The 48,687-nt window shown below is 66.6% G+C and carries 45 protein-coding genes, 1 tRNA gene and 2 pseudogenes; 21 read left to right on the forward strand and 27 right to left on the reverse strand.

The features are described 5' to 3' along the window. Window positions 1-216 precede the first annotated feature (216 nt). Window positions 217-2,778, reverse strand: a complete 2,562-nt coding sequence (locus HNQ66_RS21730) for a GcvT family protein (RefSeq protein ID WP_184146707.1) — start codon at window positions 2,776-2,778, stop codon at window positions 217-219. A gap of 335 nt (window positions 2,779-3,113) precedes the next feature. Here HNQ66_RS21730 and HNQ66_RS21735 point away from each other — a divergent pair, with 335 nt between their 5' ends. Further along, window positions 3,114-3,260 (forward strand): DUF1127 domain-containing protein, encoded by a 147-nt coding sequence (locus tag HNQ66_RS21735; protein WP_184146709.1) that lies wholly within the window; start codon window positions 3,114-3,116, stop codon window positions 3,258-3,260. 490 nt (window positions 3,261-3,750) lie between these two features. Here HNQ66_RS21735 and HNQ66_RS21740 read toward each other — a convergent pair whose 3' ends face one another. The 11 genes and pseudogenes from HNQ66_RS21740 to HNQ66_RS21785 form a co-directional block, all read right to left on the reverse strand. Further along, complete coding sequence (locus HNQ66_RS21740; RefSeq protein WP_184146711.1) at window positions 3,751-4,461, reverse strand: ParA family protein; 711 nt, start codon at window positions 4,459-4,461, stop codon at window positions 3,751-3,753. A gap of 105 nt (window positions 4,462-4,566) precedes the next feature. Next, on the reverse strand, window positions 4,567-5,658 hold the full coding sequence (locus HNQ66_RS21745) for a protein-glutamate methylesterase/protein-glutamine glutaminase (RefSeq protein WP_184146713.1): 1,092 nt from the start codon (window positions 5,656-5,658) through the stop codon (window positions 4,567-4,569). Next, the gene (locus tag HNQ66_RS21750) at window positions 5,659-6,510 is read right to left on the reverse strand and encodes a CheR family methyltransferase (protein WP_184146715.1); all 852 of its coding nucleotides are present in this window, start codon (window positions 6,508-6,510) and stop codon (window positions 5,659-5,661) included. It abuts the gene before it with no gap. Between the two features lie 17 nt (window positions 6,511-6,527). Continuing rightward, window positions 6,528-7,022: a chemotaxis protein CheW gene (locus tag HNQ66_RS21755; RefSeq protein ID WP_184146717.1), complete on the reverse strand. Its 495-nt coding sequence runs from the start codon at window positions 7,020-7,022 to the stop codon at window positions 6,528-6,530. A gap of 2 nt (window positions 7,023-7,024) precedes the next feature. Further along, the gene (locus tag HNQ66_RS21760) at window positions 7,025-8,830 is read right to left on the reverse strand and encodes a methyl-accepting chemotaxis protein (RefSeq protein ID WP_184146719.1); all 1,806 of its coding nucleotides are present in this window, start codon (window positions 8,828-8,830) and stop codon (window positions 7,025-7,027) included. A 185-nt stretch (window positions 8,831-9,015) separates the two neighbouring features. After that, window positions 9,016-10,143: pseudogene (locus tag HNQ66_RS21765) on the reverse strand (methyl-accepting chemotaxis protein); the annotation flags it as partial. Between the two features lie 96 nt (window positions 10,144-10,239). Next, window positions 10,240-10,722: pseudogene (locus HNQ66_RS23830) on the reverse strand (MCP four helix bundle domain-containing protein); the annotation flags it as partial. 17 nt (window positions 10,723-10,739) lie between these two features. Next, on the reverse strand, window positions 10,740-11,258 hold the full coding sequence (locus HNQ66_RS21770) for a chemotaxis protein CheW (RefSeq protein ID WP_184146723.1): 519 nt from the start codon (window positions 11,256-11,258) through the stop codon (window positions 10,740-10,742). Next, entirely contained in the window at window positions 11,255-13,249 is a 1,995-nt protein-coding gene (locus HNQ66_RS21775; RefSeq protein ID WP_184146725.1) for a chemotaxis protein CheA, read from the reverse strand. Before HNQ66_RS21775 ends, HNQ66_RS21770 begins: the two co-directional genes overlap by 4 nt. After that, window positions 13,246-13,614 carry a response regulator gene (locus tag HNQ66_RS21780; RefSeq protein ID WP_184146727.1) on the reverse strand — a complete coding sequence of 123 codons (369 nt, stop codon included), beginning with the start codon at window positions 13,612-13,614 and terminating at the stop codon, window positions 13,246-13,248. Before HNQ66_RS21780 ends, HNQ66_RS21775 begins: the two co-directional genes overlap by 4 nt. Next, entirely contained in the window at window positions 13,614-13,940 is a 327-nt protein-coding gene (locus HNQ66_RS21785; protein WP_184146729.1) for an STAS domain-containing protein, read from the reverse strand. Before HNQ66_RS21785 ends, HNQ66_RS21780 begins: the two co-directional genes overlap by 1 nt. A 365-nt stretch (window positions 13,941-14,305) precedes the next feature. Here HNQ66_RS21785 and HNQ66_RS21790 point away from each other — a divergent pair, with 365 nt between their 5' ends. The 4 genes from HNQ66_RS21790 to modC all read left to right on the forward strand — a co-directional run bounded on the left by HNQ66_RS21790 (window position 14,306) and on the right by modC (window position 19,011). Further along, window positions 14,306-16,030, forward strand: coding sequence for a hypothetical protein (locus HNQ66_RS21790; protein WP_184146731.1), 1,725 nt, complete (start codon window positions 14,306-14,308; stop codon window positions 16,028-16,030). A 134-nt stretch (window positions 16,031-16,164) separates the two neighbouring features. Next, complete coding sequence (gene modA / locus HNQ66_RS21795) at window positions 16,165-16,938, forward strand: molybdate ABC transporter substrate-binding protein (protein WP_184146733.1); 774 nt, start codon at window positions 16,165-16,167, stop codon at window positions 16,936-16,938. A gap of 301 nt (window positions 16,939-17,239) precedes the next feature. Then, on the forward strand, window positions 17,240-17,941 hold the full coding sequence (gene modB, locus HNQ66_RS21800; RefSeq protein WP_184146735.1) for a molybdate ABC transporter permease subunit: 702 nt from the start codon (window positions 17,240-17,242) through the stop codon (window positions 17,939-17,941). Continuing rightward, window positions 17,938-19,011 carry a molybdenum ABC transporter ATP-binding protein gene (gene modC, locus HNQ66_RS21805; RefSeq protein ID WP_184146737.1) on the forward strand — a complete coding sequence of 358 codons (1,074 nt, stop codon included), beginning with the start codon at window positions 17,938-17,940 and terminating at the stop codon, window positions 19,009-19,011. Before modB ends, modC begins: the two co-directional genes overlap by 4 nt. A gap of 1 nt (window position 19,012) precedes the next feature. On the opposite strand, the gene HNQ66_RS21810 is transcribed toward modC, so the two are convergent. After that, window positions 19,013-19,372, reverse strand: coding sequence for a winged helix-turn-helix domain-containing protein (locus HNQ66_RS21810; protein ID WP_184146739.1), 360 nt, complete (start codon window positions 19,370-19,372; stop codon window positions 19,013-19,015). A 61-nt stretch (window positions 19,373-19,433) separates the two neighbouring features. Continuing rightward, window positions 19,434-20,771 carry an omega-aminotransferase AptA gene (gene aptA, locus HNQ66_RS21815; protein WP_184146741.1) on the reverse strand — a complete coding sequence of 446 codons (1,338 nt, stop codon included), beginning with the start codon at window positions 20,769-20,771 and terminating at the stop codon, window positions 19,434-19,436. A gap of 145 nt (window positions 20,772-20,916) precedes the next feature. Between aptA and HNQ66_RS21820 the strand changes: the two genes are divergently transcribed. Next, entirely contained in the window at window positions 20,917-21,465 is a 549-nt protein-coding gene (locus tag HNQ66_RS21820) for a cupin domain-containing protein (protein WP_184146743.1), read from the forward strand. Between the two features lie 44 nt (window positions 21,466-21,509). Here the strand turns inward: HNQ66_RS21820 and HNQ66_RS21825 are convergent, their stop codons facing one another. Both HNQ66_RS21825 and HNQ66_RS21830 read right to left on the reverse strand, forming a co-directional pair. Next, window positions 21,510-21,692, reverse strand: coding sequence for a YegP family protein (locus tag HNQ66_RS21825; protein ID WP_184146745.1), 183 nt, complete (start codon window positions 21,690-21,692; stop codon window positions 21,510-21,512). Between the two features lie 95 nt (window positions 21,693-21,787). Beyond that, window positions 21,788-22,075: a hypothetical protein gene (locus tag HNQ66_RS21830; protein ID WP_184146747.1), complete on the reverse strand. Its 288-nt coding sequence runs from the start codon at window positions 22,073-22,075 to the stop codon at window positions 21,788-21,790. Between the two features lie 191 nt (window positions 22,076-22,266). On the opposite strand from HNQ66_RS21830, the gene HNQ66_RS21835 reads away from it, so the two are divergent. After that, window positions 22,267-22,980, forward strand: coding sequence for a hypothetical protein (locus tag HNQ66_RS21835; protein ID WP_184146749.1), 714 nt, complete (start codon window positions 22,267-22,269; stop codon window positions 22,978-22,980). A gap of 149 nt (window positions 22,981-23,129) precedes the next feature. Here the strand turns inward: HNQ66_RS21835 and HNQ66_RS21840 are convergent. Then, window positions 23,130-23,203, reverse strand: a tRNA-Gln gene (locus HNQ66_RS21840). Between the two features lie 351 nt (window positions 23,204-23,554). Between HNQ66_RS21840 and HNQ66_RS21845 the strand changes: the two genes are divergently transcribed. Genes HNQ66_RS21845 through HNQ66_RS21855 form a run of 3 tightly spaced genes read left to right on the forward strand, consistent with a single transcriptional unit; the run spans window position 23,555 to window position 26,096 of the window. Beyond that, window positions 23,555-24,982 (forward strand): Ppx/GppA phosphatase family protein, encoded by a 1,428-nt coding sequence (locus tag HNQ66_RS21845; RefSeq protein WP_184146751.1) that lies wholly within the window; start codon window positions 23,555-23,557, stop codon window positions 24,980-24,982. Further along, a complete protein-coding gene (locus tag HNQ66_RS21850; RefSeq protein WP_184146753.1) occupies window positions 24,982-25,713 on the forward strand; it encodes an RlmE family RNA methyltransferase in 732 nt (243 codons plus the stop codon). Before HNQ66_RS21845 ends, HNQ66_RS21850 begins: the two co-directional genes overlap by 1 nt. Further along, complete coding sequence (locus tag HNQ66_RS21855) at window positions 25,713-26,096, forward strand: VOC family protein (RefSeq protein ID WP_184146755.1); 384 nt, start codon at window positions 25,713-25,715, stop codon at window positions 26,094-26,096. Before HNQ66_RS21850 ends, HNQ66_RS21855 begins: the two co-directional genes overlap by 1 nt. 23 nt (window positions 26,097-26,119) lie before the next feature. Here HNQ66_RS21855 and HNQ66_RS21860 read toward each other — a convergent pair whose 3' ends face one another. Beyond that, complete coding sequence (locus tag HNQ66_RS21860; RefSeq protein ID WP_184146757.1) at window positions 26,120-27,529, reverse strand: DHA2 family efflux MFS transporter permease subunit; 1,410 nt, start codon at window positions 27,527-27,529, stop codon at window positions 26,120-26,122. Window positions 27,530-27,721: 192 nt separating this feature from the next. Between HNQ66_RS21860 and HNQ66_RS21865 the strand changes: the two genes are divergently transcribed. The 6 genes from HNQ66_RS21865 (at window position 27,722) to HNQ66_RS21890 (ending at window position 33,026) form a co-directional block, all read left to right on the forward strand. Then, window positions 27,722-28,717, forward strand: a complete 996-nt coding sequence (locus HNQ66_RS21865; protein WP_184146759.1) for an MBL fold metallo-hydrolase — start codon at window positions 27,722-27,724, stop codon at window positions 28,715-28,717. A 319-nt stretch (window positions 28,718-29,036) separates the two neighbouring features. Further along, window positions 29,037-30,533: an IMP dehydrogenase gene (gene guaB / locus HNQ66_RS21870; protein WP_184146761.1), complete on the forward strand. Its 1,497-nt coding sequence runs from the start codon at window positions 29,037-29,039 to the stop codon at window positions 30,531-30,533. 146 nt (window positions 30,534-30,679) lie between these two features. Further along, window positions 30,680-31,039, forward strand: a complete 360-nt coding sequence (locus tag HNQ66_RS21875; protein ID WP_184146763.1) for a hypothetical protein — start codon at window positions 30,680-30,682, stop codon at window positions 31,037-31,039. A 93-nt stretch (window positions 31,040-31,132) separates the two neighbouring features. Further along, window positions 31,133-31,552 (forward strand): MAPEG family protein, encoded by a 420-nt coding sequence (locus HNQ66_RS21880; protein ID WP_184146765.1) that lies wholly within the window; start codon window positions 31,133-31,135, stop codon window positions 31,550-31,552. A gap of 81 nt (window positions 31,553-31,633) precedes the next feature. Then, complete coding sequence (locus HNQ66_RS21885) at window positions 31,634-32,509, forward strand: dienelactone hydrolase family protein (RefSeq protein WP_184146767.1); 876 nt, start codon at window positions 31,634-31,636, stop codon at window positions 32,507-32,509. A 160-nt stretch (window positions 32,510-32,669) separates the two neighbouring features. Further along, window positions 32,670-33,026 carry a hypothetical protein gene (locus tag HNQ66_RS21890; protein ID WP_184146769.1) on the forward strand — a complete coding sequence of 119 codons (357 nt, stop codon included), beginning with the start codon at window positions 32,670-32,672 and terminating at the stop codon, window positions 33,024-33,026. A gap of 238 nt (window positions 33,027-33,264) precedes the next feature. On the opposite strand, the gene HNQ66_RS21895 is transcribed toward HNQ66_RS21890, so the two are convergent. Further along, on the reverse strand, window positions 33,265-34,218 hold the full coding sequence (locus HNQ66_RS21895) for a LysR substrate-binding domain-containing protein (protein WP_184146771.1): 954 nt from the start codon (window positions 34,216-34,218) through the stop codon (window positions 33,265-33,267). A 276-nt stretch (window positions 34,219-34,494) separates the two neighbouring features. Between HNQ66_RS21895 and HNQ66_RS21900 the strand changes: the two genes are divergently transcribed. Beyond that, the gene (locus tag HNQ66_RS21900; RefSeq protein WP_184146773.1) at window positions 34,495-34,785 is read left to right on the forward strand and encodes a DUF1127 domain-containing protein; all 291 of its coding nucleotides are present in this window, start codon (window positions 34,495-34,497) and stop codon (window positions 34,783-34,785) included. 120 nt (window positions 34,786-34,905) lie between these two features. On the opposite strand, the gene HNQ66_RS21905 is transcribed toward HNQ66_RS21900, so the two are convergent. From HNQ66_RS21905 to HNQ66_RS21930, 6 genes are all read right to left on the reverse strand, one after another. Continuing rightward, complete coding sequence (locus HNQ66_RS21905; RefSeq protein ID WP_184146775.1) at window positions 34,906-35,730, reverse strand: DUF937 domain-containing protein; 825 nt, start codon at window positions 35,728-35,730, stop codon at window positions 34,906-34,908. Window positions 35,731-35,808: 78 nt separating this feature from the next. Further along, window positions 35,809-37,182, reverse strand: a complete 1,374-nt coding sequence (locus tag HNQ66_RS21910; protein WP_184146777.1) for a glutamate--cysteine ligase — start codon at window positions 37,180-37,182, stop codon at window positions 35,809-35,811. Window positions 37,183-37,319: 137 nt separating this feature from the next. Then, a complete protein-coding gene (locus HNQ66_RS21915; protein ID WP_184146779.1) occupies window positions 37,320-38,057 on the reverse strand; it encodes a 16S rRNA (uracil(1498)-N(3))-methyltransferase in 738 nt (245 codons plus the stop codon). A gap of 10 nt (window positions 38,058-38,067) precedes the next feature. Beyond that, window positions 38,068-39,561: an inorganic phosphate transporter gene (locus HNQ66_RS21920; protein WP_184146781.1), complete on the reverse strand. Its 1,494-nt coding sequence runs from the start codon at window positions 39,559-39,561 to the stop codon at window positions 38,068-38,070. 68 nt (window positions 39,562-39,629) lie between these two features. After that, complete coding sequence (locus HNQ66_RS21925; protein WP_184146783.1) at window positions 39,630-40,145, reverse strand: NUDIX hydrolase; 516 nt, start codon at window positions 40,143-40,145, stop codon at window positions 39,630-39,632. A 90-nt stretch (window positions 40,146-40,235) separates the two neighbouring features. Beyond that, window positions 40,236-41,030, reverse strand: coding sequence for an FCD domain-containing protein (locus tag HNQ66_RS21930; RefSeq protein WP_184146785.1), 795 nt, complete (start codon window positions 41,028-41,030; stop codon window positions 40,236-40,238). Window positions 41,031-41,197: 167 nt separating this feature from the next. Here HNQ66_RS21930 and HNQ66_RS21935 point away from each other — a divergent pair, with 167 nt between their 5' ends. Continuing rightward, window positions 41,198-42,475 carry a DUF3422 family protein gene (locus HNQ66_RS21935; RefSeq protein ID WP_184146787.1) on the forward strand — a complete coding sequence of 426 codons (1,278 nt, stop codon included), beginning with the start codon at window positions 41,198-41,200 and terminating at the stop codon, window positions 42,473-42,475. 9 nt (window positions 42,476-42,484) lie between these two features. On the opposite strand, the gene HNQ66_RS21940 is transcribed toward HNQ66_RS21935, so the two are convergent. Together HNQ66_RS21940 and aphA are read right to left on the reverse strand one after the other, a co-directional pair. Then, complete coding sequence (locus HNQ66_RS21940; RefSeq protein WP_184146789.1) at window positions 42,485-43,381, reverse strand: LysR substrate-binding domain-containing protein; 897 nt, start codon at window positions 43,379-43,381, stop codon at window positions 42,485-42,487. Window positions 43,382-43,404: 23 nt separating this feature from the next. Next, window positions 43,405-44,094 (reverse strand): acid phosphatase AphA, encoded by a 690-nt coding sequence (aphA, locus tag HNQ66_RS21945; protein WP_184146790.1) that lies wholly within the window; start codon window positions 44,092-44,094, stop codon window positions 43,405-43,407. A gap of 232 nt (window positions 44,095-44,326) precedes the next feature. Here aphA and HNQ66_RS21950 point away from each other — a divergent pair, with 232 nt between their 5' ends. The 3 genes from HNQ66_RS21950 to glcF all read left to right on the forward strand — a co-directional run bounded on the left by HNQ66_RS21950 (window position 44,327) and on the right by glcF (window position 48,454). Then, entirely contained in the window at window positions 44,327-45,763 is a 1,437-nt protein-coding gene (locus tag HNQ66_RS21950; protein ID WP_184146793.1) for an FAD-linked oxidase C-terminal domain-containing protein, read from the forward strand. Then, complete coding sequence (locus HNQ66_RS21955) at window positions 45,760-46,959, forward strand: FAD-binding protein (RefSeq protein WP_184146795.1); 1,200 nt, start codon at window positions 45,760-45,762, stop codon at window positions 46,957-46,959. Before HNQ66_RS21950 ends, HNQ66_RS21955 begins: the two co-directional genes overlap by 4 nt. A 187-nt stretch (window positions 46,960-47,146) precedes the next feature. After that, window positions 47,147-48,454 carry a glycolate oxidase subunit GlcF gene (gene glcF, locus HNQ66_RS21960; RefSeq protein ID WP_184146797.1) on the forward strand — a complete coding sequence of 436 codons (1,308 nt, stop codon included), beginning with the start codon at window positions 47,147-47,149 and terminating at the stop codon, window positions 48,452-48,454. The last annotated feature ends 233 nt before the right edge of the window (window positions 48,455-48,687 follow it).

The following is a 48,687-nucleotide window of genomic DNA, read 5'->3' on the forward strand; positions in this document are numbered from 1 at the left end:
GCTCGGACACGGTCTCTGGCGACCTGGGATGACGAGGTACGCTGCCGCAACGCGAACATACAATATTCTCGCGCGATACACAGATAAGGATGACGGAGGAGAGGTGAGAGAGAGAGGGAGAGAGTAGGGGAGTGGAACGACCCCATAGGCATTCCCCAAAATGAAAAAGGGCGTGCCCGCTTCCGCCGGCACGCCCTTTTTTGATGGCTTTGCCGCTTACGTTCGCGGCTTCAGGTTCTCCGGGTCGTAGAGCGGCTTGTAGCCGATGCCGACCACCTCGACCGGATAGGTCTCGTCGAAGTACGAGATGTTGAGCTTGCGGCCTTCCTGGCAATAGGCCCACGGCAGGTAGGCGAGCGCGATGTTCTTGCCGATGGTCGGGCCGAAGGCGATGGAGGTCGTGTAGGAGCGGCGGCCGAGTTCGTCGACCAGCACCTCGCCCGTCTCGGGATCCATGACCGGCAGGTTGCCGAGCGGGTAGCGCTTCACGCCGTTCCTGTCGGTGTTCTCCGTCATGACGAGCGTGCAGAGCATGGCGGGCTGGTGGTCGCGCGCCTTGTATTCGAGGTGCTTGGCCTTGCCGCGGAAATCGGCTTCCTTGACCTTCGGGCGGGCAAGGTCGGCCTCGATGAGGTTGTACTGGGTGAGAAGGTCGGCGTTCTGGAGGCGCAGGCTCTTTTCCATGCGGCGCGAGTTGGCATAGGTCTCGACGCCGAAGGCCATGACGCCGGTGGCGCGCAGCGCATCCCAGACGGCAAGGCCGTCCTCGTACTTCATGTGCAGCTCCCAGCCCTGCTCGCCGACATAGGAGATGCGGAAGGCGGTGACGGGCTTGCCGGCGATCTCGATCTGCTTGATCGCGGCGAAGGCGAAGTTCTCCTGGTCGAGTCCTGCCGGGTCCGCCACCACCTTCTTGAGCGTCTCGCGGGCGTTCGGGCCCCAGATGCCGATGGTGATGAACTTCTCCGAGACGTCGGTGATGGTGACGTCGAGGCCGCGGTCCTCGGCGACGCGCTTCATGTAGTGGAAGTCGCGCGGGCCGGCATCGGCGCCGTTGACGAGGCGGCAGCGGTCCGCCATGCGGAAGACGGTAAAGTCGGCGCGCACCATGCCCTCGTCGTCGAGGAAGTGGGTGTAGATGCCCTTGCCGACATTGCCGTCGCCGCCGATCTTCGCCGCGCAGAGCCATTCCAGAAGCTCGACGTGGTCGGGGCCTTCGATATCGACCATGTGGAAATGCGAGAGGTTGACGATGCCGCAATCCTCGCTCATCGCCAGATGCTCGGCATTGGAGACGCGCCAGAAGTGGCGGCTGTCCCATTCGTTCTCGCGCACCGGCACGCGGTCGCCGTATTTTTCCAGAAGATGCTCGTTGGCCTTGTAGCCGTGCGCGCGCTCCCAGCCGCCGAGCTCCATGAAGTAGCCGCCGAGTTCCACTTCGCGCTCGTAGAAGGGCGAGCGCTTGACGCCCCGGCCGCTGGCATAGGGCTCGCGCGTGTGGACGGCCGGGAAGTAGATCTTCTGCGCGGCCTCGAAGGTGCGGCCCTCGATGAACTTCTCTTCGAGCTGGTGCGGGTAGAAGCGTGCGTAGTCGATCGAGTTGTGGTCGATCTCCGTGCGGCCGTCCGTCATCCAGTCGGCGATGAGCTTGCCGTAGCCGGGGCCGTCCTTGACCCAGATGGCGACGCAGTACCAGAGCCCGCGCACCTTCTGGCTCTCGCCGCAGGAGGGCCCGCCGGCGGCGGAGACCTGCAGCAGGCCGTTGAAGGAATGGCCCTCGTTATAGCCGAGCTCGCCGAGGATCGGCGTCAGCTCCATCGCCTTTTCGAGCGGTTCGATGATCTGCTCCATGTCGAGGTCGCGCTGCGAGGGCGAAAGGCGCGCCTCGTGCTTCTCGAGAATGTCGCGCGGGTGGCAGAGACGCGGATTGGTGGTCTCGTAGTAGCCCCACTCGATCTGGCCGCCCTCGGTGGTCTTCGGATCGCCCGTATCGCGCATATAGGCCGAATTGCCCTGGTCGCGCAGCAGCGGGAAGCCGATTTCCTTGCCGGTGCCTTCGAATTCGTTGTACGGGCCGAAGAAGGTCAGCGGATGGTCGACCGGCATGACCGGCAGGTCCTCGCCGACCATTTCGGCGATGAGGCGGCCCCAGATGCCGGCGCAGACGATGACGTGGTCCGCCATGATCGTGCCGCGATGGGTGACGACGCCCTTGATATGGCCGTTCTCGACGAGGAGCGAGGTTGCGGGCGTGTTGCCGAAGACCTGCAGCTTGCCGGATTTCTCGGCGGCGTCGACCAGCTTGCCGGCGACGGTCTGCGAGCGGGGAATGACGAGGCCGGCGTCGGGGTCGAAGAGGCCGCCCTGCACCTGGTCTTCCTCGATCAGCGGGAACATGTCCTTGATCTCGGACGGCGAGACATAGCGCGCGCGCGTGCCAAAGGCCTTGGCGGAGGAGAGCTTGCGCTTGATCTCTTCCATCCATGTATCGTCGCCCGTGCGGGCGACTTCGAGGCCGCCGATGCGGGCGTAGTGGCCCATCTTCTCGTAGAAATCGATGGAATACTGGGTTGTCCAGACCGAAAGGTAGTCGTGGCTCGTCGTGTAGCAGAAGTCCGAGGCATGCGCCGTCGAACCGATGTCGGTCGGGATGCCCGACTTGTCGATGCCCACGATATCGTCCCATCCGCGCTCGATGAGATGATGGGCGATGGATGCGCCCACGATGCCGCCCAGACCGATGATGACGACCTTCGCCTTTTGCGGAAACTCTGCCATTCTTGAGACCCCAATGAGAATTTGCGGCCGATTTTAGGGCCTCGCCCGGCGCCTGTGCAGCCTGTCTGCGACTCGTCCGCGACCAGTTCCGACAGTCTCCCGAGCAAGTCCCGGACCGGCGGCACGACCCTAGCGGATCGCCGGGGCGGCGCAACGCTTTTCGACCGGATCTCGGCAGGCCGAAGGGGCGGGCCTTTTACCCATGCGTCAGCTGCATGGGTGGCGTGCCGACTTGGCGCTGTTTCGCATCGCAGCATCGACGTATAAAGCACCCATCGAAAGACGCGGCGCCACGGATCGGTGCCGAACAGAGAGCCTCAGGAAAGGGGATCATCATGAACATGGCACGTTCCTTCAGCAATTGGCGCAAGTACCGTCAGACCATCAACGAACTCGACCGCATGACCGCCCGCGAACTCAGCGATCTGGGCATCGAGCGCTCGCAGATCAAGGCTGTCGCCCGCGCTGCCGTCGGCTTCTGAGCCGATACGCCGCAAGCCGGCAATTCCTGCAACGCCCGCCCTCCGGCGGGCGTTTTTGCATGTGCGAAGAAGCGAAGGCCGGCTAGGCCGATTCGGCATGATTGAGGCATACGCCAAGCGCATAACGCATAGCTGCCTTGCAAAACGATGCCTATGAAATAATCAGGAATCGCGTATAGTCATACTTATCGAAACAACGTACCTCCTCCCACGAAGTTTCGATGTTGCAGAAGGTCTACTCCTCCTCCCAAGACCGACTGCGGGAATGGCGACACTCCTCCTCCCAGTCGCCATTCGGTTCTATCGGAAAGCCTGCCGCCTCCTCCTCCCGCGGCAGGCTTTTCCATTTCAGGACCCAATTTCCCCGATGAGAAGACAGAACGGCAGCGGACGGGCCCGGCCCGGTGGCCATGCCGCGTGTGCGCAGAACGACGAATGCCCGGGGCAGGCCCGGGCATGATGCGGTTCTTCGCGGAAGTTGTGATTCGCCTCAGGCGACGTTTCGCAGCGGCGCCTTTCCGGACTGGCGGACGGCGGCCGGGATCTGCCGCAGCACTTCCAGCGCCAGCGCGCGGGCGTTCTCCTGCGCCTTGTCGAGGTTGCTGATGCGTTTCGCATCCATCGAATAGAGCGTGCCGGCGCAGCCGAAGATGTCGCGGAAGGCGGCGCGCTCGATGATCGGCGTTTCGAGCAGGTGCACGCGGCGGGCGGCGAGCAGGTCCTTCACCGCCTGCATGGCGCGCGTCGTCACCATAGAGTTGACGCGGGTGAGCACGACGGAATGGCGGATGCGGATATCGGCCTTGTCTTCCAGGTATTGCAGCAGCTCGATGACGTTCGCCCCGCCCTGGGCGTCCATGGCCGAGCCCTGCACGGGAATCAGCACGTAGTCGGCATGGCCGACGGCCTTGGCGAGCAGCGAGCTGCGCGAGCCGGGCAGGTCGACGAGCACGAAATCGGCGCGCGCCTTCTCCTCGGCCACCTGCCGGTCGATGGTGCTCATCGTCACATAGGGTACGACGGAAAGGCGGCCGCCGACGAGGCTGCCGGAATTCTCGTGCCAGCGGGTGATCCAGTGTTGGGGGTCGGCGTCGAGCACCGAGACGCGGAAGCCGAGGCGGGCAAGCTCGGTGGCGAGCAGCAGCACGGCGGTGGTCTTGCCGGCGCCGCCCTTGGTGTTGGCGAAGGTGATGACGGGCATGAGGCTCCCCGGAGGGTTGGCGAGCCGGTCATCGCTCGGAAGGAAGCACCCTGCATGGTGCGCCTCCATCCTCGCCAATCATGGTTAACAGCCGGTGAAAAACGCCTATCGGCGCCGGTCGGCGGCGAGGATTTCCCGGGCGATCTGGTCGAGCGGCAGGATCTTGTCGACCCCGCCATGGGCGATCGCCTCCTTGGGCATGCCGAAGACGACGGAGGAGGCCTCGTCCTGCGCCACGGTATAGGCGCCGGCCTGGTGCATCTCGGCCATGCCGCGCGCGCCGTCGTCGCCCATGCCGGTCATGATGACCCCCATGGCGTTGCCGCCGGCCGCGCGCGCGGCGGAGCGGAAGAGCACGTCGACGGAGGGCCGGTGGCGCGAGACAAGGGGGCCTTCGCGCACCGCGACATGGTAGCGCGCGCCCTGCCGCTCCAGCATCATGTGGCGGTCGCCGGGGGCGATCAGCACATGCCCGCGCAGGACGGGATCGCCATGCACGGCTTCCTTGACCTCCATCTCGCACAGGCTGTTCAGCCGCTTTGCGAAGGCGGCGGTGAACTTTTCCGGCATGTGCTGGACGATGACGATGCCGGGGGAGTTGGCCGGCAACTGCTCCAGCAGCACGCGCAGCGCCTCCGTGCCGCCCGTCGAGGCGCCGATGCAGGCGACCATCTCGGTCGTCTTGGCCATGGCGCGCCCGCTCGGCGGCGGCAGCACGGCATCGGCGGTGAGCTTCGCGCTCGGCCCGCTCGGGGCGGCGGCGGCGCGCCGGTTCGTGCCGAGCCGGGCGACGGCCGCGCCTTTCACCGCCTCGCGGATGCGCGTGCCCGATTCGGCAAGATGGTCCGCCGCGCCGATCCGCGGCTTGAGGATGATGTCGACGGCGCCGGCCTCCAGCGCCTGCATCAGCGTCTCGGAGCCCTCCTCGGTCAGCGAGGAGCACATGACGACGGGGATTGGCCGCTGCGACATGATCTTGCGCAGGAAGGTGATGCCGTCCATGCGCGGCATTTCCACGTCGAGCGTGATGACGTCGGGAATTTCCTCCTGGATCTTCCGCGCCGCCATGAAGGGGTCGGAGGCCGCGCCCATCACCTCGATTTCCGGATCCTCCTCCAGAACGCGGGTCAGCGCCTGGCGCACGCTCGCCGAGTCGTCGATGATGAGGACGCGGATCTTTTTTCCGGGCAGGGGCATTCAGATCTTCTTGAAAACCGTGTTGGCGACCTGGCGCACCGGCAGGCTGATGCCGGTGACCGTTTCGGAGTGGCCCACATAGAGGAAGCCGCCGGGGGCGAGGCAGTCGCACAGCCGCGACAGCACCCTGGCCTGCGTCGGCTTGTCGAAATAGATGAGCACGTTGCGGCAGAAGATCATGTGCATGGGGTCGCCCACCCTGTAGGCGTTGTCCATGAGGTTCATGCGCGCAAAGCCGATGGCCGAGCGCAGGCGCGGATGAATGCGCACCTCGCCCCGCCCGGCATCGCGCGAGACCATCACGTAGCGCCGCTGCATCTCCGCCGGCACCGGCTGGATCATGTCGCGCGGATAGACGCCGCGGCGGGCCGCGCCAAGTACGTCCGTCGAAAGGTCCGTGGCGAGGATGCGGTAGTCGATGCCCGACCGGCTCTCGACGAAATCCTGCATTACCATCGCCATCGTATAGGGCTCGGCGCCGATGGAGCAGGCCGCGCTCCACAGGCGCAGCCGCCGGTGGCCGGCCGCCGCAAGCTCCGGCAGGCCGACCTGCTCCATGAACTCGAAATGCTTGGGCTCGCGGAAGAAGTCCGTCTTGTTCGTCGTCACGGCGTCGATGAGGAAGATCGCCTCCTTCTCGATGCCGCCGTGCTTGAAGAGATAGTCGCAATAGGCGTTGAAGCTGGGAATGCCGGTCGCCCGGAGGCGCCGCCGCAGGCGGCCCTCCAGCATCGTCAGCTTGGTGATCGGCATCTTGATGCCGCTGTAATCGTAGATATAGCGCGACAGGGCCTCGAAATTCCGGCTGCTCAGGCCGTCTTCGCTCACCTGCGCCCGCAATGCTGCTCCCACACCCGTTCTCCCGGTTCTTATGCGGTGGCGGCGAGGCGGCCCGCCGAGCCCATCATCGCCACTTCCGCGCCGGAGAAGAGCCGCGCAAGATCGACGATGACGACGAAGCCGCCGTTGCGGCGCACCACGCCTGCAATGTAGTCGGAGGGCCAGCGCACGCCGATGTCCGGCGCGCCCTCGATCTCCTCGTCCCGGAAGGGAACGACCTCGTAGACCCGGTCGGCGACGAGGCCGAGGGTGAGGATTTTCTCACCGATCGGCACGTCGAGCACGAGCGCCCGCGTGTGCGGGGTCTTCTCGGTCTTCGACATGCCGAGGCGAAGGCGCAGGTCGATCACCGGCACGCCCTGGCCGCGCACGTCCCGAAGCCCCAGCAGGTAATCCGGCCCGTGCGGGATCTTGAAGGCGTCCTCGTGGTCGAGGATTTCGCGCACGACCGAGACGGGCACCGCGAAGACCTCGTTGTCGAGCGAGAAGGTGACGTACTGAGATTCGGAGGACGTGCCGGCCATGATCAAGCGCTTTCCCTGAAGTCTGCGTCGTCTGCATCCGGGCCGCCCATCGACATGTCGAGGGCAAAGCCGCGGGCGCGGGCCTGCTGGGCGTTGACGCTGTTGTCGGACTTGCGAACGGCCGCCGCGGCAGGCTTTGCGGCCGGGCGCGCGGCGTGGGATGCCGGGCGATGCTGGGCCGCGGCCGGGACGCCGGAGGCGCGGTCGACGCGGAAGAAGGCGATGGAGGTCTGGAGTTCCTCGGCCTGGGCGGCGAGTTCCTCCGATGTGCCGGACATCTCTTCCGAGGCGCCGGCGTTCTGCTGGGTCACCTTGTCGAGCTGCTGGATCGCCTCGTTGATCTGCGAGGCGCCGATGTCCTGCTCGCGGCAGGCGGCGGAAATCTCGGAAACCAGTTCGGCGGTCTTGCGGATGTCCGGCACCAGCCGGTTCAGCATCTCGCCCGCTTCCGTCGCGACGGAGACCGTCTGGCCGGAGAGCGTGCTGATCTCGGCGGCGGCCGCCTGGCTGCGCTCGGCGAGCTTGCGCACTTCCGACGCGACGACGGCAAAGCCCTTGCCGTGCTCGCCGGCGCGGGCGGCCTCGACGGCCGCGTTGAGGGCGAGAAGGTCGGTCTGGCGGGCGATCTCCTGCACGATGGAGATCTTCTCGGCAATGGTGCGCATGGCGCCGACAGCGCGGCCGACCGCCTCGCCGGAGGCCTCGGCATCCTTGGCGGACTGGCGGGCGATCTTCTCGGTCTGGGCGGCGTTGTCGGCGTTCTGCTTGATGTTCGCGGCCATCTCCTCCATCGAGGCGGAAGCCTCTTCGGCGGAGGAGGCCTGTTCCGTCGCACCCTGCGAAAGCTGCTCGGAGCTTGCCGAGAGTTCCTGGCTGCCGGAGGAGACATTGTTGGCGGCCGAGAGCGCATCTGCAACGACGCCGCGCAGGCGTTCCACCATGCTTTCGAGCGAAAGGCCGAGCGTGTCCTTGCCGGAAAGCGGCTTCGGCGTGACGGTAAGGTCGCCGTTGGCGATCTGGTCGGCGATGGTTGCCGTGTTGCGCAGGTTGCCGGTCATCACGTTGATCGTGTCGACGAGGTCCTTGATCTCGTCGTTCGTCTTGACCTCGACGCTCTTGTCGAGATCGCCGACGGCGACGGCCTCGGCGACGTCGCGGATCTTGCGCAGGCCGCCATTGATGCCGAGCGCGATCCAGACGGCGGCGCCGGTGGAAAGGATAAAGGCGGCAAGCGCGAGCGTGATGAGCGTGTAGAACGCCGTGTCGTAGCTGGCGTCGGCCACGCTGTCGGAATTCGTGATGGCCGCTTCGGTCAGGGCGGAAAGGCCCTTGGTCATCTCGTCGAGCTTGTCGGCGGCGACGGAGCCTTCGGTCTGGTTGACCTCCAGCGCCAGCTCGCGCTGGCCGGACGCCATGAGCGCGATGATCCTGTCGTTGATGGCGACGTAGTCGTCCCAGAAATCGCGGATGTCCTGCCACTTGGCCTTGAATTCGCCGGTCGCGTCGTTCTCGCCCTCGTTGAGGGCCTTCTCGAAGGCTTCGCGTTCGGCGGCAATGGTCGCCTTCGCCTTGTTGGTGCGCTCGAGCGAGTTGGCCATCAGCAGGTCGCCCTCGGCAAGGCCGAGGCCGTCGAAGGCGGCCGCAAGGTCGTTGGCGTAGTCGTCCTGTTCGATCGGGCCTTCGATGAGGTCGTTGCGCAGCGTGTTCATCGCGTCGAGCTCGCGGATGCCGATGCCGGCCGAAAGGCAAAGAAGGGCAATCAGGAAGCCGAAGGCAAGGCCCAGCTTCAGTTTGATGGTGAGGCGCATCCCGGAATCTCCTTGTCGCAGATGCCTGTTAAGGGCGGAGCGGCCGCGACCGCGGCGCTCCCATGCGTGAAGACCGATACACTCACCCTTCCGCGGGCTGCCATGCAGCCCTTGCGCCGGCGCCTACATGCGCCGGGTTGACTGGCGCGGCGCGTCCGTTGCCGGACGCGCCGCCATGACGATGATCAGGCGCTTTCGCGGAAGTCCGCGTCGTCGGCGTCCGGGCCGCCCATCGACATGTCAAGGGCAAAGCCGTTGGTGCGCGTTGCCTTGGCCGTTACCGGCGCCGGGCGCTGGGCCGGTGCTGCGGCGGGGCGCTTGACGGGGGCGGAGGTCGCCATCTTCGCGGCGGTGGCGCGCAGCTTGTCGGCGTGGCTCGGTTCCTTGCGGCCGACGGCGGCGCTGTCGACGCGGAAGAAGGCGATGGAGGCCTGAAGCTCCTCGGCCTGGGCGGCAAGCTCTTCCGAGGTCGCCGACATTTCTTCCGAGGCGCCGGCATTCTGCTGGGTCACCTTGTCGAGCTGCTGGATCGCCTCGTTGATCTGCGAGGCGCCGATGTCCTGCTCGCGGCAGGCGGCGGAAATCTCGGAAACCAGTTCGGCGGTCTTGCGGATGTCCGGCACCAGCCGGTTCAGCATCTCGCCGGCTTCCGTGGCGACGGAAACCGTCTCGCCGGAAAGGGCGCTGATCTCGGCGGCGGCCGCCTGGCTGCGCTCGGCGAGCTTGCGCACTTCCGAGGCGACGACGGCAAAGCCCTTGCCGTGCTCGCCGGCACGGGCCGCCTCGACGGCCGCGTTGAGGGCGAGAAGGTCCGTCTGGCGGGCGATCTCCTGCACGATGGAGATCTTTTCCGCGATCGTGCGCATCGCCGTGACGGCGCGCCCGACGGCAAGGCCCGAGGCTTCCGCGTCCTTGGAGGACTGGCGGGCGATCTTCTCGGTCTGGGCGGCGTTGTCGGCGTTCTGCTTGATGTTGGAGGCCATTTCTTCCATCGAGGCGGAGGCCTCTTCGGCGGAGGACGCCTGTTCCGTCGCGCCCTGCGAGAGCTGCTCGGAGCTTGCCGAGAGTTCCTGGCTGCCGGAGGAGACGTTGTCGGAGGCCGAGAGCGCATCGGCGACGACGCCGCGCAGGCGCTCGATCATCGTGTTGACGTGGCCGAGCAGGTCGCCGATCTCGTCGCGGGTGGTGATGTCGGCAAAGCGCGAGAGGTCGCCGTCCGCCACGTTCTGCACGGCGCCGACGGCACGGCCGAGGCCGCGGTTGATCGACAGCACGATCCAGAAGGCGGCGACGCCGGCGATCACGAAGGCGATGGACGCGACGGCGATCATGATCGTGCGGGTGCTCGCATACTGTGCCTCGGCCTGGTCGTCGGCCTCCTGAAGGCGGGATTGCTCGAGGTCGACCACTTCGGCGAGCAGGGCGTCGATATCGGTTGCGACGGTGCGCGCTTCCGACGACGAAACGCGAAGGGCGCCCGCGGCATCGCCCGCCAGCATCATGCTGCGGATGCGGTCGTCCTGCTGGCGGAACCGTGCGGTGAGCGCGTCGAGCTTGGTCCAGAAGGCCTTGCCCTGCTCGGTCGCCTTCGCCGTCACGTCCTGGAAGGCCGTGTCGAAGTCGGCGCGGGCCTTGTCGCTGACCGCGATATACTTGTTCGTCTCGGCGGTGCTGGCGGAAGACAGCATGTTCTTCTGCTGGCGGATCTGCTGGAGCTGCAGGATGTTGAGTTCCTGCGCGAGGCTGAGGCGCGCGGCCGGGCCCGTGATGACGTGGCCGAGCGTATCGTTGAGGGCGCCGAGGTTCACGATGCCGTAGCCGGCGGTGCCCGCCAGGATGGCCATGATGAAGCCGAAGGCCAGGAACAGTTTGAGTTTGATGGTGAAGCGCATGGGTCTCTCCTCGGGGCCTAGTTCGGCGCTTGGGTCGTGCCGGCGCGGTCTTTCCTTGAGGAGAAGATCGCATGCAGGTTCGGGACGATGATGAATTCGCCGCCGCGCTTGACGAGGCAGCTTATGTAGTCGGCGCGCCAGCGCATGCCCACGCTCGGCGGCGCTTCGCTGGCAAGGCGCGGAAGCATGGTGACTTCGTTGACCTTGTCGGTGCGGATGCCGATCAGCGTCGGTTCGTCGTCGAGGTCGAGTTCGATGACGATGATGCGGCTGTCGATGGTGGTGTCCGTGGCGTCCATGCCGAAGGCGAGGCGGATGTCGGCGAGCGGGATCACCTTGCCGCGGAAGTTGATGACGCTGGAAACGAAGGGCTTGCTGCCGGGAACATGGGTTTCCGGCAGGAGATCGAGGATTTCCTGCACCACGATCGCCTCGATGGCGAAGGTCTCGCCGTTGAGGTTGAAGGTGAGGACGGACAGGTCCTCCTCCTCGCCCCAGATCGCGTCGTAGTCGATTTTCCGTGCTGCTTCGCTCATCCTGCCGCGCGCAATTGCGCCTCCTGGTGCTGGCCGGCTGCGACCAGATGTGTGACGTCGAGGATCAGCGCGACGCTACCGTCCCCGAGGATGGTCGCGCCCGAGAAGGTGGCGACGTCATGGTGCAGCTTGGACATGGATTTGATGACCGTCTGGTGGTCGCCGATGATCTGGTCGACGACGAGGCCCACCCGCTCGGCGCCCGTCGAGATGACGACCACCTTCTGGTGCGGATCGGGCTCGGTGCCGGTGCGGAAGAGCTCGCGCAATCTCAGGAACGGCACGAGGCTGTCGCGCAGCGAGATGAAGGAGCGCCCGCGCGAGCGCAGGTCGTCTTCGAGCGAGAGTTCGAGGCATTCCTCGACCGCCGAGAGCGGGATGACGTAGCACCCCTGCCCGACGCGCACGAGCAGGCCGTCGATGATGGCGAGCGTCAGGGGAATGCGCAGCGACACTTCCGAGCCGTCGCCCGGCTTGCTGGTGATGTCGATCGCCCCGCGCAGCGCCTCCACCGTCTTCTTCACCACGTCCATGCCGACGCCGCGGCCGGAAAGGTTGGTGACGGTCTGGGCGGTGGAAAAGCCGGGCTGGAAGATGAGCTGCAGCAGCTCCTGGTCCATCAGCATCGCGCCCGGCTGGATGAGGCCGGAGGCCTCCGCCTTGGCGCGCACGCGCTCGCGGTTGATGCCGCGCCCGTCGTCCTTGATGGTGATGATGACCTCGCCGCCCGTCTGGTGCGCCGAAAGGATGACCTTGCCCTTCGGCTCCTTGCCGGCGGCGATGCGCTCCTCGGGTTTTTCCAGGCCGTGGTCGATGGAGTTGCGCACGAGGTGGACGAGCGGATCGGCGAGCCGGTCGATGACCGTCTTGTCGACCTCCGTGCTCTCGCCCTCGGTGACAAGCTCGATTTCCTTGCCGGTCTCGCGCGAAAGATCGTGCACGAGGCGGCGGAAGCGGCTGAAGAGGCTGGCGACGGGCATCATGCGCAGCACCATCATCGTGTCGCGCAATTCGCCGGAAAGCCGCTCGATCTCTTCCGAGACGGAGCGAAGGCCGAGGTCCGCCGCCGTGCCGGCAAGCTGGGTGAGGCGCGACTGGGCGATGACGAGCTCGCCGACGCGGTCCATCATCTCGTCGAGCCGTTCGGCCGGAACGCGCACGTTCTCCGCCGACTTCGCCTGCTTGGAATCGCTCACGGCCTGCGCGGCCGGCGCCTCGCGCTCGGCGGGCTTTGCCGCGGGCGCTTCCACGGGGGCGGGAGCCGGCTGTTCGACGGCGATCTCGGTGATCTCCAGCTCCATATCGTCCATGACGAAGATGAAGACGTCCTCGATGTCGCTGCGCGGCTTTTCGCTCCTGAGCGTCACGTCCCAGGCAAGATGGATGTCGCGCGGGTCGAGCGCGGCAAGCACCGGCACCTTTGCGGCGTCCGCGACGATGCGGCATTCGCCGAGGTCGCGCATCTCGTCGAGAAGGCCGAGCGGGTTGGTGCCGTTCGCCATGGCATTGGCCGGCAGGCTGAAGCGGATGCGCCATTCGCGCATGCCGCCGGCGGCTTGTGCGGCGGGCGCGGAAACCGCAGCGGCGGCCGCGACGGCCGGGGCAGGAGCGCCCGCGCCGCCGTTGACGGCCCGGTGCAGGTTGTCGAGCAGGGTCGCGCTCATCGCGTCGTGGTCGCCGTTCGGCGTTTCCAGGAGCGCGCGCATGTGGTCCTGCGCGGAAAGGACCGCGGAGACCAGTTCGTGCGTCGCGGGCACGTCGCCCTTGCGCACCCGGTCGAAGGCGGTCTCGCAATGGTGGGTGAAGGCGGCCAGCGCGTCGAAGCCGAACATCGCGCCGGAGCCCTTGAGCGTGTGCAGCCCGCGGAACACGGCGTCGATCCGGTCTCGGTCGTCGAGGCTGCGCGTCAGGTCAAGAAGGCCGGACTCGATCTGTTCCAGCAGTTCGGCCGCTTCTGTCCGGAAGACGGAGATCGGGTCCGGGTTGCTCATTTTCCGAGGACCTTCCTGGCGATCTTGACGAGGCTTTCCGGATCGAACGGCTTGGTGAGCCAGCCCGTGGCGCCGGCGGCCTTCGCCTGCGCCTTCAGCTCGCCGTCGGATTCGGTGGTGAGGAAGATGACCGGCACGCCCGTATGCGCGGGCAGCTTGCGCAGCTCGCGGATCATGGTGAGGCCGTCCATGTTCGGCATGTTGAGGTCGGTGACGACGAGGTCGTATTCGCCGGCCTTCAGCTTGTTGAGGCCGTCGAGGCCGTCGACCGCCTCTTCCACCGTGTAGCCGGCATTGCCGAGCGTCACCCGCGTCGTCAGGCGGATGCTGGCGGAATCGTCGACGGTCAGGATTTTTGCGGTCATCAATTCTTCTCCTGATGCAACCAGAAATGTGCGGCCTCGGGCGTCATCGCGTCGAGGAAGCCGCCACGCTTCAGCACGTCGTAAAGGTCGCCCGCGGCCGGGCGGGCAAGTAGAAGGCGGCCTTCGCCGGCTTCCGCCTGCTTGCGGGCGGACACGACGAGCTGCACGAAGCTGAGATCGACCTGTGCCTCTTCGTCGATATCAAGTACCGCGGTCGAATTATTGTTCATGAAGTCCAGAATCATCTCCCGGACAGCCGATATATTCTTGATCGTGAGCGACGCCGGTAAGGTTAACGGCGCGTCACCGGGCAGGGTGATGGACATGGCGGCCCCGGTAGTCCTTCTGACACAGAGTATTTCCCGCGTCAGAATCGCCGATCAGGTTTAATGAACGGTAAATCCCGGTTGAGTCTTTCAGCCCATGGTAGTCGGCGGGCAAGCGATGCAACACCTGACGTTACGGAAGGGAAATATGATAAACTATTATTTTTAAATAGTAATCCGAAAAGTTAGATATAAGTGATATCATTTATAAATCCCTAATTCTGAGGGTGTCTGCATCCCGCGGTAGAAGGGCCCGAACCGGGCTTGACGGGCCTCGTTTTACTTTATGAGAAATCGCGAATTTACTGGCCGTTACCTTGTTGCCCATAGGCTTCGGGCAGGATTTCTTGCGGATGGGGTATGGCGTGTCAGGAGCAGCAAGCGTAGCGCGGGTGGAGCGGCAGACGGCGGAGACGGATCTCGTCTCGCGCCTCGAAGGCGCCCGGTCCCGCATCGAGCAGCGTTTCCTCGATGGTGGCGTCGTGCTCCTGTCCGTTCTGGACGTACTGAACCGGCTGGTTGCATCGCTGGAGAACCTTTCCGGCTCGCTCGACGAGGAGACCGCCGCGGCGACCACCGGCCGGCTGACGGCCACCGTCGAGCGGCTCACCGCCCTGCCGGGCATCGAGGAGACGCGCCAGCAGCGCCTTGCCGCCGTCGCCGTCACGGAAAAGTCGCTCGGCGGCTACATCGCGACCATGCAGGAGACGCTGCGCTACCTGCGCACCTTCGCCACCACCGCCAAGATCACCGGCGCGGCCATCCCCGATTTCGCCGGTTTCGCCGAGGAGATCCTTGAGCGCATCCAGTTCGGCACGCGCGAGGTCAACGCGCTCGGCGCGAAGATTTCCACGCTCGCCGGCGTGATCGGCGCGGCCTCGGCCGGCGGCGGGGAGGCGCTGGAGCGCTTCCGCCGCAGCGTGCCCGATATCGCCGGCAACCTCTCGCGCAATGCCGCCGACCTCACCGGCCAGCGCCGCCATCTCTCGCAGCTTGCCGCCCGCGTCGGCACCTCCGCGCGCCAGGTACAGGGCAAGGTCGCCACCACGCTTTCCTCCATGCAGATCGGCGACATCACGCGCCAGCGCATCGAGCATTGCCAGTCCGCCTTCGCCTTCCTCGACGAGTATCTTTCGGCCGGCACGCTGGACGGCGAGAGCGGCGAACGCCTCACGGCGCTCGTGCGCTGCCTCGTGCACGACCAGCTCGTGGAGATCGCCCGCGATTTCGAGCGCGAATGCAGGACGGTCGTCGGCACGATCCGCAGCTTCGGCGGGGATATCGATGCGCTGATGGCGCTGCACGGCGGCATGGATTCGGCCGACGGCCGCTCGGCGGACCGCGCCATGCGCACGCTGGAGGCCGATATCGCGGCCGCCCGCGCCGTGGTGCAGGAGATCGAGCTTGCCGCCGGCAAGGCCAACGCGCTCGGCTCCGGCACCGTCGAGACGGTGCAGGAACTCCTGAAGGGCGTGAAGACCATCCAGCTCGTGCGCACCGACATCCACTACATGGCGCTCAACACGAACCTGCGCTGCAGCAAGCTCGGCGAAGAGGGCAGGGCGATCAACGTGGTCACCGCGGAGCTGCGCACCTTCTCCGCCCAGCTCGATGAGACCGCCGAACACATCCTCGCCGCCCTCAAGTCGCTGGAGCTCGATGCCGGCAAGCTCGGCGAGGCGGGCGCGGCCGCCGGCGGCTCGCTCGACGCGCATCTCGAGGACGTGCTCGACCATATCCGCCGGGCGGGCGACCGCATGGAAGAGGACATGGCGGCGCTGCGCGCCTGCGGCGCGGACGTCTCGGCAAAGGCCGGCAAGACGATCGCCGACCTCGATTTCAATGCCGAACTCGGCGACGTGCTGGCCGACTGCGCGGCGCGTGCCGGCGAGCTGACCGGCCCCGGCCTTCCCGAGACCGCCGGCCTCGAAGAGGCGATGGCCGAGCTCGGCGGGCGCATCGCGCGCACCTACACCATGGTCTCCGAGCGCGAGGTCCATGCCCGCCTCTTCGGCACACCCGTGGATGCCCCGGCCGCCCCCGTCGCGCCCCAGAGCGACGACGAGCTTTTCGACGACGCCCTGTTCTGATCCGGCACCTTCCCTCCGGTTTGCCTGAGGCATTTTCCCTATATTTTTGAAAATATAGCGCTGGCAAAGCCGCGAGCGTCGATATATTCAATGCAATATTACGCTGCCGGAAGGCAGGAAAAGGGAGAACAGGAATGAACCGTCGTCTGCTTTTGAAACTGGTCGTCGCCGCCTTTGCCGCGCTGCCGCTCGCCCTGCCGGCCGCCGCCGCCGACAAGGTCACCGTCTTTGCCGCCGCGAGCATGAAGAACGCGCTCGATGCCGCCAATGCCGAATGGCAGAAGGAAACCGGCAACGAGACGACCGTCTCCTATGCCGCAAGCTCGGCGCTCGCCAAGCAGATCGAGGCGGCGGCCCCCGCCGATCTCTTCATCTCGGCAGACCTTGCCTGGATGGATTATGTCGCGGAAAAGAAGCTGATCAGGGAAGATACCCGCTCCAACCTCCTCGGCAACCGCATCGTGCTGATCGCGCCGAAGGACAAGGCCGACAAGGTCGAGATCAAGGAAGGCTTCGACCTTGCCGGCCTTATCGGCGACGGCAAGCTCGCCATGGGCGCGGTCGATAGCGTGCCGGCCGGCAAGTACGGCAAGGCGGCGCTCGAAAAGCTCGGCATCTGGTCCTCGGTCGAGGGCAAGGTGGCCGGCGCCGAGAGCGTGCGCGCCGCGCTCGCCCTCGTCTCGCGCGGCGAGGCGCCCTACGGCATCGTCTACCAGACGGACGCCGCGGCCGATCCGGGCGTCGCCATCGTCGGCGCCTTCCCGGAAGACAGCCACCCGCCGATCATCTACCCGGTCGCCATCCTCGCCGATTCCAAGAGCCCGGCGGCGAGCGCCTATCTCGACTTCCTGAAGTCCGACAAGGCCGCGCCGTTCTTCACCGAGCAGGGATTTACCGTCCTGAAATAGGGCAGATTCGCGAAAGCCCCGGATACTAGCCTGATGGGGCTGTGGGTATTCGGGGCGCTATGGGGCCTGGGGCACTGAGGGCATTGGGGCACCGAGACCGCACCTCCTCTCCAACGTCATCCTCGGGCTTGACCCGAGGATCCACCGCCTCACCCGCGGCATGGATCCTCGGGTCAAGCCCGAGGATGACGGAGGCGAGAGGGAGGAGGGAAGCAGAAACGGGAAGTAGGGAAGGGGGGCGCTTTACTCTTCCACCCGGCTCCAGATACCAGGGGCCATTCGCATTTCGAAGGAAGACGCATTGGACTGGCTGGCCTTGAGCGCGGAGGAATGGACGGCGATCCGGTTGAGCCTTCGGGTCTCGGCGGTGGCCGTGGTCGTCAGCCTGCCGCTCGGCATCCTCGTCGCGCTGGCGCTCGCGCGCGGGCGCTTCTGGGGCAAGTCGCTTCTGAACGGCATCGTCCACCTGCCGCTCATCCTGCCGCCGGTCGTCACCGGCTTCATCCTGCTCGTCCTGTTCGGCCGGCGCGGGCCCGTCGGTTCCGTGCTCGACGAGTGGTTCGGCATCGTGCTGTCCTTCCGCTGGACCGGTGCGGCGCTCGCCTGCGGCGTCATGGGCTTTCCGCTGATGGTGCGCTCCATACGCCTGTCCATCGAGGCGGTTGACCGCAAGCTGGAGGAAGCGGCCGGAACGCTCGGCGCAAGCCCGCTCTGGATCTTCCTCACCATCACCCTGCCGCTCATCCTGCCCGGCGTCATCGCCGGCATGATCCTTTCCTTCGCCAAGGCCATGGGCGAGTTCGGCGCCACCATCACCTTCGTTTCCAACATTCCCGGCGAGACGCAGACCCTGTCGGCCGCCATCTACACCTTCACGCAGGTGCCGGGGGGCGACGCGGGGGCGCTGCGCCTCACCGTCGTCGCCATCGCCATTTCCATGGTCGCGCTGCTCGCCTCGGAAATCGTCGCCCAGCGCCTCGGCCGCAAGGTGCATCTCGAATGAGCCTCGTCGTCGACATCCGCCACAAGCTCGGCACCTTCACGCTGGACGCCGCCTTCACCTCCGAGGGGGGCGTGACGGCCCTCTTCGGCCGCTCCGGCTCGGGCAAGACCTCGCTCGTGCGCATCATCGCCGGCCTTGCGCGCCCGGTCGAGGGCCGCGTGGTGCTCGACGGCGACGTGCTGGTCGATACCGCCCGCGGCCGCTTCGTGCCGCCGCACCGCCGCCGCTTCGGCTATGTCTTCCAGGAGGCGCGGCTCTTTCCGCATCTCACCGTGCGGCAGAACCTCCATTACGGCCGCTGGTTCTTGCCGAAGGGCGCGCGCACGGAAAACGCCGACCGCGTCATCGACCTCCTCGGCATCGCGGACCTTCTCGACCGCCAGCCGGCCAACCTTTCCGGCGGCGAGAAGCAGCGCGTCGCCATCGGCCGGGCGCTGCTCTCCTCGCCGCGCCTCCTCCTGATGGACGAGCCGCTCGCCGCGCTCGACGAGGAGCGCAAGGGCGAGATCCTGCCCTATCTCCAGCGCCTGCGCGACGAAGCGGGCGTGCCCATCGTCTATGTCAGCCATTCGGTGGCGGAAGTGGCGCGCCTCGCCGACCGCGTCGTGCTGATGGCGGACGGGCGCGTCGAGGCCGTCGGCCCGGCCTCCGATGTGCTCGGCGGCCCGCGCCTTGCCTCCGCCGCCGACCGCCGCGAGGCCGGCAGCGTGCTTGCCGGCCATGTCGAGGCGCGCGATGCCGAACACGGCCTTGCCGCGATCCGCCTTGCCGGCGGCGCGGCGATCCTCGTGCCGGGCGCTGCCGTCTCGCCCGGCGAGGCGGTGCGCCTTCGCATTCCCGCCCGCGACGTCATGGTGGCGACGGTGCGCCCGGAAGGCCTCAGCGCCCTCAACATCCTCGATGGGGTCATCGACGCCATCGAACCGGACGGGGAGGGCATGGCGAGCCTTTCCATTGCCTGCGGCGGCGATCACGTCCGCGCCCGCATCACGGCGCTCTCGGTCGAACGCCTCGGCCTTGTCACCGGCAAGCCGGTGCACGCCGTCATCAAGACGGTGGCGCTGGAATAGATCAGTCCGAAAGGTTGGCGACGATCCAGCCGATGTCGTCCGCAAGCGCCGCCTGCGCCTTTTCTTCCATGGCGTGATAGTGGGCGATCAGCGCCTCGCCGAAGGGCGTCAGCAGCGCGCCGCCGCCCTGCTTGCCGCCGCGCTGGGATTCCACCACCGGCTGGCGGAACATCCGGTTCATCTCGTCGACGAGCAGCCAGGCCCGGCGATAGGACATGTCCATGGCCCGCCCGCCGGCGGAGATCGAGCCGGTCTCCTTGATATGCGAAAGCAGCTCTATCTTGCCGCGCCCGATTCGCCCCTCCGGCTCGAACTGGAGCCGGAAGATGAGTTTCGGTTCGATTTTGGCGGCTGCTGGCATGAAACTGGGCCCGTCATGGATGAGGGGCCCAGATATAACAGCGTTTTCAAGCGAGGAAAGGTCAGGCGGCGCGCTTCAATGCATCGCCGAGGATCGAGACGATATCCTCGAAGTGCTTCTTCTCGGCGATCAGCGGCGGCGAGAAGGCGATGATGTCGCCGGTGACGCGGATGAGCAGGCCCTTCTCGAAGCAATCGACGAAGACGTCGTAGGCGCGCGCGCCCGGCTTGCCTTCGCGCGGGGCAAGCTCGATGCCGGCGATGAGGCCGATCGTGCGGATGTCGATGATGTGCGGCAGGCCCTTCAGCGAGTGCATCGCCTCATGCCAGTCGTCCTGCAGGTCGGCAGCCCGGGTGAACAGGCCCTCGTCGCGGTAGATGTCGAGCGTGGCGAGACCCGCCGCGCAGGCTGCCGGATGGCCCGAATAGGTGTAGCCGTGGAAGAGTTCGATGGCGTTTTCCGGGCCCTGCATCAGCGCGTCGTGCACCTTGCGGCTGGAGAAGACCGCGCCCATCGGGATCGCGCCGTTGGTCAGCCCCTTGGCGGTGGTCACGATATCCGGCGTCACGCCGAAATAATCGGTGGCGAAGGCGGCACCGAGGCGGCCGAAGCCGGTGATGACCTCGTCGAAGATGAGAAGGATGCCGTGCCTGTCGCAGATCGCGCGCAGCTTTTCGAGATAGCCCTTCGGCGGGATCAGCACGCCCGTTGAGCCGGCGACGGGCTCCACGATGCAGGCCGCGATGGTTTCCGCGCCATGCAGGCCGACGAGCCGTTCCAGATCGTCCGCAAGGTCCGCGCCATGCTCGGGCTGGCCCTTCACATAGGCGTTCTTCGAAAGGTCGTGCGTGTGGCGCAGGTGGTCGGAGCCGGGAAGCTGCGGGAAGACGCGGCGGTTGGAGACGATGCCGCCGACCGAGATGCCGCCGAAGCCGACGCCGTGATAGCCGCGCTCGCGGCCGATGAGGCGCGTGCGCGTGCCCTGGCCGATGGCGCGCTGGTAGGCGATGGCGATCTTCAGCGCGGTGTCGACCGATTCGGAGCCGGAACCCGTGTAGAACACGCGGTCGAGCTTGGCGCCTTCCGGGCCGGGCGCGATCTCGGCGAGGCGCTCGGCAAAGTCGAAGGCGATGGGATGGCCCATCTGGAAGGAGGGCGCGAAATCCATCTGCGTCAACTGCCGCTCGACGGCGGAGGCGATCTGCCGGCGCCCGTGCCCGGCATTGACGCACCAAAGGCCCGCCGTGCCGTCGAGCACCTGCCGGCCGTCGGCGCTGGTGTAATACATGCCTTCGGCGGCGGCCAGCAGGCGCGGCGCGGCCTTGAACTGGCGGTTGGCGGTAAAGGGCATCCAGTAGCTGTCGAGCACCGGTGCGTTGGGCTTGTTGTGAACGTTCATGGCAGAACTCCTCTCGTTAAAATGATTGACGCCATGATTTGTCAAAGCGAACAAGTCCTTTTCTTGTTGACGCCAAACGTTTGAAAAGAAAGGATATGGGAGAGGCGATTTTCGCTATTTCGAACATCTGGAACACGAGGATGTCATGTCCGTCGATATCGGGGGCAGGCTGCGCCACCTGCGCATGGCCCACAATCTCTCCCAGCGCGAGCTCGCCAAACGCGCGGGCGTTACCAATTCGACGATCTCGCTGATCGAATCGAACGCCTCCAATCCCTCGGTCGGGGCCTTGAAGCGCATCCTCGACGGCATCCCCATCGGGCTTGCCGAATTCTTCGCCTTCGAGCCCGACCGCCCGAAGAAGGCCTTCTACCGGGTGGACGAGCTGACGGAGATCGGCAAGGGCGGCATTTCCTACCGCCAGGTGGGCGACAACCTCTTCGGCCGCAGCCTGCAGATCCTGAAAGAATGCTACCAGCCGGGCGCCGACACCGGAAAGGTGCCGCTGGTCCACGACGGCGAGGAGGGCGGCATCGTGCTCTCCGGCCGGCTCGAGGTGACGGTGGACGACGAGCGCCGCATCCTCGGCCCGGGCGATGCCTATTATTTCGAGAGCCGCCGGCCGCACCGTTTCCGCTGCGTCGGGCCGGTGCCCTGCGAGGTCATCAGCGCCTGCACGCCGCCGACCTTCTGAAAGAGAAAAGCCCGCCGGTGGGCGGGCTTTCGGGGCGGGGCCGGTCAGGCCTGCGAATTGTCTTCCACCGGCGCGCCGGGGCCGTTCTTCTTGATCGAATCGATGGCGTTCTGCGCGCTGGCCTTGCTCGCATAGCCCTCGGTCGAGAACATCACTTCGCTGTTATACTTGAAGCGAACCCGGTATTCGCCAGCCTTGTCCTTGTAGATCTCGAACTTGTGGGCCATGGGCTTCTCCCTCCGGCAAGTGTGAATCGTGCGGTTGCACCGTGCCAGCAGAGCAAATCGCTGGCAAGTCTCCGGCCGCAGGATTTATACCTTCCTCAGGCCGCTTTCCTTTTCCGAAGGCCGATGAAGGTGACGGCGCCGGCGGCAAGGCCGTAAAGCACCCACATGAACGGCAGGAGATCGGCCGTCTCGCTGCGGATCGGCAGCACGGCCACGGTGCCGGGAGACGATTCGTAACCGGCCTTTCCTTGCGTCTTCGCATCGGCGATCTGCCGGGGAGAAACCTCCCATTCCGCGCCGCGCCAGGTGTCGAAGGCCATCTTGCCGCCGCCGACGGCGAGGGCGACGAGGGCGGAGAGGAGAAGGTTTCGGGTCATCGACATCGTTGTTTTTCCTTCTGATTTTCGCGGAAGGACATAGGCGGCGGGCGAAGCGAAGGCAAGCGGCAGGCCCACACGCCTGGCGTGCGAAAGAGGGTTTCATTAACCATGTTCTGCCAAAAGAAGGGGATGGCGGCTCCTGGAGGTGGCGATGTTCTGCCAAAAGAAGGGGATGGCGGCTCCTGGAGGTGGCGATGGCGTCGAGACCCTGGATTGCGGCAACGGTCGTTGCCGCCTTCATCCCCGCACCGGCCCTTGCCGACGATACGGGTTTTTTCGCCGGCCTCGACCTTTCCGGCGGCGCGGCCTTCGGCTCGTCCGGCACGACGGACGGCGGCGCGCCCTGGGCGGGCGGCGGCGTGGTCGGCAACGTCAAGTTCCATGGCGCCGTCGGGATCGGCGGCGAGATCGGCTACAGGTTCGATCCTGCCCTGTCCGCATTCGTCAGCTACCGGCACAGCCAGGGAGGCGTGAACTGGGACGTGGACTTCCCCGCCTTCGGCATCGTTTCCGGCTTCGAGGGCACCGCCGTCAGCGACGCCGTCATGGCGAACCTCAGCTACGATTTCGCGCTTTCCGGCGACACGACCCTCAGGGCTTCGGCCGGGGTGGGGCTCTCGTTCAACACCCTTTCCGACGTGGTGGAGAAGGACGGGGCATCGGGCCTGTTCCTGGCCGATATCGCCGGGCACACCCATGTCAGCCCCGCGGCCCAGCTCGGCGCCGGGATCCGGCACAGGCTGACACGAAACGCAATCCTCGGCCTCGACGCCGCGCTCAGCTACAACGGCGGCTTTGCGACGGGCACCACGAGAAGTGGCAACCTCGGCGTCACGCCGATCAATCCCTACGGGATCGACGACGTCTGGCGCGCAAACATCGGCGCATCGCTGCGCTTCGAATTCTAAACCCCCGCCTCATCGCCGAACACGGCCTGCCGCGCCGGTTGCCGATGGCTCGCGTTGTGGGGCGCGGCCACGAGAATCCGTAGGGTGTGCAAGCGTATTTTGTCGCCGGAAGCGGCTGATATTCCTGCTGATTCTTATGAAGGGAGAATTGGCTGGGGAACCTGGATTCGAACCAAGATTAACGGAGTCAGAGTCCGTCGTTCTACCGTTGAACTATTCCCCAGCATGGCTGGTTCCGGCTGGGCCGGTGCCTGTGAGGCGGGCTTATAAACAAAAGGCGGCGAGATGCAAATGGTTTTTTCGGGAAAAATTGCATCGGCCGTTTCGCAGGGTTGGGCGTCGCCGGTCGGCCGCAAAAAGAATTTGGCGAAAGGGCCGGGCGCTGGTAATGTCGGGACAACGAAGATCGAGAGAGCGCCTGCTTGCAGCAATTTGAGCTTTGCGCGGCGCCATAGGCAGTAACGTGAACGACCCCGACAGCGGCGAAAAGCCGTCCGTTTCCGGGGCGCAAGATGCGGGCAATGCGGGGCGGCCGAAGCGGTCGCGCCGCCGCAAGGGAAAGCAGAAGGGCGCCATGAGTCCCTCTGCCGCCCAGCCGTCCGCAGGCCAGGCAGCCGGTTCGTCCGGCCTTGCCGAGCGCCCCCAGGCCGTCCCCGGCGGCACTACCGCGCGCCGCAACAAGCGCCGCAAGCACGGCAGGAGTGCCGGCGGCGAGAACGTGCGCCCGCTCGCGCCCGTCGGCCAGCGCGAGACGCTTCAGCAGGACCAGCACCACGGCGAAGGCCACAAGGCGCGCCGCAAGCACCGCGGCCGCAAGGCCGCCGCACGCGCCGCTTCGCCCGCCGCCGAGACCGGCATCGCGGTCGCCGCGCCCGTCGCCCCGCCACGGCCCGCCCACCAGCCCGAACAGCCCCGGCGCGATTTCGCCTCGCCGCCGCGCAGCGGCGAACGGGACGGCTACGACGCGCCGCTCTATGCCGCGCTCGACCTCGGCACCAACAATTGCCGCCTGCTGGTCGCCCAGCCGACGCGGCCGGGCCAGTTCCGCGTCGTCGACGCCTTCTCGCGCATCGTGCGGCTCGGCGAGGGCCTTGCGGCGAGCGGCCGGCTTTCCGACGAGGCGATGGACCGCTCCGTCGAGGCCCTGCGCATCTGCGCGGCCAAGCTGAAGAACCGCAACATCCGCCGTGCCCGCCTCATCGCCACCGAGGCCTGCCGCGCGGCGGAGAACGGCGAGACCTTCCTCCAGCGCGTGAAGGAAGAGACGGGACTGGATCTCGAGATCATCAACCGCGAGACCGAGGCGCGGCTTGCCGTTTCCGGCTGCTCCTCGCTGGTCGGGCGCGAGGCGAAATCCGTCGTGCTCTTCGATATCGGCGGCGGCTCGTCGGAGATCGCGGTCATCCGCATCGGCGAGAACCGCTCCAGCCGCCTTGCCAACCACATCACCCACTGGACCTCGCTTCCGGTCGGCGTCGTCACGCTCTCCGAGCGCCATGGCGGGCGCGACGTGACGCCGGAGAGCTTTGCGGGCATGGTCTCGGAAGTCGAAGGCATGCTGGCGAATTTCGATTGCCCCGGCGATGTCGTCCATGCGCCGGAGGACTTCCACCTCATCGGCACCTCCGGCACCGTGACGACGCTTGCGGGCGTCCACCTCGACCTGCCGCGCTACGACCGCCGCCGGGTCGACGGCGTGTGGCTCTCCGATGACGAAGTGACGGCCATGCAGGCGCGCCTGCTCTCCTGGGATTTTTCGGCCCGCGCGGCCAATCCCTGCATCGGGCCGGACAGGGCGGACCTCGTGCTTGCCGGCTGCGCCATCCTGGAGGCGATCCGCAAGCGCTGGCCCTCGCGCCGCATGCGCGTCGCCGACCGCGGCTTGCGGGAAGGCCTGCTCACGGACATGATGGCCGATGACGGCGTCTGGCGCCGCGGCCGCCATCGCCGCAACCATCGCGGCGGCCACCGCAACCCGGCAAAGCCCGAAGGACAGGCGTGATGACCAAGCCCCCCATCGGCGGTAACCGCACCGGCCGCAAGCTCGGCCAGAAGGTCAAGAAGACGAAGCTCAAGGCCTCCTCCCGCCGCTGGCTGGAGCGCCACATCAACGATCCCTACGTGCAGCGCGCGAGGCTCGAGGGCTATCGCGCCCGCGCGGCCTTCAAGCTCTTGGAGATCGACGAGAAGCACAATATCCTTTCCGGCGCGCGGCGCATCATCGACCTTGGCGCGGCGCCGGGAAGCTGGTCGCAGATCGCCGCCAAGGTGACCGATTCGACGGATGCCGACCCGCGCGTCGCCGCCATCGACTTCCTGGAGATGGACCCGCTGCCGGGCGTCACCATCCTCCAGATGGACTTCCTCGATCCCGAGGCTCCGGAAAAGCTGATCGAGGCGGTCGGCGGCACGCCCAACCTCGTCATCTCCGACATGGCCGCGCCCACCACCGGCCACCGCCAGACGGACCATCTGCGCACCATGCATCTGTGCGAGGTCGCCGCGCATTTCGCCATCGAGGTGCTGGCCGAGGGCGGGCATTTTCTCGCGAAGACCTTCCAGGGCGGCACGGAACGCGACCTCCTCAACCTGCTCAAGCAGAATTTCCGGCAGGTCATCCATGTGAAGCCCGGCGCCTCGCGCGCCGAATCGGTGGAGATGTTCCTGCTCGCCAAGGGCTTCAAGGGCCGCAAGGCCCGGGAAGAGGCAGAGCCGGCGGACGAGGAAGCCTGATGCTGCTCTACACGACCGTCGGCACCAACGATCTCGAACGCGCCGGCCGCTTCTACGATGCCGTGCTGCCGCTCATCGGCTATCGCCGGCAGAAGCAGGCGCCGGGCGAGATCGGCTATGCGGCGGACGAGGACGTGCGCTGCCGCTTCTGGGTGGTGGAACCCTTCAACCGGGAGCTGGCGACCTTCGGCAACGGCGTCACCATCGCCTTCGACGCGCCGACGCGCGCTTCCGTCGACGCCTTCCATGCCGCCGCCCTTGCCGCGGGCGGAACGGACGAAGGCGCGCCGGGCCTGCGCCCCTTCCATGCCAGCTTCTACGCCGCCTTCATCCGCGACCACGACGGCAACAAGCTCGTCGCCGTGTGCGAGAGGGCGGAATAGCCCGCGCTCCCCCTTCAACCTGTCTACTTCACCGCTGCCGTTTCCTCCCGCTGCATCGCCATGCGATGGCCGGAGACGGAGGCGCCGGCGTTCTTTGCCATGGCGAGGAAGGGAAGGATGGCGGTGAGCGTCAGGGCCGAGATCACCATGAAGGCGATCTGGAAATCCTTCAGTTCCAGCCCGGTGCCGGTCAGCGCGTTCTCGATCTCCAGGATGGAGCCGGCGACCGCCACGCCGAGCGCCAGGCTGATCTGCTGGAGCACCGCGCTCATCGAGGTCGCCTTGCTGGCGTCGGCATCGGGGATGTCGGCGAAGGAGAGCGCGTTGACGCTGGTGAAGAAGAAGGAGCGGGCAAAGCCGGCGACGAGCAGCACGCCCGCCATGAACCAGAAGGGCGTTGACGGCGTGAAGAGGCCGTTGACGAAGGTCAGCGCCGCTCCGCAGACGCTGGCGACGAGCAGCGTCGTGCGGAAGCCGGCGAAGACCAGCACGCGCTTTGCGATGACCTTGGTGGTGATCGCGCCGATCGCGCCGGTGAAGGTGACGAGGCCGGACTGGAAGGGCGAGAGGCCGAAGCCGACCTGCAGCATCAGCGGCATCAGGAACGGCACGGCGCCGACCGAGATGCGGAACAGCGTGCCGCCGATGGCCGCGGCGCGGAAGGCGCTGTCGCGGAAGAGCTTCAGGTCGAGCAGCGGCGTCGGATGGCGCCGGGCATGGCGGACATAGAGCACGCCGCAGAGGAGCCCGACGGCCGTGGCGACGACGCCGATGATCGGCGGCAGCGCCGGGAGGCTGACGACGGAAAGGCCGAACATGGTGCCGGAGGCGGCGATCGCGCTCAGGAAGAAGCCGAGCCAGTCGAGCGGCGGCGGCGCGGCGGCGCGGATTTCCGGTAGGTAGATGCCCGACAGGATATAGCCGACGATGCCGACCGGCACGTTGACGAGGAAGATCCAGTGCCAGGAGAAATAGGTGGTGATGAAGCCGCCGAGCGGCGGGCCGGCAAGCGGGCCGACGAGGGCGGGAATGGTCAGGAGCGCCATGGCCGAGACGAGCTCGGAGCGCGAGGTGCTGCGCACCAGAACAAGGCGCGCCACGGGCGTCATCATCGCCCCGCCCATGCCCTGCAGGAAGCGCGAGACGACGAAGGCGACGAGGCTGTTGGCCACCGCGCAGAGGATGGAGCCCGCGATGAAGACGAGGATGGCGAGGCGGAAGATGCGCTTTGCCCCGAACCTGTCCGCCATCCAGCCGGAGAGCGGAATGAAGGTGGCGAGCGAGACCATGTAGGCCGTCAGCGCCAGCTTCAGCGTGATCGGCCCCACGCCGAGGTCGGCGGCGATCGCCGGCAGCGAGGTGGAGATCACCGTGGAATCCATCTGCTCCATGAAGAGCGCGACGGCCAGGATGAGGGGTACGAGACGGTTCATCGGCAAATCGGGTCCGCGGCCCCGTGCGGGCCGGCCCGTCTTCTGCGCCCCTTGCCGCGATCTGTCAAACCGCGAGGATTTGCCGCCGCCATCACAAGCCCGTGATGCGGGCGTGCCCGCGCCGCACGCGTGCCCTAGATGGAACCGTGGCATCGCGCCGCCGACGGCGCCGTCACGAAAGAGGAAAGAGCCATGGACGACCCTTCCACGATCTCGCGCCGGTCCTTGTTTCTGGCCGCCGGTGCCGGCACATTGGCCGCCCCGCTGGTGTTCTCCCGCACGCCGGCCCTTGCCCGATCCGCCGAGGACACCACGGACATGCGCATGAGCCCCATCGAGATCCGCAGCTTCAAGCTCGGCAGCTTCCGAATCCTCGCGGTGCGCGACGGCATGCGCGCCTCCGGCAATCCGGGCGAGACCTACGGCATCGGCCAGCCCGCCGAGGCGGTGGGCAGGCTGCTTGAGGACAATTTCCTGCCCGCGGGCAGCTTCGTCAACAGCTTCACCCCGGCGCTGGTCGATACCGGCGCGGAGGTCGTGCTGTTCGACACGGGCATGGGCGAGGGCGGGCGGCAGGCCGGCATGGGCCGGCTTCGCGAGGGCCTGAAATATGCGGGCTATACGCCCGACCAGATCTCCGTCGTCGTCCTCACCCACATGCACGGCGACCATATCGGCGGGCTGATGGAAGGCGGCAAGCCGGCCTTCCCGAATGCGCGCTACGTCGCCGGCCGCACGGAATACGATTTCTGGGTCAATCCGGAGCGCATGGGCACGCCCGCCGAGCAGGGTCACCAGGGCGTGCTCGCCAAGGTGCAGCCGCTTGCCGAGCGGCTCAGCTTCATCGAGGACGAGGGCGCGGTCGTGCCCGGCATCACCGGGCACGATGCCTTCGGCCACACGCCCGGCCACATGATCTTCCGCGTCGAATCGGAGGGCAGGGCGCTGATGCTGACGGCCGACACCGCAAACCACTACGTGCTCTCGCTGCAGCGGCCGGCCTGGGAAGTGCGCTTCAACATGGACAAGGCCGCCGCGGCAGCGACGCGCAAGCGCGTCTTCGACATGATCGCCGCCGACCGCCTCGCCTTCCTCGGCTACCACATGCCCTTCCCGGCCATCGGCTTTGCGGAAAAGGCGGGCGAGGGGTTTCGCTTCGTGCCGGTGAGTTATCAGTTCGATATGTGAACGGCGCGGTCCTGCGATTGCCCGTCATCCGCCTGCCGGCACCTTCTCCCCGCAGGCGGGGAGAAGGGGACTTGGGGCAACGCGGTGCTACACCGCCCTTCGCCCCGCTTGCGGGGAGAAGGTCGCGGCAGCGGGATGAGGGGCAATCGCCGTGGGCCCTTATGGGCAAGCCACTTCTACCCATTTTCCTATTCCCAATCCGTCATGAACGTGTTACCAGCCCTCGCCAACTTCCAAGAATTTCTTGCAAGCGACCGAGGTGGACAGCTCCCAAAGTTCCCCTTGGTGCGTAAGCTTTACCCTCAAAGGAACTTGGCCCATGGCGCGCATCATCGAAACGGCAACCGGACTCGAAGCCCTGACCTTCGACGACGTCCTCCTGCAACCCGGCCACTCCGAGGTCATGCCGGGCCAGACGAACATCGCGACCCGCATCGCCCACGATTTCGAATTGAACCTGCCGATCCTCTCCTCCGCCATGGACACGGTGACGGAAAGCCGTCTTGCCATCGCCATGGCCCAGGCCGGCGGCCTCGGCGTCATCCACCGCAACCTGACGCCGGCCGAGCAGGCCGAGGAAGTGCGTCAGGTCAAGAAGTTCGAAAGCGGCATGGTCGTCAATCCGGTGACGATCGGCCCGGATGCCACGCTCGCCGATGCGCTGTCGCTGATGAAGGCGCACGGCATTTCCGGCATCCCGGTCGTGGAGAACGGCGGCGCGGGCAAGGCCGGCCGCCTCGTCGGCATCCTGACGAACCGCGACGTGCGCTTCGCCTCCGACCCGTCGCAGAAGATCTACGAGCTGATGACCCGTGAGAACCTCATCACGGTGAAGGAGACGGTCGACCAGCAGGAAGCCAAGCGGCTCCTCCACCGCCACCGCATCGAGAAGCTGCTGGTGGTCGACGGCGACGGCCGCTGCGTCGGCCTCATCACGGTCAAGGACATCGAGAAGTCGCAGCTCAACCCCAACGCCTCGAAGGACGCGCAGGGCCGCCTTCGCGCCGCCGCCGCCATCTCGGTCGGCGACGACGGCTTCGAGCGCGCCGAGCGCCTCATCGACGCCGGCGTCGACCTCATCGTTGTCGATACCGCGCACGGCCATTCCCAGCGCGTGCTGGATGCCGTCGCTCGCGTGAAGAAACTGTCGAACTCGGTGCGCATCATGGCCGGCAACGTCGCCACGGCCGACGGCACCAAGGCGCTGATCGATGCCGGCGCGGACGCCGTCAAGGTCGGCATCGGCCCGGGCTCGATCTGCACGACCCGCATCGTCGCCGGCGTCGGCGTGCCGCAGCTTGCCGCCATCATGGGCTCGGTCGAGGCGGCGCAGGCCTCCGACATCCCGGTCATCGCCGACGGCGGCATCAAGTTCTCCGGCGACCTTGCCAAGGCGATCGCCGCCGGCGCCTCGGCCGTCATGGTCGGCTCGCTGCTCGCCGGCACGGACGAGAGCCCGGGCGAGGTCTTCCTCTACCAGGGCCGCTCCTTCAAGGCCTATCGCGGCATGGGCTCGGTCGGCGCGATGGCGCGCGGCTCGGCCGACCGCTACTTCCAGGCCGAAGTGCGCGACACGCTGAAGCTGGTGCCGGAAGGCATCGAGGGCCAGGTGCCCTACAAGGGCCCCGTCTCGGGCGTGCTGCACCAGCTCGCCGGCGGCCTCAAGGCCTCCATGGGCTATGTCGGCGGCAAGGACCTCAAGGACTACCAGGAGAAGGCGACCTTCGTGCGCATCTCCGGCGCGGGCCTTCGCGAAAGCCACGCCCACGACGTCACGATCACCCGCGAGAGCCCGAATTATCCGGGCGCCGTCTGAGGTCGCCAAAGACTTCGCCACCCTCTGGAATGCCCGGCTTTGCCGGGCATTTTCGCTTTCGAGCGGCCTCTGATTCCCGTTCCGTTTTTTCGTCTTCGCGCATAAGATGAAATGCCGGCAATCTCGCCGGCCAACTGGGGGACATCATGAGGAAGATACTGGCTGGCGCCCTGCTGGGCCTGGGGCTGATCGCGCCTGCGCAGGCGCAGACGGTCAATGCCGGCACCTACGACGTGGAGGGCACGAATCTCGACGGTTCGGCCTATGGCGGCACGGCGACGATCACGCTGACGAGCGAGACGACCTGCGCGATCGAATGGCAGACCGGCTCGACCACGTCCAACGGCATCTGCATGCTTTACGACAACGCCTTCGCCGCCGCCTATGTGCTGGGCGATGCCGTCGGCCTCGTCGTCTACGAGGTGAACGACGACGGGTCGCTGCACGGCGCCTGGACGATCAGCGGCAAGGACGGCTCGGGCACGGAAGTCCTGACGCCGCAATAGGACGGACCGCCTTCGGCTTGTCGCCGGTACGGTATCCACTTTTCCCCGAAATGCTTTATGCATGCGGTCGAAACGACAAGCCGAAGGATTGCCATGTCTCCCACTGAAGCCACCATCTGGCCGATGATCGCGCATGTCGCGCTGGTCGTCGTCCTTTATCTTCTCCTGTCCGCGCGCCGGATGCGGGCGGTGCGGGAAGGGCGGGCGCGGCCCGAGCAGTTCCGCGAAAACCGCGAGGAGCCGGCCGATAGCCTCCTGGTGCGCAATTCCATCGCCAACCAGTTCGAATTGCCGATGCTCTTCTATGCGGTGAGCATCCTTCTCTATCTCGTCGATGCGGACAATCCCGTGACGGTGGCGGGCGGCTGGCTCTTCGTGGCGCTGCGCTATGCTCATGCCTATGTGCATGTCACCAGCAACCGCCTTCGCTACCGGCGCCCGCTCTTCATTGCGGGAATGCTGGTCCTCGTCCTCCTGTGGGTCTGGCTTGCCGTGTGGCTGGCGCTCACCTGACCGGCGGTAACGCAGAAGTGTTGGGCGCCCCTCCGCGGCCGGCCTATCTTATCCTCCGGCCAGGCAACCGGAGGAACCGCCATGGACAAGTCGCAGATCACGCAGGCGATGATCGATGCCTATGACGAATACACCCACCTGACGCTCGACCGCCGACGCTTCATGGAGCGCCTGACGGCGCTGGCCGGATCGGGCGCGGCCGCCGCGGCCATCGCGCCCCTGCTGGCCGCCAGTTCCGCAAGCGCCGAGATGATCGCTGCGGACGACGCGCGCCTCAACGCCCGCGATGTCGTCTATGGCGGCAGTTCCGGCGAGATGAAGGGCTACCTCGTCCGCCCGAAGGACGAGACGGGGCCGCTCGGCAGCGTTGTCGTCATCCACGAGAACCGCGGCCTCAACCCGCATATCCGCGATGTCGCCCGCCGCATGGCGCTCGAAGGCTTCATCGCGCTCGCGCCCGATTTCCTCTCGCCCTCCGGCGGTACGCCGGACGACGAGGACAAGGCCCGCGACATGATCGGCAAGCTCGACCCGGCGGTGACGGTCGCCGACGCCGAGGCCAGCCTGCAGTTCCTTGCGGGGCTCGACGGGGCGAACGGCAAGGTGGGCGCGATCGGCTTCTGCTGGGGCGGCGGCCTCGTCAACCGCCTCGCCACGAAGTCGCCGGATCTCAAGGCGGCCGTCGCCTATTACGGCGCGCAGCCGCCCGCAAAGGACGTGCCGGCCATCAAGGCGGCGCTGCTCTTGCACTATGCCGGCCTCGACGAGCGCATCAATGCGGGGATCGACGCCTATCGCAAGGCATTGGAGGAAAACGGCAAGACCTTCGAGATTCACGTCTACGACGGCGTCAACCACGCCTTCAACAACGACACCTCCGCCGCCCGCTACGACAAGGCCGCCGCCGACCTCGCCTGGCAGCGCACGGTGGCGTTTCTGAAGAAGAATATCGGGTGATCGGTAGGAGAGGGCGTCTCCAACCTCGCAGCAACGGATCGCCTCATGCGGGCGGCGGGAGAAAAGTTCATCGGGGGAAACTATTTAATATGAGATCACATGATACGGGTGGCGTCCTTTGCGGTGGACGTCTCCCCGACAGCCGGGCGCTTGAAAGTAAATGAGAAAAGCCGTCATTTTTGCCTCGCTACCGATCCTGATTTTATTTTCTTCATATGCCGGCGTTGGGAAGCGTAAATACGACTACCGTTCAGCTCAGATGGATGCGAGTTCCGCTTTTGCAAGAACCGTCGCTGATTTATGCGATATCGAGCCGAAGAAGATCGAGATAAGATCGGTAATGCTTACTATCAACGAGGATGGCGCGGGCTATTATTATTCGGCAAAGGCAGACGTTTTCGCTGATGGCGGAAGTGGGAAGATTTACGGGGAAGTCTATAATACATTGAGCATATTCGGATATAAACTGAACGGGACGGATGTTACCGGGATAGATTTCCACTGTCACAAAATTTAGCAACGGATGGAAAGGCACGGGCGGCTGATCCTCCTCCCGCGCCCCTCATCCGCCTGCCGGCACCTTCTCCCCGCAAGCGGGGCGAAGGGGGTATGCCGCGCCCCTTTCCCCAGGCAAAATCCGTTCATAGGGCACGTCCCCTCTCCCCGCTTGCGGGGAGAGGGTTAGGGTGAGGGGCAATCCTCAATAGCGGGAGCGGGTAGGGGAATGGCCAAGGCGCTTTCCCGTCGGGTCCCTCTCACCACCCCGGCAGGATCTGGTTGGGCCGCAGGCGCGGGATGCGGGGGAAGACCTTCACTTCCGCCTCGGGCAGGTCGTCGGCGGCGGTCAGCGGCGTGATGTTGTCGAGGCACGCGCTGATATGGCTGGTGATGGCGTTGGAGAGCGAAGGCGAGAGGCCCGGCCGCCGCATGATGCCGATCTGCACCGGGGCGAGCGGCGGAAAGCCGTCGGCCTGCGTCAGCACCTTCATGCCGGGCCGGAGCGCCGATTCCGGCAGCACCGAGACCGCCATGCCGGCCATCACCGCCGCCGCGACGACGGTGGACGACCAGCTCGTGAACAGCACCTGGTAGTCGCGCCCGACCGAATCGAGCGCCGCGCAGGCGATCTGCCGCCACTGGCAGTCGCGCCGGCCGACGGCGAGCGGCACCGGGGCGTTTTCCGGCAGGGGATGGTTCGCCGACATCACCCAGCACAGCGGCTCCGTGCGCACCACGTCGGATTGGCGCTGGCGCGGATTGTGGGTGACGAGCGCGATGTCGAGCTCGCCCTTGGCCATCTTCTCGGCAAGGTCCACCGAGGGCTCGCAGACGATGAACAGTTCGACATTGGGATGTGTCTTGGCGAACCGCATGATGATTTCCGGCATGTAGCGGTCGGCATAGTCGTCCGGCGTGCCGATGCGCAGCAGGCCCTCGAGGCGGTTGTCGTCGAAGGCGGCGATGGCCTCGTTGTTGAGCCGCAGCATCCGGCGGGCATAGTTGAGCAGCCGGTCGCCCTCGGCGGTCAGCCGGTTGCCGCGCCCGTCCTTCATGAAAAGCTGCTTGCCGATGCGTTCTTCCAGCCGGCGCATCTGCATGGAGACGGCCGACTGGGTCTTGAAGACCCGTTCGGCGGCCCGCGTGAAACTTCCCGTATCTGCAATCGCGACGAAGGTCTGGAGCTGGTCGATGTCTAACGGAGCGGACATGGCGATACTCATAAGATTGTTTGATCGATACTATTAGAAACATTCGTTGGACTGATCAATGGCTTTCTGCGAAAAAGGGATTGTTGAACGATTGTCCCTACGGAAACCGTTCGACGGGATCTGCCGCTTCGCCCCGACCTCCCGGTGGGCGGCTCTTCTTGCACCAGACCTTGAGCAGTCGCCCGTCCCTGCGGGCGGCATACGATTACGGGCATCGCGCGAAACCCCACCGCAGCATGGTGGATCGCCGGGCCGGAAAGGAGAAATGCCATGCGCATGATCGACCGCAGAATGGAAATCGACGCGCCCGCAACGCGCCGTGCGGCCCCCGGCCTCTTCGAGCGCGTCCGCAACGGGGCTTACAAGTTTGTTCGCGCATGGCAGAACCGCCGCGCCGTCAACCGCCTCAGCGAGCTCGACGATCACCAGCTCTTCGACATGGGCCTGTGCCGCAGCGATATCCAGGATGTCCGCTCGGCCGCCTTCGTCGCCGATGCCGGCCTGCACCTGACCATCGTCTCGCGCGAAAGGGCCCGCCGCCACCTGCGCACCGGCCGCATGGATTGATTTCCCGCGGCGCCGCCCTACCTCCCGGGGCGACGTCCCACTTCCCCGCAGGGTGAGAGCCAATAGCCCTGCCGCTTGCCCGGCGTGCGACTCCCAAGGTCCGCGTCGGGCTTTTTCGTCTCAGGCTTTCGGGCCGCCCTGCATGGTCTCGAAGATCGTCTCGATGTTGCGCTGGTAGTCCTTTTGCATCTCCAGCCCCGTGTCGAACATCGTGTTGACGAGGGTCTTCAGCGAATCCGCCGGCGTTCCTTCCGGTGCGTCCGGCTTTTCCGCCGCCGCGGGCTGGCCCGCCATGCCGGCCATCATGTCCTGGAAGGCCTTTGCGAAGGGATTGTCGGTGAAGGGGTTGGCGGGCGCTTCCTTCTTCGTGCCGAAGAATTCCTGCGCGGCCTGCGTGAAGGGATTGTCGAAGGGGTTGGCCGGCTCCGGCTTCTTCGCAAAGCCCGTCGCCTCGGCCCATTGCTGCATCATGTCGGCGAAGGGATTGGCGGACGTCGTGCCCGTCCCGGCGCCCGGGAAGAACGGTGCGAGCGTCTGCTTGAAGAGGCCGCCCATCAGCGCGCTCGCCATGACGGGGAGCATCTGCTTGTAGATCTCCTGGCCGATGCCGGTCATCTGTGCGGCCTGCGCGGCGATGGCGCGGGAGACCTCCTTGTTGCCGAAGAGATGGCCGAGGATGCCGTTGCCCTCCGCCATGCCCTGCGGCGTGAAGGCCTTGCCGATATCCTCGAAATACTTGGCGTGCTCGCCCGTCGTCAGCGCCTTCATGAAGGCGGCGAGGTCATAGGGGTTGGCGGCGTTGCGCTTGAAGCCCTCGGAAAAGGCCGGCATCAGCGCGGCCACGGCCTTGGCCGCCTGTTCCTGCGCCAGGCCGAACTGCCGCGCCATCGCCTCGACGGCATTGCCGTTCTGGGCCTGCATCATCATCTCGTAAAGCGAAAGCATGGCCGTCTCCCGTTTGCAGGCATGTGATTGCACTATAACGGGAATTTCGGCCGCGCAAACCGCTTTCTTCAGGGCGGCTCAGTACTGGTATTCGGAAAAGACCGGCTCGACCGAGCGGTTCCAGCGGCCCTCATAGAGCGCCAGCATGTCCTCGGCGAGCGTCGCCTTCTTGGCCAGCACCTCTTCGAGCGGGGCGAGGAAGACGGTCTCGTCGACGCCGTCGCCGTTGACCTTCGCACGGGCGGCAAGGCCCTGGTGGGAGATCGCAAGCACCGCGCGGCCGATGTCGAACAGCGGCTTGCCGCGGAATTCGGCCTTGAGGCCTTGCGCCGGCACGGCGTCGCGCAGCGCCGAGACCTCCGCGACGGTCCAGTCGCGCGTCAGCCGCTCGGCGGCATCGAGCGCGCCGTCGTCGTAGAGAAGGCCGACCCAGAAGGCGGGCAGCGCGCAGATGCGCCGCCACGGGCCGCCGTCCGCCCCGCGCATTTCCAGGAAGCGCTTGAGGCGCACGTCGGGGAAGAGGGTGGACAGATGGTTCGTCCAGTCGCCGAGGTTCGGTTCCCAGTCGGCGATCTTGCCCTTCAGCGCACCGGCCATGAACTGGCGGAAGGTGATGTCCGTGCAGTCGCGGTACTTGCCGTCGCGCACGACGAAGTACATCGGCACATCGAGCGCCCATTCGGCATAGTCGGCAAAGCCGAAATCGGGGGCGAAGGCGAAGGGGATGAGCCCGGAGCGGGCATTGTCCGTGTCGCGCCAGATGTCGCCGCGCCAGGAGAGAAGGCCGTTGGGCTTGCCGTCGGTGAAGGGCGAGGAAGCGAAGAACGCGGTCGCCAGCGACTGCAGCTTCAGCGAGACCTGCATCTTGCGGCGCATGTCGGCCTCGGAGGAGAAGTCGAGGTTCACCTGGATCGTGCAGGTGCGGTACATCATGTCGAGGCCCTTGGTGCCGACCTTCGGCATGTAGCGGGTCATGATGTCGTAGCGGCTCTTGGGCATGCGCGGCGTTTCGGCCAGCGTCCATTTCGGGCTGCCGCCCATGCCGAGGAAGCGGATGCCGAGGGGTTCGGCGACCTCGCGCAGCGTGGCAAGGTGCTGGTTGGATTCCTTGCAGGTCTGGTGCAGGTTTTCGAGCGGCGCTCCGGAAAGCTCGAACTGGCCGCCCGGCTCCAGCGAGATCGCGCCCATGCCGGACGGCTCGGCAAGGCCGATGATGTTCTCGCCGTCCATGATCGGGTCCCAGCCGGTCTTCCCGCGCATGCCGTTCAAGAGGGCCGAGATGCTGGCCTCGCCGAAATAGGGGACGGGGCTGTTGTCCGCCGTAAAGAAGACGAATTTCTCATGCTCGGTGCCGATGCGGAATTTCTCCTTCGGCTTGCAGCCGGCGGCGAGGTATTCCGCCATGTCCGCAAGCGAGCGGATCGGCGTCTGGTCGGTGGTATCACGGGCCATGGGCGTCTTCTTCTGAACGGATGGTGCCCGGCTGAAGACCGGGCCTTGGAAGGGTGCTTGGACCGGAATTAGATGCGGTGCAAGCGAATTCCTTTCAAGGCAGGTTCAAAAAAACCCGTTCGACTTTTCGCCGCATCTTATGTCCAGTCGCCGATCGCCGCCTGGATGACGGCCATGGCCGCGACCGCCGCCGTATCGGCGCGCAGGATGCGGGGACCGAGCGGAATGGGCGTCACGAAATCGAGGCTGCGCAAGAGCGTGCGCTCCTCGTCGGAAAACCCGCCTTCGGGGCCGACGAGGAGGGCGAGCTTGCGCTCCGTGATGGCGGCAAGCGCCGGCAGCGGGTTCTGGCTGCCGTGGCCCTCGTCGCAGAAGACGATGCGCCGCTCGCGCGGCCAGTCGGCAAGCAGGTCCTCCAGCTTGCGCGGCGGCGCGACGCGCGGGATGGACAGGATGCCGCACTGTTCCGCCGCCTCGACGACGTTCGCTTCCAGCCGCTCGTTGCTGTTGATCTTGCCCTGCACATGCTGCGTCATGACGGGCTGGAGCAGGCCCGCGCCCATCTCCACCGCCTTCTGCACGAGATAGTCGAGCCGGCCGACCTTCAGTGGCGCGAAGAGGTAGTGGAGGTCGGATGGCGCCGGCTGCGGCCGGGTTTCTTCCGTGGGCGTCAGGAGAAGGCGCTTGCGGGTCGGGAAGGAGAGTTCCGCGCGCCACTCGCCGTCGCGTCCGTTGAACACGAGCACGGCATCGCCCTCCGCCATGCGCAGCACGTTGGCAAGGTAGTGGAACTGCTCCTTCGAGGCCTCGACGGGCTCGCCCTCGGCAAGGCCGGCATCGATGAAGAGGCGCTGCATCCGGTAGTTGGCACGCATGGTCCGTCCTTCAGGTGAAGAGCGCGTCGAGGATGACGAAGACGAGGGCCGACAGGATCGCCGAGACGGGCAGCGTCACGATCCAGGCCGAGACGATCGTCATGAAATGCGAGCGGCGCACGAGGTAGCGCCGGCGCGTCTCGTCCGGGTTGGCCGGTTCCTCTTCCGGCGCGACGCGGTTGCCGCGGCTGCGGATATAGTCGAGCCTCCGCCGGGAATTGCGGGTGTACCATTCGCGGAAGAGCCCGACGCCGAAGACGGCGCCGACGGCGATATGCGTCGAGGAGACGGGAATGGCGAAGGCCGAGGCCGTCAGCACCGCGACGGCGGAGGAGAGCGCCACGCAGAAGGCGCGCATCGGGTTGAGCTTGGTGATCTCGCTGCCGACGATGCGGATGAGGCGCGGGCCGAAGAGCAGGAGCCCGAGCGAGATGCCGAAGGCGCCGATGACCATCACCCAGAGCGGGATCGTCGCCGCGCCCGCCGTCCCGAGCGCCGAAACGACGCCGTAGAGCGGGCCGACGGCATTGGAGACGTCGTTCGCCCCGTGGGCGAAGGAAAGGAGCGCCGCGGAAAAGATCAGCGGGATGCGGAAGAGCGTTCGCAGCGACTGGTTGCGGTTGTCGAGCCCTTCGGCATGGCGGCGCACGATGGGGCGGGTGACGGCATAGGTGACGATGCCGAAGGCAAGGCCGATCAGCATCGCCTCGCCGAAGGGCAGGCTGTAGAAGCCGTTGGTGCCGCCGTTGGCGAGGAACGCGGCGAAGGAACCGCCCATCAGCGCCACGAGCACGGGCACCCAGGTCCGCGCCGCCGCCACCTTGTCGTCGCGGTAGACGATGAATTCCTTGATGAAGAAGAGGAAGGCGGCGGCGATGATGCCGCCGAGGATCGGCGAGACTGTCCAGCTTATGACGATGACGGCGATGGCTTCCCACTGGACGCTGTGAAGGCCGCTCGCTGCCGCACCGGCGCCGATGACGCCGCCGACGATGGCGTGCGTGGTGGAGATCGGCGCGTTGGCGAGCGTCGCGATGTTGATCCACAACGCCGCCGAGACGAGCGCGGCCATCATCGCCCAGGCGAAGGTCTCGGGATTCGGGAAGATCGAGCGGTCGACGATGCCGGAGGCCACCGTCTCGGCGACGCCCTGTCCGGCAAGCAGCGCGCCGGCGATCTCGAAGATCGCGGCGATGACGAGCGCCACGCCCATGCTCATCGCCCGCGCGCCGACGGCCGCGCCCACATTGTTCGTCACGTCGTTGGCGCCGATGTTCATGGCCATGTAGGCGGCGAGCGCCGCCGTCACGGCGATGATCGTCACCCCGGACGTGCCGACCGCGAAGCTGCCGGCAATGGCCGTGGCGATCAGCAGGAAGACCAGGGAAATGCCCACGCCCGTCCACGAGCGCAGCACGAACTGCGTCGCCTGCTCGGTGAAGGTGAGTTTTTCGAGGTCCTTGTCCAGCGTCGGCTTGCGAAGCTGGACCTGAGAATTCGGCATTCATGCTGCTCCGGTTTCACCGAAGGGACTACAGAATCCCGGCCCGGGCGGCAATATGAAACGGCTCGTCAGGCGCTGCCCGCGCCGTTTTTCGCGGCGGACGCCTGCCCGGCGAGGACCTGCCGCTCGAAGGCGAGGAGGAGGGCCTTGAGGCCGGGTTCCTGCACGCGCTCCGCCGCCTCGGCGCAGGTCACCCATTCCGCGCGCCGCTCGTCCTTTTCCGGAAAGTCCTTGCAGAGATCATCGACCGCGAGCGGGAAGACGCGCACCCGGCAATCGACCTTGAGCCCATGCGGCAGGCCCTTCCTGTAGCGGTAGCTGCCGGCGGCCTGCGGGGAGACGGCGCCCTTGACGCCGGCCTCTTCCCACGCCTCGCGCGCGGCGGCGGCGCAGGCGCTCTTTCCGTCCATCGGCCAGCCCTTGGGAATGACCCAGCGGCCCGTGTCCCGGCTGGTGATCAGCAGCACCTCGACCGCCGGCCCGTCCTTCTTCCTCAGCCGGTAGCACAGCGCGCCGTACTGCTCGCGCACGGGACGGCGGAACATGAGCTGGACGTCGCTGACGATGCGGTTGAGAATGTTCAAGGCGGTCTTCGGTCCTTCGTGGGAAAGCGTATATGAAAGCGTATATGACTGTTATCGGCCATCTTGCTTGCGCGAGATTTGCGGCGCAAGTCAGGCCTGCGGGGGAAGGCCGCGCTTCTGCATGCGAAGCTGCGAGATCCGCTGCCATTCGCCGCTGCGTTCGGCCTGGCGGATGGCGGCGGCGATGTAGTCCATGTGCGCCTGCGCGGCCGCGCGCGCCGCCGGCCCGTCGCCCGCCATGATCGCCGCGTAGATCGCCTCGTGCTGGGAGAGCAGGTGCCCGCGCGCCTCCTCGGAGGAGAAGACGAGGTGGCGGTGGAAGAAGATCCCCTGCGCCAGCAGCCGGTAGCAGGCCCGCAGCGTGTGCAGCAGAACGATGTTGTGCGCGGCCTCGCCCACGGCGTTGTGCAGCTCCACGTCCGTCTCAAGCTCCGCGTCGAAGGAGCCTTCCGCATGGGCCGCGCGCATCGCCTCCATGATCCGCGCCAGCATCTGCCGGTCGTAGTCCGTCGCCCGGCGGGCCGCGAGCTCGGCGGTGATGCCCTCCAGCTCGCGGCGGTATTCGATATAATCCTCCGTCGCGCGCTGGTGGCGGGCGATGAGGTCGACCACGGGGCGGGAGAAGACCTGGCCGATGATGTCGGCGACATAGGTGCCTCCGCCATGCTGGCTGACGAGGAGCCCGCGGTTCTCCAGCTCCTTCAGCGCCTCGCGCAGGATCGGCCGCGAGACGTCGAAGCGGCGCGAAAGCTCGCGCTCGCCCGGCAGCCGGTCGCCGTCGCGCAAAATGCCCTCCAGGAGCAGAAGCTCGATCTGCCGCACGACCTCGTCCGAGGTCCGGCTGTGGCTGATGCGGGAAAAGAGGTCGAAGGCGCTGTCGGTCACGCGCGGAAGTTTAGCAAGGCGGCCGGAAACTGGTCAATAATCTTGTCCACTCGGTGGGCCGCGCGGAAAGCCGTGCGTTTTCCGCTTGCTGCGTCAATGCGCCCTATCTGAACCGGCCTGACATTTGTTAAGGATGTGCTGTTGCATCATGAGGGGGACGATGCCGCATGGCAAAGGGCAGTTTCGCCTTTCCGCAGGCGAGCGCGCGTGCGCAGGCGCTTGGGGAAATTCACGCAAGGCCGTATGCGCTGGTGCCGTCGCCGCGCGTCATCTTCCAGCTTGCCTTCCTCACGGAGGGCGGCTCGGCGGTCGACCATGCCGTGATGGCGGAGCTGTCGCGCTCGCGCGGCATTTCCCCGCCCGGCCGCGATTCCAGCCACCATGTCTTGAGCTGGGGGCAGGGCACGCTCCGCTGGGAGCGGCACACGGAGTTCTCCACCTATTTCTGGGATGCGCCGGTGCCGGAAAAATTCGGCGCCGAGGTCCCCGTCCATCCCTTCGGCGACAGCTTCTCCCCGCCCGGCACGCTGATCTCCGGTATCCGTCTGGAAATCCGTCCCGACACGATGGAGACGCGCGAAGCCATCGCCACCTTCGATCCGACGAGCCTCTGCTACAGCGAGATCAAGAACGGCCAGGCGATCATCGTCACCGACTTTCGCCAGAACGGCGACGGGCTGACGCCGATCCTCGTCATCGACCGCGGCATGACGGAGGCCGGGCGCGGCGCGCTCGTCCAGCGCCTGCTCGACATCGAGACCTACCGCACGCTCGCCATGATGGGCCTGCCGCTCGCCCAGTCGCTCTCCCCGGACATCCGCCGCATCGAGGACGGCCTGACGGGCATCACCAACGCCATGAAGCAGCACGCCCGCGACAAGGCGGACGAGCTCCTGACCGAGATCACCCGCCTTGCCGCCGAGCTGGAGGCGAACGCCGCCCTCAGCCTCTACCGCTTCGGCGCGAGCCGCGCCTATTACGGCATCGTGCAGGAGCGCATCCGCACGCTGGCCGAGACGGCCGTGCCCGGCTACGAGACGCTCGGCTTCTTCCTGGAGCGGCGCCTTGCGCCCGCCATGCGCACCTGCCAGTCCGTCGAGGAGCGGCAGGCGAACCTTTCGCGAAAGCTCGCCCGCGCGACGGCGCTGCTGCGAAGCTGGATCGACGTGGAGCTGGAACAGCTCAACACGACGCTGCTCAATTCCATGGACCGCCGCGCGAAACTCCAGCTGCGCCTCCAGCAGACCGTCGAGGGCCTGTCGGTCGCGGCGATCTCCTACTACGTCATCGGGCTTTTCGGCTATGTCGCCAAGGCGCTCCACGAATTCGGCCTCGCCATCAAGCCGGAGACGCTGACGGGCATCGCCGTGCCCTTCGTCATCGCCGGCATGTGGCTGATGGTGCGGGCGATCCGCAACCGCCACGCCGAGGAGGACAAGCACTGAGGCGTGTCCTCAGTGCTCCCAGTAGGGGTGGGAGCCGTAGAGCTCGGCAAGGTAATCGATGAAGAGCCGCACCTTGACGGGCAGGAACTGGCGGCTCGGATAGACCGCCGAGAGCACGACGTTGCGCGAGCCCTCGTAGTCCGGCAGCACCTGCCTGAGCTCGCCGCTCTTCAGCGCCGGCCCCACGTCCCAAGTCGAGCGCAGCGCGATCCCCATGCCGGAGAACACCGCCTCGCGCACCACTTCCGAGGAATTGGTGTAGAGCGAGCCGTGCGGGCGGTAGGTGACGCTGCCGTCCGGCCCTTCGAGGCGCCAGACGTCCTGCGTGTGCGGCGGCAGGCAGATGTGGCCCGATAGCTCTTCCAGCGTCGCCGGCATGCCGTGGCGGGCGATATAGTCCGGCGAGGCGCAGAGCACACGCCTGACCGGCGCCAGCCTTCGCGCGACCAGCGAGGAATCCGACAGTTCGCCGATGCGGATCGCAAGATCGAAGCCGCCGCCGACGATGTCGGAGAAGTCGTCGGTCAGCACGAGATTGACGACGAGGTCCGGATAGCTGTCCATGAACCCCTTGAGATGGGGTGCGATGTGCATGCGGCCGAAGGAGGTGGGCGCGGAAATGCGCAGCGTGCCGCGCACGGCGCCCGACCGGCCGGAAACGAAGGCCTCCGCCTCCTCGATGCCGGACAGGATGCCGACGATGCGGTCGTAGAAGCCCTGTCCGGCCTCCGTCAGCGAGATCTGCCGCGTCGTGCGCTGGAAGAGCCGGGTGCCGAGCCGTTCCTCCAGCCGTTTCACGCGCTTGGAGACGACGGCGGGGGAGAGGCCGAGCGCCCGCCCTGCCGCCGACATGCTGCCCATGGAGATGACGCGGGAGAAGATTTCGAGGTCGCCGAGATTTGTCACGCGCCGTCTTCCTTATCGCCGTCTCAGTTGGTCGAGTCGACGATCACTTCCTCGCCGAACTTGCCGTTCTTGGGTTCCGGCTTGTAGGTGGAATTCTGCGCGCGCATCACGCGGATCGGCCGGATATCGGCGGCGATGGCCGCCTTCATGTCGCTGTCGGCGTCGCCGTAATAGATCTTCAGCTTGTGGTCCTTCAGGAATTCGACCTTGTTTTCGGACGAAGCGGTGAAGACGACGTCGTTCATCTTCTCGATGTTGAAGGCCTTCTTGATCGCGGCCGTCAGCGTCTCGCCGCCGCTGCCGCGCGTGCGGCCGGTGATGAAGTAGATGTCGTCGCCGCGCGCGGTATGCAGGTCGATCAGCTTGCGGGCGACGTCCTTCGGGATGGAATACTGGTCGCAATTGTTGGTGTGGATGTCCGTCCAGAAGGCATCCATCTTCAGGTAGTCCTCCGAGGTCGGGGAATACTTCATCTTGCCGTAATAGAAGCAGGGGCTGGAGAAGAGCACCGTGTCGTCCACGTCGAAGCCGACGGCCATGGGCGCCTGGCCCTCCAGCGAGGCGGCGATCTGGTCGACGGAAACCCAGTGCACCGGCGCGGTCGCGAGGATCTCGGACGTGGTGATGCCCGGATTGAGGTTCGACACGTCCTCCGCGAAGGCGGGAGCCGCCAGAAGCAGAAGGGCCGAAAGGGCGGTGAGCGACCTGCGCATGGTGTTTCCTCTCTCTTTTCTTGTTACGGAGGCGTCCGCGGTGCCGCCGAGTCCCCGTCGCGCGACTGTCGCATTCGCTGCCGGGAGGGTCAATCCGCCGCCGCGCGAGGGCCATATTTGTCCCCCAGGTCGTGGAGGCAATTGTTGCCCGGGCGGACAAAGTGCTTACTATTTGCCCGGTGGATCGGTAAGTGGTAAAGAAAAAAGACCACTTGTGGCGGAGGCGAGGCATATGGATCAGATCGGGTTTCTGCAGCCGCGGCCGGCGGTGCTCTCCCGCCGCCGGGAGATCGTCACGGACCTTCTCGATCTCCTGCCGGAAGGCTGCCTCGTGCACGAGCCGCGCGCGCTCGTGCCCTTCGAGACGGATGCCTTCGTCTCCTATCGCCGCCTGCCGCTCGCCGTCGCCCTGCCGGAGACGACCCAGCAGGTGGCGGCCGTCCTCAAATACTGCCATCGCTACGGCGTGCCGGTCGTGCCACGCGGGGCGGGCACCTCGCTTTCCGGCGGCGCTATCCCGCAGGAGGACGCCGTCGTCATCGGCCTTTCCAAGATGGCGCGCATCCTTGAGGTGGACTACGCCAACCGCACCGCCACGGTGCAGGCCGGCGTCACCAATCTTGCGATCTCCGATGCCGTCTCCGCCGACGGCTATTTCTACGCGCCCGACCCGAGCTCCCAGCTCGCCTGCACCATCGGCGGCAATATCGGCATGAATTCCGGCGGCGCGCATTGCCTGAAATACGGCGTGACGACGAACAACCTGCTCGGCGTCAAGCTGGTGCTCATCGACGGCACCATCGTGGAACTCGGCGGCAAGGCGCTCGATGCCGGCGGGCTCGACCTTCTCGGCGTCGTCTGCGGCGGGGAAGGCCAGCTCGGCATCGTCACCGAGGCGACCGTGCGCCTCATCGCGAAACCCGAGGGCGCGCGGCCCGTGCTCTTCGGCTTCGACAGCTCGGAGGAGGCAGGCGCCTGCGTCGCCGACGTCATCGGCGCCGGCATCATTCCCGTCGCCATCGAGTTCATGGACAGGCCCGCCATCGAGATCTGCGAGGCCTTCGCCCATGCCGGCTACCCGATGGACGTGGAAGCCCTCCTCATCGTCGAGGTGGAAGGGTCCGAGGCGGAGATGGACGCGATGCTCGCCAGCATCATCGCGATTGCCCGAAGCCACGGCGTCAAGGTCGTCAAGGAAAGCCAGTCCGCGCTGGAGGCGGCGCTGATCTGGAAGGGCCGCAAGTCCGCCTTCGGCGCGACGGGCCGCATCGCCGACTATATCTGCATGGACGGCACGGTGCCGCTCGGCCAGCTTCCCGCCGTGCTGCGCGGCACGGCCGAGATCGTCGAAAAATACGGCCTGCGCGTCGCCAATGTCTTCCATGCCGGCGACGGCAACATGCACCCGCTCATCCTCTTCAATGCCAACGACCCGGAGGACGCCGCGAAGGCGGAAGCGGCCGGCAACGATATCCTGAAGCTCTGCGTCGATGTCGGCGGTTGCCTTACCGGCGAGCACGGCGTCGGCATCGAGAAGCGCGACCTGATGCGCCACCAGTATTCCGACACCGACCTTGCCCAGCAGATGGCCGTGCGCGCCGCCTTCGATCCGCAATGGCTGCTCAATCCGTCAAAAGTCTTCCCGCTCGAAGGGCGCCCCGCCGCATGACGCCGATCCACGAACCGCTCTCCGAGGAAGCCGCCGCCCGCCTCGTCCAGGTCGCCGCCCTCACCAAGTCGCCCTTCGTCATCCGCGGCGGCGGCACGCGCAGCCTGCATGCCGCCCCGGAAGGGGCGGACGTGCTTTCCGCGCGCGGCCTTTCCGGCATCGTCGCCTACAATCCGGCGGAAATGACCATGACCGCCCGCGCCGGCACGCCGCTGGAGGTGGTGGAGGCCGCGCTTGCCGAAAAGCGCCAGATGCTCGCCTTCGAGCCGCCGGACCTGCGCGGCGTGCTCGGCTCCTCCGGCATTCCCACCATCGGCGGCGTCTTCGCCGCCAATGCCTCCGGCCCGCGCCGGCTGACGGCGGGCGCGGCGCGCGACAGCCTGCTCGGCCTGCGCTTCGTCAACGGGCGGGGCGAGGTGGTGAAGGCCGGTGGCCGGGTGATGAAGAACGTCACCGGCCTCGATCTCGTGAAGCTGCTCGCCGGCTCGCACGGGGCGCTCGCATTCATCACCGAAGTCACTTTCCGCCTCCTGCCGGTGCCCGAGACCGCCGTCACCATCCTCGTTTCCGGCCTCAACGACGCGGAAGCCGCCGCCGCCATGGCGACGGCCATGTCGATGTCGGTGGAGGTCTCCGGCGCCGCGCATCTGCCCGAAAGCGTGCGCGGCCGCTTTGCCGGCGGCGCGCTGCCGGAGGGCGCCGCCACGGCGCTGCGCCTCGAAGGCCTTTCTGCCTCCGTCGAAGTGCGTGCGCAAAAACTCGCCGCTGCCATGGCCGGCTTCGGCCCGGTCGCGCGGCTGGATGCCGAGGTGACGGCCCGCCTCTGGCGCGAGATCCGCGACGCCGCGCCCTATGCCGACGGCACGGCGCGCCCGCTCTGGCGCGTCTCCGTCGCCCCCACCGCCGGCCAGCAGCTCGTCGCCGCGCTCCGCCTCGAAACCGGCGTCGACGCCTTCTACGACTGGCAGGGCGGCCTCGTCTGGCTGCGCATGGAGGCGGCCCCCGAAACCGCGCTCCTGCGCCGCTACATCAAGGCCGTCGGCGGCGGCCACGCCACCCTCCTGCGCGCCCGGCCGGAGGTGCTCGCCGCCGGAGAGGCCTTCCAGCCGCAGGCGGAAGCCGTGGCTGCGTTGCAGGGTCGGGTGAAGGCGAGTTTCGATCCGGATGGGTTGTTCGTGTCGCGGATGATGGGGTGAACGTGGTGACGGAAATGACGTGCTATCAGGCCCACCCCCCTCTGCCCTGCCGGGCATCTCCCCCACAAGGGGGGAGATTGAATCGTGGCACCGCTTCGCCCCAGGCCGATCTCCCCCCCTGTGGGGGAGATGCCCGGCAGGGCAGAGGGGGGTATGCCACCGTCCTCCGCGCGAAGGACCGCCGCTGATGCAGACCAACTTCACCCCCGAACAGCTCGCCGACCCGCATGTCGCGACGTCCGAAAAAATCCTCCGCAAATGCGTGCATTGCGGCTTCTGCACCGCGACCTGTCCGACCTATGTGACGCTCGGCAACGAGCTCGACAGCCCGCGCGGGCGCATCTATCTCATCAAGGACATGCTGGAGAACGGCCGGCCGGCGGATGCGGAGGTGGTGACCCATATCGACCGCTGCCTCTCCTGCCTCTCCTGCGTGACCACCTGTCCCTCCGGCGTCGACTACATGCACCTCGTCGACCACGCCCGCATGCATATCGAGGAGACCTACCGGCGTCCGTTCTGGAACCGTTTGACGCGCAACCTGCTGGCGGCGGTGCTGCCCCATCCCGGCCGCTTCCGTCTGGCGCTGAAGGCGGCAAGTCTCGGCCGCCCCTTCGCCGGCCTCCTCAAGCGCTTCAAGCCGTTCGAACCCTTCGGCGCGATGCTGGACCTTGCGCCCCGCAGCCTGCCGAAAGCCTCCGACAGCGCCAAGCCCGGCACGCATCCCGCCGCCGGCCCGCGCCGCGGCCGCGTGGCGATCCTTTCCGGCTGCGCCCAGCCGGTGCTGAAGCCGGAGATCAACGCGGCGACCATCCGGCTCCTGACGCGCCTCGGCGTCGAGGTCGTGGCGCCGGCCGGCGAAGTGTGCTGCGGCTCGCTCGTCCACCATATGGGCCGCGAGGCCGACGCGCTGGCGGCGGCGCGGCGCAATGTCGACGTCTGGCTCGCCGAGGCAGAGCGGGAAGGGCTCGATGCGATCATCGTCACGGCCTCCGGCTGCGGCACGACGATCAAGGACTACGGCTTCATGCTGCGGCTCGACCCCGCCTATGCGGAAAAGGCCGCCCGCGTCTCGGCACTTGCGAAGGACGTGACGGAGTATCTGGCAACCCTCGACCTGCCGCAGCAGGAGGCAAAGGGCCTGACGGTCGCCTATCACTCGGCCTGCTCGATGCAGCACGGCCAGAAGATCACCATGGCGCCGAAGACGCTTTTGAAGACGGCCGGCTTTATCGTGCGCGATCCGGCGGAAGGGCACCTGTGCTGCGGCTCGGCCGGCACCTACAACATCCTCCAGCCGGAGATTTCCGGGAAGCTGAAGGCCCGCAAGGTGAGAAACATCGAGGCGACGAAGCCGGACGTCATCGCCACCGGCAATATCGGCTGCATCACCCAGATATCCACCGGGACCGCGGTGCCGATCCTGCACACCGTTGAACTGCTCGACTGGGCCTATGGCGGGGAGCGGCCGGCTGCAATAAAAATGCCGGCCTGAGGCCGGCATGCGTCGTCTGCGACGTGGGTGGATCCTCGGGTCAAGCCCGAGGATGACGAAAGAAGAAACGTACCGAGGATCAGGCAACGGTTCCGCATGCCGCGCGGCTCGATGGAGTGGGCAGCCTCACCTCCTCACCGTCATCCTCGGGCTTGTGTGGATGAGATGTGGTTTACTTGCTTGCATCGGCCGGGATGCGCATCCCGGCCGATGCAGGCAGGTGGCCGTTCCCT

The organism is Shinella fusca (genome assembly GCF_014203155.1).
GTDB lineage: Bacteria > Pseudomonadota > Alphaproteobacteria > Rhizobiales > Rhizobiaceae > Shinella > Shinella fusca.

Coding starts and splice junctions, on each gene's coding strand:
- HNQ66_RS21830 (WP_184146747.1), bottom strand. CDS start 22,075: ATGTCGATGACCCGAAACCTTCTCCTCTCCGCCCTCGTCGCCCTCGCC.
- HNQ66_RS21780 (WP_184146727.1), bottom strand. CDS start 13,614: ATGACCGCAAAAATCCTGACCGTCGACGATTCCGCCAGCATCCGCCTG.
- HNQ66_RS21755 (WP_184146717.1), bottom strand. CDS start 7,022: ATGGCCGGCACGTCCTCCGAATCTCAGTACGTCACCTTCTCGCTCGAC.
- HNQ66_RS21915 (WP_184146779.1), bottom strand. CDS start 38,057: ATGCGTGCCAACTACCGGATGCAGCGCCTCTTCATCGATGCCGGCCTT.
- HNQ66_RS21950 (WP_184146793.1), top strand. CDS start 44,327: ATGGATCAGATCGGGTTTCTGCAGCCGCGGCCGGCGGTGCTCTCCCGC.
- HNQ66_RS21810 (WP_184146739.1), bottom strand. CDS start 19,372: ATGCCAGCAGCCGCCAAAATCGAACCGAAACTCATCTTCCGGCTCCAG.
- HNQ66_RS21880 (WP_184146765.1), top strand. CDS start 31,133: ATGTCTCCCACTGAAGCCACCATCTGGCCGATGATCGCGCATGTCGCG.
- HNQ66_RS21855 (WP_184146755.1), top strand. CDS start 25,713: ATGCTGCTCTACACGACCGTCGGCACCAACGATCTCGAACGCGCCGGC.
- HNQ66_RS21740 (WP_184146711.1), bottom strand. CDS start 4,461: ATGCCCGTCATCACCTTCGCCAACACCAAGGGCGGCGCCGGCAAGACC.
- HNQ66_RS21895 (WP_184146771.1), bottom strand. CDS start 34,218: ATGTCCGCTCCGTTAGACATCGACCAGCTCCAGACCTTCGTCGCGATT.
- HNQ66_RS21920 (WP_184146781.1), bottom strand. CDS start 39,561: ATGCCGAATTCTCAGGTCCAGCTTCGCAAGCCGACGCTGGACAAGGAC.
- modA (WP_184146733.1), top strand. CDS start 16,165: ATGAACCGTCGTCTGCTTTTGAAACTGGTCGTCGCCGCCTTTGCCGCG.
- HNQ66_RS21745 (WP_184146713.1), bottom strand. CDS start 5,658: ATGCCCCTGCCCGGAAAAAAGATCCGCGTCCTCATCATCGACGACTCG.
- glcF (WP_184146797.1), top strand. CDS start 47,147: ATGCAGACCAACTTCACCCCCGAACAGCTCGCCGACCCGCATGTCGCG.
- modC (WP_184146737.1), top strand. CDS start 17,938: ATGAGCCTCGTCGTCGACATCCGCCACAAGCTCGGCACCTTCACGCTG.
- HNQ66_RS21735 (WP_184146709.1), top strand. CDS start 3,114: ATGAACATGGCACGTTCCTTCAGCAATTGGCGCAAGTACCGTCAGACC.
- HNQ66_RS21850 (WP_184146753.1), top strand. CDS start 24,982: ATGACCAAGCCCCCCATCGGCGGTAACCGCACCGGCCGCAAGCTCGGC.
- HNQ66_RS21845 (WP_184146751.1), top strand. CDS start 23,555: ATGAGTCCCTCTGCCGCCCAGCCGTCCGCAGGCCAGGCAGCCGGTTCG.
- HNQ66_RS21890 (WP_184146769.1), top strand. CDS start 32,670: ATGAGAAAAGCCGTCATTTTTGCCTCGCTACCGATCCTGATTTTATTT.
- HNQ66_RS21730 (WP_184146707.1), bottom strand. CDS start 2,778: ATGGCAGAGTTTCCGCAAAAGGCGAAGGTCGTCATCATCGGTCTGGGC.
- HNQ66_RS21955 (WP_184146795.1), top strand. CDS start 45,760: ATGACGCCGATCCACGAACCGCTCTCCGAGGAAGCCGCCGCCCGCCTC.
- HNQ66_RS21775 (WP_184146725.1), bottom strand. CDS start 13,249: ATGAGCAACCCGGACCCGATCTCCGTCTTCCGGACAGAAGCGGCCGAA.
- HNQ66_RS21935 (WP_184146787.1), top strand. CDS start 41,198: ATGGCAAAGGGCAGTTTCGCCTTTCCGCAGGCGAGCGCGCGTGCGCAG.
- HNQ66_RS21900 (WP_184146773.1), top strand. CDS start 34,495: ATGATCGACCGCAGAATGGAAATCGACGCGCCCGCAACGCGCCGTGCG.
- aptA (WP_184146741.1), bottom strand. CDS start 20,771: ATGAACGTTCACAACAAGCCCAACGCACCGGTGCTCGACAGCTACTGG.
- HNQ66_RS21885 (WP_184146767.1), top strand. CDS start 31,634: ATGGACAAGTCGCAGATCACGCAGGCGATGATCGATGCCTATGACGAA.
- HNQ66_RS21760 (WP_184146719.1), bottom strand. CDS start 8,830: ATGCGCCTCACCATCAAACTGAAGCTGGGCCTTGCCTTCGGCTTCCTG.
- HNQ66_RS21770 (WP_184146723.1), bottom strand. CDS start 11,258: ATGAGCGAAGCAGCACGGAAAATCGACTACGACGCGATCTGGGGCGAG.
- HNQ66_RS21905 (WP_184146775.1), bottom strand. CDS start 35,730: ATGCTTTCGCTTTACGAGATGATGATGCAGGCCCAGAACGGCAATGCC.
- HNQ66_RS21875 (WP_184146763.1), top strand. CDS start 30,680: ATGAGGAAGATACTGGCTGGCGCCCTGCTGGGCCTGGGGCTGATCGCG.
- HNQ66_RS21865 (WP_184146759.1), top strand. CDS start 27,722: ATGGACGACCCTTCCACGATCTCGCGCCGGTCCTTGTTTCTGGCCGCC.
- HNQ66_RS21785 (WP_184146729.1), bottom strand. CDS start 13,940: ATGTCCATCACCCTGCCCGGTGACGCGCCGTTAACCTTACCGGCGTCG.
- HNQ66_RS21910 (WP_184146777.1), bottom strand. CDS start 37,182: ATGGCCCGTGATACCACCGACCAGACGCCGATCCGCTCGCTTGCGGAC.
- HNQ66_RS21825 (WP_184146745.1), bottom strand. CDS start 21,692: ATGGCCCACAAGTTCGAGATCTACAAGGACAAGGCTGGCGAATACCGG.
- HNQ66_RS21835 (WP_184146749.1), top strand. CDS start 22,267: ATGGCGTCGAGACCCTGGATTGCGGCAACGGTCGTTGCCGCCTTCATC.
- HNQ66_RS21820 (WP_184146743.1), top strand. CDS start 20,917: ATGTCCGTCGATATCGGGGGCAGGCTGCGCCACCTGCGCATGGCCCAC.
- aphA (WP_184146790.1), bottom strand. CDS start 44,094: ATGCGCAGGTCGCTCACCGCCCTTTCGGCCCTTCTGCTTCTGGCGGCT.
- guaB (WP_184146761.1), top strand. CDS start 29,037: ATGGCGCGCATCATCGAAACGGCAACCGGACTCGAAGCCCTGACCTTC.
- HNQ66_RS21860 (WP_184146757.1), bottom strand. CDS start 27,529: ATGAACCGTCTCGTACCCCTCATCCTGGCCGTCGCGCTCTTCATGGAG.